Here is a 57,671-nt window from a genome sequence, read left to right on the forward strand (position 1 = left end):
TGTCCCGGCAGCCGGCCCCGGCGTCGCCGAGCCGGACGGTGGGCACCCGGTAGGGGCCCCACTGTCCAAAGGGGACGGTTGGGGCGAAGAGGCTGACCACCGGGGTGCCGACGGCCGCCGCCAGGTGCGCCGGGCCGGTGTTGCCGACCACCAGGCAGCGGGCCCCGGTGAGGATCCGGGCGAGCCCGGCCAGGTCGGTCGCGCCGCCGAGGTCGATGCCGCCGCGGGCCGCGACCCGGGCGGTGAGCTCCCGCTCGTCGGGTCCACCGGTGACGACCACCCGGTGCCCGTCGGCAACGAGGGCGGCGATGATGTCGCTGCAGCGGTCGGCCGGGCAGGCCCGGGCCGGCACGGACGAGCCGGGATGGACCACGACGTAGTCGCGCGACGCCGGTTCCGCCGCTGGGTCGGCGGCCGTGAGCGCACCCGCCCGACCGGTACCGGCGGCGGCCGTCGCGACGCCGGAGCCGGCGCTGCCGGTGACCCCGGTCGGCGCGGCGGGAGCGGCCAGGTCGGCGCGCAGCCGCAGGCGCGGCTCGTCGTCGGCGGGCAACGCGAAGCCGGCCGCGGCGGCCAGCGAGAGCGCCCGCTCCGGCTCGGGCACGCCGACCGGCACCCGGTGCCGGACGTCGAGCAGGGAGCCCGGGAAGTCGTCGCTGATCGCGGTGATCCGGGGCACGCCGGCCAGCCGCAGCAGCAGCGCCAGCGGGAGCGGCGACTGGTGGAAGGAGGTGAAGACGACGGCCTCGTCCGCGCCGACCTCGGCGAGCCGGGCGGTGAGCCGGCGGATGTCGTCGGGGTCCACCGGGTCGGGAAGGCCGTCGATCCAGGGCAACCGCCACTCGATCAGCTCGTCGACGCCGGGCAGCAGCTCGGCGGCGGCGCGGCCGCGCGGTCCGCAGAGCAGCACGACGCGCTCCGCCCCGGCGGCCACGGCGCGGATCCCCGGGCCGGTGACCAGCACGTCCCCGGCCGAGTCGCCGCGCACCACCAGCACGGTGCCGGCCCGCCCCGCGCGCGCGACGGCGGGCTGGACGGCGTGCTGCCGGCGCAGGATCTCGTCCACCGCCGCCGGCAGGTCCCGGGCCACGGCCGGCGCGGCGGCGACCTCCTCGGGGCGGGTGACCGGGGTCGGCACCAGGATGCCGGTGGCGCCGGCGGCGAGCGCGGCGGCCATGTCCCGGCCGATGTCGCCAACCATGACGCAGCGGGCGGGCGTGGTGCCGAGCGCCGTGGCGGCGGCGTGCACCAGACCGGGAGCCGGCTTGCGGCAGGCGCAGCCGTCCGTGTCGTCGTGCGGGCAGATCCGCCAGTCGTCGAAGGGGCCGAGCAGCTCCTCGACCCGGGCGTGCACCGCCCGCATGTCGGCCTCGGTGAAGTAGCCCCGCGCCAGGCCGGACTGGTTGGTCACCACGGCCAGCCGGAGACCGGCCGCCCGCAGGCGGTCCAGCGCCGCTCGCGCGCCCGGCAGCGGGCGGACCTTCTCCGGGTCGCCGTTGTAGGGCACGTCCTCGATCAGCGTGCCGTCCCGGTCGAGGAGCACCGCGTCGAAAAGGGCAGGACGAGCCATGGCCGACCAGTTGCCCCGGGCAAGTGAAGTAAACATCATTCTCTCGCTCCCGGCCGCGCAACCCCCAGGACCGATCCGGCGGGCACCGACCGGCTGCGCCACCAGCCGCGTACCCAGTGGACGACGGCGAGCGGGGGGATCAGCGCGCTGGTCACCAGCATGGTGGCGACCTCGTCGGCGGTGCGCGGTCCGGGCGCGATCCGGTCCCGGGCGAACTCGGCGGTGCCCGCCGCCCAGCCGAGCGCGGCGACGCCGGCGGTGACCCCGAGCACCCGCCGGGCCGATGCCCGGCGCGGTCGGGTGCGCAGCGCGGCGGCGCCCAGCGCCAGCGCGCCCGCCGCGGTGACCGCCACGTGCCGGGGCCGCCGGCCCGGCGGAAGCTCCAGATCGGAGCGCCAGTTCGGACCGTACAACCGGCGCAGCAGCGCGTCGTCGGCGTTGCCCCGTTGGGTGCGCAGGCTGACCCAGCGGCTCTCGGGGCGTACCGGATGGGCCACCCGGCGGTGGCCGCGGACCAGCTGCCAACCGGCGAGCCGGACCCGGTGGGCCAGCTCGGCGTCCTCCCGGTAAGCCCGCGGGAAGCGCTCGTCGAACCCCCCGACGGCGGCCAGCGCCGTCCGCCGGTAGGCCATGTCCGCGGTGATCCAGTGCCCCTCGGCCAGGCCGGCGGTGCCGCGCTCCCAATCGGTGGGGCGCCGGCCGGTGGGCAGCGGCACCGCCACGACGCCCTGCACGCCGCCGACGGCGTTCCCCACCGCAAGGTCGTCGCGCAGCCGCCGGCACCAGTCCGGCGCCGGCACCACGTCGTCGTCCAGGAACACCACCCACGCCCCCCGGGCCGCCCGCCAGCCCAGGTCGCGGGCCGCCGCCGGGCCCGCGCCGCGCCCGCTCAGCACCTTCGCGTACGCGGACAGCGCCCCCGGCACCGCCAGCTCCCCGGTGTCGTCGCGCCGGTCGTCGACCAGCAGCAGCTCCACCTCGGGCAGTTCGCCGAGCTGGCCGGCGAGGGCGTCCAGCAGCGCCGCCAGGCTCGGCCGGCCGAGTGTCGGCACCACGATGCTGATCACCGGTCACCGGCCAGGGACCGGCGGTGCACCGCGAACGGACCGAGGGCGAGCAGGTCCACCGGCGCCGAGCCGACCAGCTCCATCGCCTCGCGGGGGGTGTCCACCATCGGCCGGCCGGCCGTGTTCAGCGAGGTGTTCACCACCACCGGCAGGCCGGTGAGCCGCTCGAACTCGGCCAGCATCTCGGCCACCAGCGGCTCGGTGTCGGCGTGCACGGTCTGCACCCGGGCGGTGCCGTCGACGTGGGTGACCGCCGGGATGCGGTCCCGCCACTCCGGCTTCACCCGGTGCACGAAGAGCATGTACGGGCTGGGGAAGACCCCCTCGAAGATCTCCGCGAAGCGTTCCGCGCGGACCATCGGGGCGATCGGGCGGAACTGCTCCCGGCCCTTGACGTCGTTCATCCGGGCGGTGGTCGCCGGGTCGCCCGGGTGGGCGAGCAGCGACCGGTGGCCCAGCGCGCGCGGGCCGTACTCGCTGCGGCCCTGGTACCAGGCGACGATGCCGTTGGTGGCGAGCACCCGGGCCGCCTCGGCGGCGATCGACGCCGGCCGGGTGTACGGCAGCGCGGCGCGGCGCAGCTCCGCCTCCAGCTCCTCGTCCGACCAGCCCCGGCCCAGGTCGACCCCGGCCAGCGGGGTGGACCGGTCGCCGAGCGTGCCGGCCACGTGCAGGGCCGCGCCGAGCGCCGTCCCCGAGTCGCCGGCCGCCGGCTGCACCCAGACCTCGCGGTACGGCCCCTCGGCCGCGAGCCGGGCGTTCGCCACGCAGTTCAGCGCCACCCCGCCGGCCATGGCCAGGGTCGACGCGCCGCCGGCGGCGTCGTACAGCCAGCGGGACAGGTCGAGAACGACCTCCTCCAACCGGGCCTGCACGCTGGCGGCGAGATCGGCATGCTCCTCGGTCATCTCGCCGTCGGCGGTGCGCGCCTTGGCCATGCTCGCCCAGTCGATCCGCTCGACCCGGAAGCCACCGTCGTCGGTGGCCCGCACCAGCTCGCGCAGCAGGCCCAGGTGCTTCGGCCGGCCGTACGACGCCAGCGCCATCACCTTGTACTCGTCGCTGGAGTGCAGGAAGCCCAGGTGCCGGGTCAGGTCCTCGTAGAGCAGGCCGAGCGAGTGCGGCAGCTGCTGGGAGTACAGGGCGGACAACCGTCCGTCGCGGTAGACGCCGGCCAGGTGGCTGGCCACCTCGCCGCGCCCGTCCAGCACCAGCACCGCGGTGTCGTCGCCGGCCCGAGGTGCGGCCAGCCCGGCGGAGGCGGCGTGCGCCACGTGGTGCGGCACGAACCGCACCTTCTCCGGGTCGAGCCCGGGCAGGGCGGCGGCGAGGAACTGCGGGGCCCGCTTGGCGTAGTCGACCCGCAGCCAGTCCCACGGGTCGCTCAGGCCGAGGTCGGCCGCGTCCCGACAGAGGCCGGGGTCGAACGAGTAGGCGACCGCGTCGAGGCTGTCGACGTCGATCCCCGCGCTGGCCAGGCACCAGGCGGCGGACAATTCGGGCAGCTCCCAGGCGGAGAACGGCACGGGACGCTTGCCGTGCTTGCGCCGGCTGAACCTCTCCTCTTCGGCGGCGGCCACCACCGTCCCGTCGACCAGCAGGGCGGCCGCCGGGTCGTGGAAGATGGCGTTGATCCCAAGGACGCGCATGAGCAGTCCCTACCCTGGCCTTCACGCCCTAACCTGTAGATCATCGACTTCTTCCCGGGAGCCGATCGTCGGCTGTGGAGATTCGCCGGTGGCGCTTGATGGGCCGGATCTAGGCCTGACGGCCCGGTCCGGCGGCGCCCGTCGCGCCGCCGAACCGGGGAGGGATCAACTACGGAGCATGCACGGGCCGAATACCTCGTACGCGATCCGCTCGACCGGTACGCCCCGGCGCAGCAGCCCACCCCGGACCGCGTTCATGAACGGCAGCGGCCCGCACAGGTGCACGTGCGCGTCGGGAGAGAGCGGGATCAGTTCGGGGTCGACCAGACCGGTGGCGATCTCGGCGGTGAGCCCGGCCAGCTCCGCGTCGGTGGCGTCCTCGTACCAGAGGCTCATCCGCAGGTTGGGCAGTTGGTCGCGGAGCCGGGGGAGTTCGTCGCGCAGGGCGTGCGCGGCGCCGGCACGGTCGGCGTGCACCAGCACCACCGGACGCTCGGGTTCGGTGACCGCCAGATGCTCCAGCGCCGACATCGCCGGGGTGAGCCCGATACCGGCGCTGACCAGCAGCAGCGGGCCGTCGCCGGCCACCGCGCTCACCTCTCCGAAGGGCGGGCTGAGCCGCAGCGTGTCACCGACCGCCACCCGCTCGTGCAGGAAGCTGGAGACCATCCCGTCGGGTGCGCCGCCGGTGCCGCGGACCCGCTTGACGGTGATCCGCCAGTGGTCGGCGCCGGGGCGGCCGGAGAGGCTGTACTGCCGAATCTGCTGGCCGCGCCCGCCGTCCAGGTCGACGGCGACCGAGGTGTACTGGCCGGGGATGAAGCCGGGCACCGCGCCACGGTCGGCCGGGACGAGGGCGAAGGAGACGACGTCCGGGGTCTCCCGGACCTTGTCGGTCACCCACCAGTCCCGCCACACCGAGCCGTTCCTCGGCACCCCTGCCGCGGTGTAGAGACGCGCCTCCCGCGCGATCAGCTCGCAGGCCAGCAGCCAGTACACCTCGTCCCAGGCGGCGGCGACCTGCGGCGTGACCGCCTCGCCGAGCACCTCGCCGACGGCGGCGAGCAGGTGGCGGCCGACGATCGGGTACTGGGTCGCGGTGATGCCGAGCGAGGCGTGCTTGTGCGCGATCCGGTCCAGGATCGGACCCCACGGCGCCGCGCTGCCGACGGTCAGGTGCTCAGCGTAGGCGACCACGGCGGCGGCGAGCGCCGCCTTCTGCTGCCCGGTGGCCTGGTTGCTGCGGCTGAAGATGTCCAGCAGCTCCGGGTGCGCGGCGAACATCCGCTGGTAGAACCGGCCGGTGATCGCCTCGCCGTGCGCCTGCACGGCGGGCAGGGTCGCCGTCACCACTGCTGCTGAGGATTCCGAGAGCACGGGTACTCCTTCGGGGATCGGTTCGGACGATCTCCACTGAACAGGACTCTGAAATTCCTCTTCAGGGTCGAAGGCCCCGGGTCCCGGGTCGCCTGGATCACACCCGCGACCGGCTCATCGGCCCGTGTCGCGCCCCGTTCGTGCTGGCTAGGGTCGGTACGTGAAGCTCAACCGGTCCACCGACATGGCCCTGCGGATCGCCATGCTCACCGCCGCGTCCCCCGCGCGGACCACGGTGGACGAGCTGGCCACCCAGCTCGCGCTGCCCCGCAGCCACGTCGCCAAGGTCGTCCAGCGGCTCCAGCGGATCGGCGTCCTGGTGACCACCCGGGGACGCTTCGGCGGGGTGGCGTTCGCCGAGCGTGCCGGCGAGCTGACCGTCGGCCACGTCGTCCGGGCCTTCGAGGGCGACGACGAGGTGGTCGCCTGCGACCAGCCGGCCTGCCCGCTGGTCGCCGGCTGCCGGCTGCGCGGTGAGCTGCGCCGCGCCCAGGCCGCCTTCCTCGCCGTCCTCGACGGCATACGCCTCGGCGACCTCGTCGACGGCCCCGCCGGCCCGCTGCTGCTCACCCTCGGCGCGCCGGGGCTCCGCGGCTGAGCCCTTCCGGCATAGGCTCCGGGGTGACTGGTCCCCGGGGAGGTTCAATGTCCGTCTCGCATCCGGTGTTTGCGCGGGTCTTCGCGCGGGCCAGCGTGGCCATGGACCGGGCGGGCGCCGCCGAGCACCGGCACCGGCTGGTCGCCGGGCTGACCGGCCGGGTGGTCGAGGTGGGCGCCGGCAACGGCCGGATGTTCCCGCACTACCCGCCGACGGTGACCGAGGTGCTGGCCGTCGAACCGGAACCCCGACTGCGGGCCGCTGCCCACGCCGCGGCGGCCGCCGCCCCGGTACCGGTCACCGTGCTGGCCGGACTGGCCGAGGCGCTGCCGGCCGCCGACGCCGCCGCCGACGCGGTGGTGCTGTCGCTGGTGCTCTGTCCGGTGCCCGACCAGGCGGTCGCCCTGCGGGAGGCCCGCCGGGTGCTGCGCCCGGGCGGGCAGCTGCGCTTCTACGAGCACGTGGTGGCGCAGACCCCGGGGCTGCGCCGGGCGCAGCGCTGGGCCGACGTCACCATTTGGCCCGCCCTCTGCGGCGGCTGCCACACCGGCCGGGACACCGTCGGCGCGATCGCCGCCGCCGGCTTCACCGTCGTCGAGCTGGACCGGTTCCGCTTCCCGCCGACCGGCATCCCGATGCCGGCCTCGCCGCACGTGCTCGGCACGGCGGTGCGACCGTGACCAGGGCGCGAACGTGACCCCCCGCTTCGCCTCCGCGTAGAGCCGCTCGAACCAGCCGGTCGGATCCCGGCGGCGACCGACCGGGAAGACAAACGCCTGGTCGGATCGTTGTCGTCCACTGACGCCCCGTCGCCCGGCCGCCGTCCCGGGGCCCTCGCCCGAAGTCGGGCACGGCACGCGCCGCGACGTAACCCCGCGGCTCACCCGCCCGGGTGCCACGGCTCTGTCGGAGCGCCGGGCTAGGCTCGCTCCGGCGCGCCGCGCGTGGCGATCGAGCCGGTGAGCGGCACCACACCGCCGAGACCTGGGAGTACGACCAGTTGACCGCACAGCCTGAGACCCTGTACGGGGCCGACGACCTGACGCACCTGGAGGGCCTGGACGCCGTCCGCAAGCGCCCCGGCATGTACATCGGCTCCACCGACAGCCGTGGCGTGGGTCACCTCGTCAACGAGATCCTCGACAACTCCACCGACGAGGGTGTCGCGGGTCACGCCACCAAGGTCGAGGTGATCCTGCACGCCGACGGCTCGGTGCAGGTCGACGACGACGGCCGGGGCATCCCCACCGACGTGCACGCCAAGTCCGGCATCTCCGGCGTCGAGCTGGTGCTCACCCGACTGCACGCCGGCGGCAAGTTCGGCGGCTCGGGCTACAAGACCTCCGGCGGCCTGCACGGCGTGGGCGCTTCCGCGGTCAACGCCCTCTCGCGGCGGTTCGACGTCACCGTCCGGCGCGACGGCAAGGTCCACGCGATGTCGTTCCGGCACGGCGTACCGGGGATCTTCGACGGGCCCGGTCCGGACGCGCCCTTCACCCCCGGTCCGGGCCTGCAGATCGTCGGCGCGATGAAGCGCGGACAGCGCACCGGCACCTCGATCCGGTGGTGGCACGACACCCGCTACTTCGAGACGGGCGCCCGGCTGGACACCGAGGCGGTCCGGCTCAAGCTGCGCAACACCGCGTTCCTCGTCCCCGGCGTGGCCTACCTGCTGCGCGACGAGACGGGCGAGGAGCCCACCGAGGAGAGCTTCCACTTCCCCAACGGCCTGACCGACATGGTGGAGTTCCTCGCCCCGGCCGGCGACCGGCCGGTCTCCGGCACGCTGCTGGTCACCGGCGAGGGGACGTACCGGGAGAACGCCGCCGACGCCAACGGCGTGATGCAGTCCAACGTGCAGCGCAGGGCCGAGATCGAGGTGGCGCTGCGCTGGGGCACCGGCTACGAGCGCACCGTCGAGTGCTTCACCAACACCATCCGCAACGCGCACGGCGGCACCCACCGCAAGGGCTTCGAGCGGGCCCTGGTGCGCACCCTGGCCGACGCCGCGCGCAACACCCGCGGCCTGCTCAAGCCGAAGGAGGACGCGCCCACCCTGGACGACGTCCTGGAGGGCATGACCGCGGTGGTGCACGTGCGGATCCCGGAGCCGCAGTTCACCTCGCAGACCAAGGACGAGCTCTCCACCGCCGGCATCACCAAGGTGATCCAGGGCCTGGTCGAGCAGCACCTCAAGGCCTGGCTGGAGGACCGGCGCACCAAGGCCGAGGCGCGGACGGTGCTCCAGAAGATCGTCGACGCGGCGCGGGTCCGGCTGACCCAGAAGCAGCAGAAGGACGCGGCCCGGCGCAAGACCGCCCTGGAGGGCGCGTCGATGCCGGCCAAGCTGGTCGACTGTCGGGCCACCGGGGTGGACCGCAGCGAGCTGTTCATCGTGGAGGGGGACAGCGCGCTCGGGTGCTTCACCGGCGACACGATGGTCTCGTTGGCATCGGGTCAGAGCCGATCCTTCGCCGATTTGGCTGCGGACTGGCAGCACGGCATCAGCCACTTCGGCTACAGCACCAACAAGGCTGGCCGGGTGGTCATCGCTCCGCTTCTGGAGCCGCGGCTCACCAAGCGCGATGCCCCGTTGGTGCGTGTCACGCTCGACAACGGCGAGTCGGTGCGGTGCACCCCCGATCATCTGTTCCGGCTGCGCGACGGCTCCTACCGGCGGGCTGACGCACTTGTGCCCGGTGATTCCCTTATGCCCCTGTATCGCAGTCTGTCGAACAAGGCGGAGGGGCACAAACTGCAGGGGTATGAGCGGGTCTGGATGAACGACCGCGAGGAGTGGGTCTACACCCATTACCTGGCGGACGCGTGGAATCTGCGCCACGGCAGGGACAGCGTTACAAACGGCAACGTCCGTCATCACGTCGACATCAACAAGCGAAACAATGACCCGCGCAATCTGCGCCGGATGACCTGGGCCGACCACTCCGCCCTGCACGCCGCGATGATGGGCGAACATGTCCACGCCGGTTGGCGGGAGTGGTTCGACAATGGGGGCCGAGAGTTCCGCTCGGCCATGCTGACAGCGCAGTGGCGGGATCCTGCCTTCCGTGAGGCCTGCCTCGCGCGGCTGTTCGCGCTCAATGAGTCGCCCGCGTTCCGCGCAAAGATCGAAAAGGGCTTCCAGGACTGGTACAACGCGCTAGGTGCCGACGAGCAGCGTGCCTATGCCGAGCGGATGCGTGAGCGGCAGGCGACATACTGGTCGCAGCCGGAGCATCGACAGGCAGCAGCCGAGCGGGTGCGGGAATACTTCACCGATCCCGCTCGTCGAGAGGAGTGGCGTGAGCGCTCTTTGAAGCAGTGGCGTGACGACGCATTATGTGCTTGGCGGTCACGAAAGACCGTGGAACAGTTCGCGAACCCCGCCGAGCGGGAACGCCAGCGCGGCGCCGTACTGGCCTGGCACCGGGACAACCCCGAATTCGGTGAGCAGCACTCGTCCCGGATGAGGCGGCGGATGACTGACCCGAGCACGGGCCACCTCGCCAAGGCGCAGGCCGGCAGGGCTCGATACGTCGCAACGGTGCCGCGCCAGGAACGCGTTGGCCGGCAACTCGAAGGTCGGCGTCTGGCTGCGCTGCGTCGTCTCGCGCCGCTGCTGTCGCAAGCCGACGAGGAGTTGGCGACCGCCTACGAAGCCGAGCGGTTGCGGACCGCCCGCACCGGCCTCCGTTTCGATCGGCTCCTGAGCCTCTACGGGGGCGACTACGGGCGACTGCGAGAGGCGGCCTCCCTTGTCAACCACCGCGTGGTATCCGTAAAGGCTCTGGACGAGACGGCGGACGTCTACGACCTGACCGTCGATGGCTACCACAACTTCGCGCTCGAAGCGGGTGTGTTCGTCCACAACAGCGCCCGGGTGGCACGAACCGCTGAGTACCAGGCGCTGCTGCCGATCCGCGGCAAGATCCTCAACGTGCAGAAGGCGAACCTCCAGCAGGTGCTGGACAATGCCGAGTGCGCGGCGATCGTGCAGGTGCTCGGCGCCGGGTCGGGGCGGACTTTCGACCTCTCCGCGCTGCGGTACGGCCGGGTCCTGATCATGGCCGACGCGGACGTCGACGGCGCGCACATCCGGACCCTGCTGATCACGCTCTTCGCCCGCTACATGCGTCCGCTGATCGAGGCCGGCCGGCTCTTCGCCGCGATGCCGCCGCTACACAAGATCACTACCAAGGGACGCAACCCGCAGACCGTCTACACGTACACCCAGGCGGAGATGGAGGCGACGGTCCGCAAGCTGGAGAAGGCCGGCAAGCAGATCGTCACGCCGATTCCGCGCTTCAAGGGTCTCGGCGAGATGGATGCCGACGAGCTTTGGGAGACCACGATGAACCCGGCCACCCGGGCGGTCCGCCGGATCACCCTCGACGACGTCGAGGCGGCTGAGCGGATCCTGGAACTGCTGATGGGGGAGAAGGTCGAACCGCGCCGCAACTGGCTGATCGACTCGGCCGACCGGGTCGACCGCCAGGCGATCGACGCATGACGACCGGGTTCGTTCGGAAGGAAAGCTGAGTCATGGCACGCCGCAAGGAAGACCGCACCAAGGCGGACCTGTCCGCCTTCGACCAGGCCGGCGCGCGGGTCTTCGACAACCCGCTGGTCACCGAGGTCTCCGACTCCTACCTGGAGTACGCCTTCTCGGTCATCCACTCCCGCGCCCTGCCCGACGCCCGCGACGGTCTCAAGCCGGTGCACCGGCGCATCCTTTACGCGATGAATGAGGCGGGGTTCCGCCCCGATCGGGCGCATGTAAAGTCCGCCCGCGTGGTCGGCGACGTGATGGGCCGCTACCACCCGCATGGTGACTCCGCGATCTACGACGCGATGGTCCGCATGGCCCAGGACTTCTCGCTCAACGTGCCACTCATCGATGGGCATGGAAATTTTGGAAGCCAGGACGATGGACCGGCCGCCGCGCGCTACACCGAGGCGCGGATGTCCCGGGAGGCGATGCTGCTCGTCGGCGAGCTGGGCGAGGACACCGTTGACGTCGAGCCGAACTACGACGGCTCGCTGACCCAGCCGACCGTGCTGCCGGCCGCCTTCCCCAACCTGCTGGTCAACGGCGCGTCCGGGATCGCGGTCGGGATGGCGACCAACATGATCCCGCACAACCTCGGCGAGGTCGTCTCCGCCGCCCGCTGGCTGATCAACCACCCGGACGCCGACCTGGACAAGCTCATGGAGTTCGTCCCCGGCCCCGACCTGCCCACCGGCGGGCTGCTGCTCGGCCTCGACGAGGTGCGCCGGGCGTACGAGACCGGGCGCGGCGTGGTCCGGATGCGCGGGCGGGTGGAGATCGGTCCGCTCGAGGGCAGCCGCGGCCGGCAGGCCATCACGGTGACCGAGCTGCCGTACGGAGTCGGCGCGGAGAAGGTCATCGCCGCGATCACCAACGAGGTCAACAAGACCAAGCGGCTCACCGGCATCGCCGACGTCAAGGACCTGACCGACCGGGAGAACGGCACCCGGCTGGTCATCGAGTGCAAGGTGGGCGTCAACCCGCAGGCGCTGCTGGCCGACCTGTACCGGCTCACCCCGCTGGAGCAGTCCTTCGGCGTCAACAACCTGGTCCTGGTCGACGGCCAGCCGCAGACCCTGGGGCTCAAGGCGCTGCTGGAGGTCTTCCTCGCCCACCGGTACGACGTGGTGACCCGGCGCAGCTCCTACCGCCGCCGGAAGCGCGAGGAGCGGCTGCACCTGGTCGACGGCCTGCTGATCGCCCTGCTCGACATCGACAAGGTGGTCAAGCTGATCCGGGGCAGCGACGACGCCCAGGCCGCCAAGGACGGCCTGATGCGTCAGTTCAAGCTCTCCGACATCCAGGCCACCTACATCCTGGACACTCCGCTGCGCCGGCTGACGAAGTTCGACCGGATCGAGCTGGAGGCCGAGCAGGAGAAGCTCCGCAAGGAGATCGCCGAGCTGTCGACCATCCTCGACGACCCCAAGGTGCTCCGGAAGCTGGTCTCCGACGAGTTGGCCGCCGTGGTCAAGCAGTTCGGCGCCCCGCGCCGGACCACGCTGGTCGACGGCGACCTCAAGGAGGTCCTGGCCGCCTCCGCGCCGGCCGGGCCGCTGGAGGTCGCCGACGACCCGTGCCAGGTGATCCTCTCCGCGACCGGGCTGGTCGCCCGGACCGCGGCCGAGTCGGAGGAGGCCGCCGAGGGGCGGCGGCGCAGCGGCCGGGTCAAGCACGACGCCGTACGCGCGGTGGTCCACTCCACGGCGCGGGGCCGGGTGCTCCTGGTGACCAGCGCCGGCCGGGCGTTCAAGATCGATGTGCTGCCGCTGCCGGTGCTGCCCGAGCAGTCCGGCACGGTGTCGCTGCGCGGCGGGATGTCGGCGGCCGAGCTGGTGCCGCTGGAGCCGGGCGAGAGGGTCGTCGGCCTGGCGCCGCTCGGGCCGTCCGCCGAGGGCTCGCCGGGCCTGGCCCTGGGCACCCGACACGGCGTGGTCAAGGTCTGCGCGCCGGAGTGGCCGGTCCGCTCCGACGAGTTCGAGGTGATCTCCCTGCGCGAGGGGGACGAGGTGGTAGGGGCGACCTGGCTCATCGACGGGGCGGAAACCCTCGCCTTCATCTCGTCCGAGGCGTCCCTGTTGCGCTTCGCCGCCTCCGTGGTCCGGCCGCAGGGCGTCAAGGGCGGCGGCATGGCCGGCATCAACTTGCCGGCCGGGGCTCGGGTGGTCTTCTTCGGCGCGGTCCGCATCGACGACCCGGGGCACGGTGAGCCGATGGTGGTCACCTCGACCGGGGCCACGGTGAAGGTGACGCCGTTCCGGGCGTACCCGGCGAAGGGGCGGGCGACCGGTGGGGTCCGCGCGCAGCGGTTCCTCAAGGGCGAGCCGGACCTGGCCGTGGCCTGGATCGGCCCGCGCCCGGTCGGCGCGACGGCCAGCGGCGACGCGGTCGAGCTGCCCCCGGCGGACCCGCGCCGCGACGGCTCCGGCTTCGCCGTCATGCTCGGCCCGGCGGTCGTCGGCCACCTCGTCGAACGCGACTGACCCACCCGGCGCCAAGGGGTCGGCGGCCACGGCCGCCGACCCCTTGGCGGCTACTCCCGATGCGCCGTGTTGATCATGGAATTGTTGCCCTGCCGCCCGGCGTGTCGTGGCAACAACTTCATGATCGTCGCTCGGTGAGGAGGCGGTCAGAGCTCGGGTTCGGGGCCGCGGCGGGAGTCGGGGGTGGTGCCGCGGAGGTGGGCGATCAGGCGCATGCCGTGATAGATCACCAGGGCGACGGCGGTGCCCAGGGCGATGCCGTTGAAGGAGAGGTCGCCGGCCGTCAGGGTGTAGTTGGCGGCGCCGATGATCAGCGCGACGGCGGCGGTCATCAGGTTGACCGGGTCGTGGAAGTCGACCCGGTTCTCGATCCAGATCCGGGCGCCGAGGATGGCGATCAGGCCGTACAGCGCCGTGGTGGCGCCGCCCAGCACGCCGGCCGGCACGGTGAGGATCAGCGCGCCGAACTTCGGGCTGAGCCCGAGCAGCACCGCCGCCACCCCGGCCACCCAGTACGCCGCCGTCGAGTAGACCCTGGTCGCCGCCATCACGCCGATGTTCTCCGCGTACGTGGTGGTGCCGGAGCCGCCGCCGGAGCCGGCCAGCACGGTGGCGATGCCGTCGCCGAGGAACGCCCGGCCCATGTCCCGGTCCAGGTTGCGGCCGGTCATCGTGGCCACCGCCTTGACGTGCCCGGCGTTCTCCGCGATCAGCACCAGGATCACCGGGATCACCAGCACCACCGCCCGCAGGCTGAAGCTCGGCGCGTGGAACTGGGGCAGCCCCACCCAGGCGGCCTCCTTCAGCGCGGTCACCGCCTTCGGGTCCAACTGGCCGAGGACGGCGGCGAGCGCCCAGCCCACCACCACGCCGAGCAGGATGGACAGCCGGGCCAGGAAGCCCCGGAAGACCACCGTGGCGAGCAGGATCGCCACCAGGGTGGCCACCGCGATCAGCGGCTGGGCCTTCACCCCGCCGTTGCCGCCGCCGTCCCAGGCGACCGGCGCGAGGTTGAGCCCGATCAGCGCCACGATCGCGCCGGTGACCACCGGCGGCATCAGCGCGTCGATCCACCGGGCCCCGGCCAGCTGCACCACGACGCCGACCAGCGCGAGCGCCGCGCCGGCCACCACGATGCCGCCGAGCGCCGGGCCGATGTCGCCACCGGCCTCGGCGGCCAGCACCGGCGCGATGAACGCGAACGACGAGCCCAGGTACGACGGCAGCCGGTTGCCGGTGATCAGCAGGAAGAGCAGCGTGCCGATCCCGGAGAAGAAGAGCGTGGTGGCCGGCGGGAAGCCGGTGATCAGCGGCACCGTGAAGGTGGCGCCGAACATCGCGACCACGTGCTGCACGCCGACCCCGACGGTGCGCGGCCAGGAGAGCCGTTCACCGGGGTGGACCACGTCGCCCGGTCGGATGGCGCGGCCGTCGCCGTGCACGCTCCACGGGGACCAGCGGGAACGTGGTGCGGTGGGGGACTGGGTCATGGGGGCCCTTCGCGTCAGGTGACGGGGGCGTGATCGACCCTGAGAGTTGTTTCTAGCACGACCTCGGCCGGGGACGAGGACCGCCTGGCAGGTCTACAATCGGGCCGTCTGTCACCGTCGATGGCCCGGGTGCGCCGCGAAGCACTCCCCTCCATGACCCACCTCTCCTCCGGCGGAGTCGCCGGACCGGCGTGAGCCCCGCCATCCGGGTGCGCCCGCGCCGCGAGTTGCGCGCCGCCCGTCGTACCCGCCAGCACGGCTGTTGGGGTCATCTGATCGCCGCGCCGCTCTGGCCGCTGCACGGAGCCAACCTGGGCACCCTGCTGCGCACCTGTGACGCCGTCGGCGCCTGTCTTGCGGTGCCGCCGTTCCGCTGGGTCGACGAGGCCCTCGCCCGGGGCAACACGCTGCGGAGGCCCAGCTGCGTGCACCGGGTCGGCAGCCCGTCCCGCTGGCTCGCCGCCGAGCGGGCCGCCGGGGCCCGGATCGTCGGGGTGGAGCTGGCCGACGAGGCGATTCGCCTCGGTGACCTGCCGGCCGCGCGGGGCCGCACCGTTGTGCTGCTCGGCCACGAGGCGAACGGCCTTCCGCCGGAGGCCCTCGACGCCCTGGACGTGGCGGTGGAGATCCCGATGGTCGGCCACGGCCACAGCCTCAACGTCGCGGTAGCCGGCTCCCTCGTCCTCTACAAACTCGCCGGCCTCCTCTGACCAGCCCTCATCCTCCGCGATCTTGCACTTGCTGCCCCGGCATTCCGGACGTATCACGCGAAGCGCGGGCGCAAAGTGCAAGATCGCGGGAGGCGGGGAGGTCTCGGTGGGTCAGGAGACGCCGGTGGGGCGGAACTGGACGCTGACCCGGGGGCCGACCGGGCGGGTGGTCTTGGGGATGGCGTGTTCCCAGGTGCGCTGGCAGGAGCCGCCCATCACGACCAGGTCGCCGTGGCCGAGCGGGAAGCGGAGGCTGGCCCCGCCGCCGCGGGGGCGCAGCAGCAGCGGGCGCGGCGAGCCGAACGAGACGATGGCGACCATGGTGTCGGTGTGCGCGGAGCGGCCCGTCGTGTCGCCGTGCCAGGCGACGCTGTCCCGTCCGCTGCGGTAGAGGCACATCCCGGCGGTGACGAAGGGCTCGCCCAGCTCGGGTGCGTAGTGCCGGGTCAGCGCCTCCCGGGCCTCGGTCAGCACGGCGTGCGGCAGCGGCCGGCCGGCCGCGTACCAGCAGAGCAGGCGGGGGACGTCGACCTCGGCGTCGTACATGGTGCGGCGCTCCGCGCGCCACGGCACCTCGTGCAGCAGGGTGTCGAGCACCACGTCGGAGCCGCGCACCCAGCCGGGCAGGTGGTCGACCCAGGCGCCCCGGCTCAGTTGGTGCCGGCGCAGGGCGGCGAGCGGGCCCAGGCTGGGGCCCTGCTCGGTGAAGTCCAGCATCGAGGGCTGGTACGCGACGTCGGACACGCCGCCGATCCTACCAACCGATCGAACAGGCGTACGAGGATCAGCGGGGCAGCATCCCGGCGGACGTGCCCGCCGACCGCCTTGCGCAACCGCTCGCGCAGCTGCTGGGCGCGGTGGGTCTCGATGGTGTCCCGCAGCGCCCGGTTCTGGTCCCGCAGCCACCGGATCCGGGCCAGCAGGTCCTCCGGCGTACGGCGCCGATCCAGCTCCGCTCGAAGTGCAGGAGCAGAAATCCCATGCCATCGCCACGCCGGTCCGGATCCCGCGTGCCGACCGCCACGTCGGCCCGGAGGCGGGTGGGGGTACCAACCGGTAGGGTGCCCGGCGGCGGCGTTGACCCTGGGGCGCCGTCCTGGGCGGTCCCGATGCTCCGCCCGCCGACGACCCCGCCCGAGGAGGAGACGCGCGTGCTGGTGACCCCGGTGACGGTCGGGTTTCCGGCATGACCGCCGCCCCGACCACCGGTGCCGCCCGGGCCTCGGCGGTCGCCGGCCGCCTGCCGTCGCTGACCGGGCTGCGCTGGGTCGCCGCCCTGCTGGTCTTCGGCTTCCACGTCGCCACCATGCGGATCGTGGCCGAGCCGGACTACCAGGCGGTCGTCGACTGGCTGTTCACCCTCGGCCTCTCCGGCGTGGAGTTCTTCTTCATCCTCAGTGGATTCGTGCTGGTCTGGTCGTACCGGGACGGCGAGCGCCGGCGGACCTTCCTGCGCCGGCGGCTCGCCAAGATCTACCCGAACCACCTGCTGATGTGGGTGGTGGTGCTCCTCGTCGGGCTCTGGTTCGCCGACCCGGTCAACGGCTGGGCGGCGCTGGGCAACCTGGCCCTGGTGCAGGCCTGGAATCCCACCCCCGGCTACTTCTACAGCGTCAACACGGTCAGCTGGTCGCTCTCCTGCGAGCTGTTCTTCTACCTCTGCCTGCCGTTCGTGCTGCCGGTGCTGCGCCGGCTGCGTCCCGCCGCCCTGTGGGCGGTGGTGGTCGCCGCGCCGCTGCTGATCGTCGCGCTCTGGCCGGGCCAGCGCCTGGTGCCCGAGGAGAGCCGGTGGTGGTTCACCCAGGTCTTCCCGCTGCTGCGGTCCCTGGAGTTCTGGATGGGCGTGGCCGCGGCCGAGCTGATGCGCCGGGGGCGCTGGCGGGGGCCGGGCCTGACCCCCGCCAGCCTGCTCTTCGTGGCGACCTGGGCGGTCGCCGCGCAGTGGATCCGGGCGGAACTCTGGGCGGGCCTGCTGGCGGTGGCGTACCTGCTGGTCATCACCGCCGCCGCCGACGCGGACGTGCGCGGCCGGCGCACCCCGTGGCGGTCCCGGCCGATGGTCTGGCTCGGTGAGGTCTCCTTCGCCTTCTACCTGGTGCACGTCTTCGTGATGGTCACCGTGCTCCGACTGACCGGTCACTACGGGGTCGGGCTGCCGGGCTGGTGGGGCCCGCTCGCCGTGCTCGGCTTCCTGGTGGTCAACCTGGTGCTCGCCGGGGCCCTGCACCGGTACGTCGAGATGCCGATGATGCGCCGGCTGGGACCGCCCCGCCGGGCCCGCGCGCGGAGCGCCCCGGCCGCCGTCACGCCGGCCCAGGTCGGACCCGCCACCGCCCGCGACGGGCAGGTCAGGCCGATCGAGTACGCCGGGCGGCGCGACCCGGCCTGAGGCGGGCCCCCGCTCCGCCCGATCGCTGTCGGTCCATGCTGGTCAGTGCGGCGATCTGACTCGTGGCGACACGCCCGGCGGCGATGCGGCACCACGCCGTCGGCGGTAGCGTGGTTCCGTGCTTCCGGTCGCGCTCACCTGTCCCCTGTGGTGGGTGGCGCGCTGGACGGCCCGCATGCTGGCCAGTCTCGCCGTCGCCGTCGCGGTCGCCTGCTCGCTCGGCGCCGCCACCCTGCCCGTCGGCGCGGCCGCCGCCGCCCAGGCGGCCCCGGTCACCGAGCTGGCCTCCGCGGTCCCGGCACCCTCCTGGTCCACGACCCGGCCGGCCCTCCAGCTCGGCGCCCGCGCCGTTCCCGAGCCCGGCGACCGGCCCGAGGACGCGGGCCGCGCCCCGAGCGGCGCAACCGCCTTCGACGCGGGCCTGGTGTTGCCCGGAGGGACCACCGCGGACCGGGGGCGGGTCGCACGGGCGTCCACCGGCGCGGCTGCCGGCGACGTCGTGGCCGGGACCGGCCAGCAGGCCCTGCCGGTGGGCAGCGGCTCCCCGCTGGCGGCTTGGCGGACCGTGGTCGCCGCGGTCTCGAAGGAGCGCGTCCCGCGCGGAACCGCCCCGGCGGCCCTCGGCTCGCGGGCCCCGCCGACCCGCTGACCGCCCGCGGGCCACGCCCGCAGCCGTTCTCCACCGAACCTCACCCCCGCACCCCGCCCGACGGCGGCCCGGTGGCGCCCATTCCGGTCGCGCCCCGCCGCGCCGGGGCGTGCGGACCTCCTCCGCCACATCGCTCCCGTGAGGTGCCCACCATGCAGACCGTTCTCTACCAGTTCCTGATCGAGATCCCGCAGGCCGCCGCCATCTGGTCGGCCCTGCTCCTGCTCGCCCTGGCCCTGCTCGCCGCGCTGGTCGCCCGCCCCGAGCGGGAGAGCCCGTCCGACGCCGAGCCGGTCCCCGACCCGGCCGCCGAGGAGGCGGCCCGCCTCGCCGACCTGCGCCGGTACGCCGACGAGGTGGCGGTGGCCGCCGCCGGGGCCGCCCAGACCGCGCGTCGACGGCGGGAGCAGTGGCTGCGCGCCCAGGACGAGGTCGACCGGGCCTGGCAGGCGTACGACGAAGCGGAGACCGCCGCCCGTCGGCTTGCCGGCGCCGCCGTGCTGCCCGCGCCGCGTACCCCGCGGACTCCGGCGGAGTACGCCACCCGGGAGCGGTGGCTGCACCACGCGGCGATGGGGGCGCACTGGCGGGGTGAGCTGTCCGCACGGCGACTCGCCGACGTCCTGGCGCACCGGAACGGGTGGGACCCGCGCCGGCACCCGGCGGAACAGGAGATCGTCCTCGCCCGGGTGGTACGCGACGTGCGGCGGGCCGGCTACCGCACGGCGGCCGAGCGGGAGCAGCGGGCCTGGCGGGACGCGGAACTGGCCGCCGAGGCGGCCCGCGCGCTGGCCGTCGAGGCGTACGCCGCCGCGGCGGCGCTGCGGGCCGGCCCGGCCCCGGTACGCCGGACGGAGTCGACGACCCAGGCCCTCGCCCCGGTGGCGGCCGGCGCCGCCCCGGCCCGTCCGGCACGCTGGCGGCCCGCGCGGGTTGGCTGAATTGTGACCTGAAATTGGTGAGCCTGGTCACGCGAATCGGGAAACGGTCATCCGGGTCAGTCGGGGCTGATCCACCCCGCAATTTCCGGTCGCTCGCCACCCGATGTCCGATTGTGGCCTGACGGTTCCGTCATAACTGCTTGTCCCATTGAGTGACGTCAGTGACGGGCTGTTCCGGTCAGAGTAATGGTGACCGAGGTTTAAGCAGGTGGGGGTGCTTGGCACGGGGGATACCCACCGGTAGTGTCAGCGCGTCCGGTGCGGTTTCCGATCGCAAGAAGCGACGCCGCGCCGACCCGCTCAATCGTGATCTCACGAACCGGGGACCCAGTGCACGTCCGGGGTGAATCCGCGAGCCACGGCCCGCGGTAGGGCGACTTCCCGCCCGAATCCGTCAGCTAACCCGGTAGGCGGTGTCGGAAGGAGTTCCAACATCGTGCAGTTCGATCCCATCCCCCGTCCGTCCCCCCGCCTCCACGGCGCCGCGGTGCCGTCGCTCGCCTGACCGGCGCGCTGACTCCGGCATCCGCCCTGCTGCCCGGTTGACCGGGCGCCCCCTTCCCGCGGTCGCACCGCCCTGATCCCTCGTCACGCGTGAGTTCCTCCGCGCGTCGGATCGGCGTGCGCCGCTCCCGCCTTCCGTGGAGGACCAAGATGAAGCACACCCTGAAGCGGCAGCTGCGGCGCCTCGCCACCGAGCGCCCGTACCAGATCGTGGCTGGCTCCGCCGCCGCGCTCGTGCTGGCCTCCGGCACCGGCGCCCTGCTCGCCGGCACCGGCGACGCGCCCGTCCGCCAGGAGACCACCGCCGCCGTCTCCGAGCTGGCCCCGCGTCTCGGCGACGTGGCCACCCGCAGTCAGGAGCGGATCGCCGCCGTCCCGTCGACCTCGCCCAGCCCCAAGCCGTCGCCGACGGCGACCTCGGCCAAGCCGGACCCGGACCTGACCCGCAAGGCGGCGCCGAAGCCGCCGTCGACCAAGGTCCTCGACTACACCTACGAGGCGCAGACCGCCTACTGGAACTGCGGCCCGGCCGCGGTGCGCAACGCGCTCAGCGCGAGCGGCGTCGAGACCACTCAGGACGCGATGGTCGCCCCCCTGAACGCCGGTGAGAACGGCACCAACTCGGCCGAGGACACCACCCGCGGGCTCAACCAGATGGTCAAGGGCAACCCGTACCGGACCCACATGATCCCCGGCCCGGCCACCCCGGCCCAGATGGACCAGCTCCAGGCCGACGTGGTCAAGGCCATCACCGACGGCCGCGGCGTGGTCGCCAACATCGTCGGCTCCGCCACCGACACCGACGGCGGCTGGCACTCGTTCCCCGGCGGCCACTACATCGCCGTGGTCGGCTACAAGAACGACGGCCGGACCGTCCGGATCGCCGACTCGGCGAACCCGGCGCTGCCGGCGTACTGGATCACCACGATCGACCTGGCGAACTGGATGGCCACCCGCGGCTACTCCGCCTGATCCACTCCGCGTCACCCGTCGGGCACCGGCTCCTGGAGCCGGTGCCCGACGTCGTATGCCCGACCGTACGGGCCGCCGCCGGCTCTCGCGCGTGGTGTCCCACCGGTGGCACACTGCGCCCTATGGGCGACGAGACGGGTACCCGCCAGCTGTTGCTGCTGCACGGCCTGGGCGCCACCGGCGAGGTGTGGCTGCCCTGGGCGCCGCTGCTGGAGCGCCGGTGGGCGGGGCGGTGGCTCGCCCCCGACCTGGCCGGGCACGGTTGGTCGCCGCCGTTGCCGGCGTACACCTTCGCGGCGCTGGCCCGGCGGGTCGTGGATGGCCTGGCGCCGGTCGCCGACCGGCTGGGACCGCGGGACCGGCTCGTGGTGCTCGGGCACTCGCTCGGCGGGGTGGTGGCGTTGGCGCTGGCCGCCCGGCAGCTCGGCCTGGCCATCGAGGCGGTGGTCGGGCTGGGCATCAAGGCGGTCTGGTCGCCCGCCGAGCTGGACAAGGCCCGGGAGCTGGCCGAGCGGCCGGTCACCTGGTTCGCCAGCCGGGACGAGGCGGCCCGCCGTTACCTGCGGGTCTCCGGCCTCGCCGGCCTCTTCGCCCCGGACCACCCGGTGGTCGACGCCGGCCTGCGCCGGGAGGACGGCCGCTGGCGGCTGGCGATGGACCCGGCCGCGTTCGGGGTCGGGGAGCCGCGGCTGGCGGCGCTGCTCGCGGCGACCGACGTGCCGGTGCTGCTGGCTCGCGGCGAGCACGATCCGATGGTGACCGACGCCCAGCTCAAGGAGTTCGGCGTCCCGGTGGCCACCCTGCCCGGCCCGGGGCACAACGCCCACGTCGAGGACCCGGAGGCGGTCCTCGCCCTCCTCGACCCGTACCACTGATGCGCGGGCGGGTTGAGGTGGTTATATCTGATCATGATGCAGCCCATCCGCCGCCTTGCCTATGAGCTCTACGCCCGCCGTCTCCGCGCCCAACTGGCTCATCAGACACTGCCGCGCCACGTTGCCATGGTGACGGACGGAAACCGCCGGTGGGCCCGGCAGATGGGCTTCGACGACCCCGGGCTGGGCCACCGGTACGGCGCGGAGCACATCCACGAGGTACTGGGCTGGTGTGCCGACACGGGCATCCGCCACGTCACGCTCTTCGTCGCCTCCGTGGACAACATGCGCAAACGCGCGTCCGACGAGGTCGAGAACCTGATGCGGATGATCGAGGAGGTCGTCGCGGAGCCACTCCTGCGCCCGGCCAACCCGTGGCGGCTCCACCTGGCCGGCCGCGCGGACGTGCTACCCGACTCGACCCGCCACGCCCTGAAACTCGCCGAGGACGCCACCCGTGAGCGGGGCGCCGACTTCCACCTCACGGTCGCCATCGGCTACGACGGCCGCGAGGAGATCGTCAGTGCGGTTCGTTCGCTGCTGGAGGACGAGGCGAGAGCGGGCGCCGCACTCGACGACGTCGCGCAACGCCTCACCGCCGACGCCATCGCGGCGCGTCTGTACACCGGCGGCCAGCCCGACCCGGATCTGGTCATCCGCACCAGCGGAGAACGTCGCATGTCCGGGTTCCTGCTCTGGCAGGCCGCCTACTCCGAGCTGTACTTCTGCGACGTGTACTGGCCCGGCTTCCGGAAGATCGATTTCCTGCGCGCCCTGCGCTCCTACTCCGCTCGTGGTCGACGATTCGGGGCGTGACCACCCGGACGAGCACCGTCGGACGCCGCGACGGAAGGACTGCTCAGGGCGTGGGGGACAGGGGGGAGCCGTGCTGGGCGACGGCGTCCGCGGCCCGGGGCGCCGGCGGGTTCCAGTCCGGTTCGAGCTGGCGGCGGGCGGCGTCGACGAACGCCTCCGCGTACGAGTCGGCCGGGAAGTCGCCGAGGTAGCGGCTCCGGGTGGCCCAGCGGTCGGCCGCCTTCGGGTCGGTGTCGAGCAGCTCCGCCAGCACCTCGTCCACGTTGGACATGTCCCGGCGCAGCACGTAACCGGAGCCGGCCAGCGGGAACTGTTCGACGAAGTGCTCGCCGTCGACACCCATGTCGGTCACCGCGTACGGCTTGCCGGAGTAGAGGTAGTCCGAGATGACCCCGGAGACGTCCGAGACCAGCGCGTCGGAGCGGTTGACGCACTCGGTCAGGGTCAGCTCGCGGGTGGCCGCGCCCCAGAGGTGCGCCCGTCCCGTCCGGGCCTGGTCGGCGGCGAGCAGCTCGGTCAGCCGGGCGAGCTGCCGGGCCGAGGTCGGGTTCTGCCCGGTGTACGGGTGGGCCCGCAGGATCACCGTGGCGCCGCGGTCGAGCAGCCGGCGGATCACCGTCTCGGCCACGGGCAGGGAGCAGTAGTCGGCGTCGGCGTGGTGCCCGGTCCAGGTCGGGGTGTAGAGCACCGTCGGGGCGGCCAGGCGGCGCGCCGGCTCCCGCCGTACCTCGATCCCCTCCACCTGCGGGCGGCCGACCACGACGAACTTCTCCGCGGGGATCTCCACGCCGGCCCGGGCGTACCGGTCGATCGCGGCCGGCCCGGCCACGAAGATCCGGTCGAAGATCGCCGACACCGGGTTGGCGCTGGGGGCCTTGTCGCTGTCGCCGTGGTGCAGCTGGACATGGGTGAGCTGCGAGAAGCGGATGCAGTGGCTGTTCTTCGCGCCGTGGTTGACGTAGAACGCCGCCCGCAGGCTCGGCACCAGCGCCTCGTCCATCGTCTTGAGGGTCGGGCAGAAGACGACCGGGGCGCTGGTGGCGGCCGCGATGGCCGGCAGGAACTCCGGCTCGCGCAGCAGCACCAGGAACGGCCGGCCGATCCGTTCCAGGTAGGGCAGCCACATGGTGACCTGGTACTCCGACCCGGGCGGCGCGGAGAAGTAGAGCAGGAACTCCGGCTGGTGGCGGCGCAGCGCCCGGCCCACCGGACCGCCGCCGGCCGGCGGCCGGAACCGCCGCCGGGCGAGGTCGAGGCCGACCGCCGCGCAGCCGGGTGCGACCAGCAGGACGGCGACCAGCGGCACCCACGCGGGCAGGGTGGCGGCGGCGGCGACCGCGACGAGCCCGAGCAGCACCAGCAGCGCGTCGCCGAGCCGCTCCGTGACCCGCGGCGTCCAGGTGCGGACCGGCAGGTTGGCGGCGCGGATCTCCAGGGCGCCCGCGGCGCGCAGCGGCGCGGCCAGCAGGACCAGGCCGAGCAGGACCAGCGCGGTGGCGGCGAGCGCCGGGTGGAAACCGCCGTCGAGCCGGCGGGCGTACCCGACCAGGATGCCCGCGGCGACCAGGACCGACTCGGCGACGCCGTCGGCGCCCGGTCGGATCCGGCGTTCCACCGCGGCGGCCGCGAGGGCGGCCACCGCGATCGCCAGCCCCCACCCGGTCGCCCCGGTGAGCGCCACGACGAGGAACGCCAGCACCGCCAGCCCGGTGGTCAGCACCCGGGCGAGCAGCTTCCGGACCAGGTCACCACGCATGTCGGTCGTCCGTTCGGTGGGTCAGGCGTCGACGTCGGCGGAGAGCTGCTCGGACGGGTGCGCGCCCGGCTGGGCGGGCACCGCCGCGACCTGTTCGCCGGGCGCCCGGCGCACGTCGATGACCTGGCCGGTCAGGTCGGAGATCAGCACGTCCAGCGACGCCTGGGCGACCGCCTCGGAGGAGAGCAGGGTGTGCTCCGGCTCCTCGCCGAACGCCTTCGTCCGCATCGGGGTCGCGGTGCGCTCCGGGTTGACGCAGTTGACCCGTACGCCGAACTCCGCCCACTCGTCGGCGAGCGCCTGGGTCAGGTTGACCAGGGCGGCCTTGGTGGCCGAGTAGAGCGCGTAGCGGGCCCGGCCCCGGGTGTACGAGCTGGACGTGTAGAGCAGCAGCTGACCCTTGGTCTGCTGGAGGTACGGCAGCGACTGCCGGGCGATGGTGACCGGGCCGACGAAGTTGACGTGCAGGAGCCGGTCCATCGTCTCCTCGTCCATCTCGGCGAGGGCGCCCTTCTCCAGGATGCCGGCGGTGACCACCACGTGGTCGATCCGGCCGGTGGCCTCGAAGGCGGTCTTCAGCGCCGCCGCCACGTCCTCGGCCCGCTCGACGTGCGTGCCGGTGGTGGAGCGGCTGAACGGGAAGACCTGGGCGCCGTAGCGGCGGGCCAGCTCGGCGAGGTCGTGGCCGATGCCGTAGCTGCCGCCGAAGACCACGATGGTCCGGCCGGTCAGCTCCTCGGTGTAGCTGCGCTGGTCGGTCAGCCGGGGCGCCTGCGCGGCGGCGAGCTGGAAGAGCTTGTCCGCCAGGTGCACGTCGACCGGGTGGGTGACCTTGATGTTCTCGTCCGATCCGTCGATCACCTTGATCGGCGTGCCGGGCAGGTAGCGCAGCACCACGCCGCAGTCGTCGGTGGCGGCGAAGTCGGGGTCGCCCTCGGCCCGCCGGTACGCCTCCCGGATGGTGCCGGACCGGAACGCCTGCGGGGTCTGCCCCCGCCGCAGGGTCGCGCGCACCGGGATGTCGGTGATGCAGTCGTCCTGGTCGACCTGGATGATCGTGTCGGCGGAGGGGATGGCCACGTCGACCGCCGAGTACGTCCAGAGGGCGTTCACGCACTCGCGCACGATCCGGGCGCTGACCAGGGGCCGCACCGCGTCGTGGAAGAGGATGTTGACGTCGCCCTCGCCGACCGCGTCGAGCGCGATCCGGGTGGTGGCGTTGCGGGTGTCACCGCCCTCGATCACCTGGCTGACCTTGCGGAATCCGGCGTTGGCGACGATCCGCTCAGCGTCGGCGACGTGGCCGGTGGCCATCAGCACGATGATCTCGTCGATCTCCGGCGCGGCCTCGAAGACGGCCAGCGTGTGCTCGATGATCGGCTTGCCGGCGATCTTCAGCAGCTGCTTGGGGATGCCCAGCCCGAGGCGGGTCCCGGTCCCTCCGGCGAGGATGACGGCCACCGTCCGCGAGGGGCGCCAGGGTGCCGGGCTCGCCGGCGTGGCGTCCGGTGCGGTGGTGCGGTCCTGCGTCATTGCCGTTCCTCACTTCTGCGGGGGATGGGGTTCTACGCCTGGATGACCGGGTGGTGAACTTTCGCCAGCGACCAGAAAACCTTAACGCGTACGACGGAGCGCACCGACCGGGGCGGGCCCCGGCCGGTGCGCTCCGGCTGGCTACTTCTGACCCTCGTACGCGTCGCAGACCTCGTCGGTGGGGCCGTCCATCCTCAGGACGCCGCTCTCCAGCCAGATGGTCCGCTCGCAGGTGTCCCGGATCGAGCTGATCGAGTGGCTGACCAGGAAGACCGTGCCGGCGCTGTCGCGCAGCTCCCGTACCCGCTGCTCGCTGCGGGCCCGGAACTTGCGGTCACCGGTGGCCAGCGCCTCGTCGATGAGCAGCACGTCGTGCTTCTTCGCGGAGGAGATGGCGAAGCGCAGCCGGGCGCCCATGCCGGAGGAGTAGGTCCGCATCGGCAGCGAGGCGAAGTCGCCGCGCTCGTTGATCCCGGAGAACTCGATGATCTCCGGCGCCAGCCGCTTGACCTCCTCGGGGGACATGCCCATGGCGAGGCAGCCGAGCACCACGTTGCGCTCGCCGGAGAGGTCGTTGAGCAGGGCGGCGTTCACGCCGAGCAGGGACGGCTGGCCCAGCGTGTAGACCGCGCCCCGGGCTGGCGGGAGCAGCCCGGCGACGGCCCGCAGCAGGGTCGACTTGCCGGAGCCGTTGCTGCCGATCAGGCCGATGGCCTCACCCTGGTACGCGGTGAAGCTCACCCCCTTGACCGCGTGCACCTCACGGATGTTCGGCGCGTTGGTTCGGGACACGATGCGCTTGAGGGCGGCGACCGGGCTCGTGCCCCCGGTGGCGCCCTTGTGGATCTTGTAGATCACGTGCACGTCGTCCACCACCACGGTGGGGACCCGTCCCGCGTCCGCCACGGCGGCGTTGCCCGCCGGCTGGGTCTGGTCAGCCACGGCCGTACTCCTCTTCTCCGCGCCAGAAGTAGACGAATCCACCCAAACCGAAGGCCACCGCCCAGGTCACGGCCAGAGTCCACAGCCGCAGCGGCGAGGACGCGATGTGCTCCGGGTACGCCGAGTCGAGCAGCGCGTACCGGGCCAGCTCGATGTAGACCAGGATCGGGTTGGACTCCAGGGCGGTCGCCGCCCACCCGGGCAGCCGGTCCTCGAACAGCTTGACGCTGTAGAGCACGCCGGAGCCGTAGAGCCAGGTCCGCAGCACGAAGGGCATGACCTGCTTGAGGTCGGTGACCTTCGAGCCGATCCGGGCCATGATCATGGTCAGCCCGACGTTGAAGATCGACTGGAGCACCAGCGCGGGCGCGATCAGCAGCCAGCGGAAGGTGATCGGCTCGCCGGTGAACAACACGATCCCGGCCAGCACCACCATCGACATGAGCAGCTGCTGGAACTGCACCAGCGTGACGGTGATCGGCAGGGCCGCCCGGGGGAACTGCAGCGCCCGGATCAGGCCCAGGTTGCCGGTGATCGCGCTGGTGCCCTGCAACGCCGCGCTCTGGGTGAAGGTGAAGATGAAGACACCCGTGCAGAGGTACGCGATGAAGTTCGGCACGTTCCGGTTCTGCGAGATGATCACGCCGAAGATCAGGTAGTAGACCGCCGCGTTGGTCAGCGGGGTCAGCACCTGCCAGAGCTGGCCGAGCTGGGTGTTGCTGAACGACGAGGCCACCTTCGCCCGCGAGTACGCGGTCATGAAGTGTCGGTACGCCCACAGCTTGCGGGTGTACTCGGCCAGGGGTGGGCGTTCCCCCGCGATCCGGAGCCCGTGCCGCTGCGCGAGCTGCGCCCGGGTCACTCCGGAGTTGGGGTCGGCCACCGCGGTGTTGGCCATGGTCAGGCGCTCCGATCTTCCGTGCCGATGGGGAGCAAGTGATGTGTCGCGGCGATGAAATCTAGCGTGGCCAGTGCGGGGAGCGCCGCCTCGCTGCTGCGTGGAAGGTAGTCCAAAACACGTCGGGACGCAACCGTATCGTCGTTGCGCTACATTGTCCCACGTGACGACCGAGAAGAGGCGTGCGCCGGCCGGTGCGGCGGTGCTGCGCGGCGAGATCACCACGGCCATCCGCGCTGCCGTCATGCAGGAGTTGGCCGAGGTCGGCTACGGCCGCCTCTCCATCGAGGCGGTGGCCCGGCGGGCCGGGGTGAGCAAGACGGCCATCTATCGCCGGTGGCGTTCCAAGCTCGACCTGGTGCTGGACATGGTCTCCGCCGTGGCCGGGCGCAACCTGCCGCTGCTCGACACCGGCAGCCTCCTCGGCGACCTGGAGATCCTGCTGCACGTGATGGCTCGTGCGCTGCGTCACCGGCTGGCCTCACAGATCATCCCGGACCTGCTCGCCGAGGCCGCCCGCAACCCGCAGATCGCCGAGAAGCTCCAGCAGGCACTCGACGACTACCAGCAGGCGGTCGGCCGGATCCTGATCGGCCGGGCCGTCGAGCGCGGGGAGCTTCCCACCGACACCGACCCGCAGGCGGCGGTCGACCTGATCGTCGGGCCGATCTACTGGCGGCTGGCCATCGCCCGGGCGCCGCTGCGGACGGAGGAGGTGCCGCGAATGGCGACCGCGATCGTCGCGGCGCTCCGGGTAGCATGCGTGGGGCCCGTCCGCGACGAGGTGGAGATTTGACCCCCGCTGCGCGTCGTTCGCGACCCGACTCGTCGATCATGAACAACAGGAGACAACTGGTCGGACAATTACCGCGACCAGCTAGTTTTCCACCGAACCCGCTACCATCCCCCCGGAACCCCCAATGAGCATTTTGTCGACAGGAGGAAGCCCCATGGCTGGGCCGCACCCAGAGTTCATCCCCCCAGCACGACCGATCATCGGTGAGGCCGAGATCGAGGCGGCTGTCCGGGTGCTGCGGAGCGGCCGGGTCGTGCAGGGCCCGGAAGTCGCGGCGTTCGAGGAGGAGTTCGGCGAGCTCGTCGCCGGCCGGCACTGCGTGGCCGTGAACTCCGGCACGTCCGCTCTGCAGCTCACCCTGATGGCGCTCGGCTTCGGCCCCGGCGACGAGGTCATCGTGCCCTCGTTCTCCTTCGCCGCCAGCGCCAACGCCGTCCGGCTGGTCGGCGCCGAGCCGGTCTTCGTGGACATCGAGCCGGGCAGCTTCTGCGTGGACCCGGAGGCCGTGGCCGCCGCGGTCACCCCGCGGACCGTGGCCATCATGCCGGTGCACCTGTACGGCCACCCGGCCGCGATGGACCGGATCATGGCCATCGCCGAGCAGCACGGCCTCGCCGTCGTCGAGGACGCCGCCCAGGCCCACGGCGCGAGCCTCCACGGCACCCCGGTCGGCGCCTTCGGCACCGCCGGCTGCTTCAGCTTCTACCCGACGAAGAACATGCACGCCCTCGAGGGCGGCATGGTCACCACCGCCGACGCGGAGCTGGCCCGCACCCTGCGGCTGCTGCGCAACCAGGGCATGGAGCAGCGGTACGCCAACGAGATCGTCGGCGCCAACATGCGGATGACCGACGTGGCCGCCGCGATCGGCCGGGTGCAGCTCGGTCAGCTCGGCGAGTGGACCGAGCAGCGCCGGGCCAACGCCAAGTACCTCGACTCCAACATCACCGGCATGGTCACCCCGCCGGTGGCGGACGCGGCCAAGCACGTCTACCACCAGTACACGGTGCGGGTGAAGGGCGACCGGGACGCCGCCCAGGCCCGCCTGACCGAGCTGGGCATCGGCAACGCCGTCTACTACCCGACGCCGATCCACCGGCTCAAGCCGTACCTCACCGAGGACGGCAAGCCCGGCCCATGGGAGCTGCCGGAGACCGAGCGGGCCGCCGCCGAGGTGGTCTCGCTGCCGGTCCACCCGTCGCTGACCCAGGCCGACCTGGAGCGGATCGCCGAGGCCGCCAACCTCGCCGGGGGTGCCCGATGAGCGGCGGACGCAAGCTGCGCGCCGGCCTGATCGGCCTCGGCGCGATGGGCCGCAACCACGCCCGCGTGCTGTCCAACCTGGACGGCGTCGAGCTGGTCGGCATCGTCGACCCGGCCGGCGACGTCACCGGCACGCTGCGCGCCCCGGTGGTGCCGCAGCTCGGTGACCTGCTGGCCATGGGCATCGACTACGCGGTGGTCGCCTGCCCGACCGCGCTGCACGAGCAGGTCGGCCTGGAGCTGGCGGCCAACGGGGTCAGCGCGCTGATCGAGAAGCCGCTGGCCCAGTCGGTCGAGGCGGCGACCCGGCTCGTCGAGGCGTTCGAGGCCGCCGGCCTGGTCGCCGGGGTCGGGCACATCGAGCGCTACAACCCGTCCCTGCAGAACCTGCGCAGCCGGCTCGAGGCCGGCGAACTGGGCGAGGTCTACCAGGTCGTCACCCGGCGGCAGGGGCCGTTCCCGCACCGGATCGCCGACGTCGGCGTGGTGATGGACCTGGCCACCCACGACATCGACCTCACCGCCTGGGTGACCGGCCAGGAGTACGCCTCGGTGTCGGCCCGCACCGTCTCCCGCAGCGGCCGGCTGCACGAGGACATGGTGGCCGTGGTCGGCCAGCTCGCCGACGGCACGATGGTGAACCACCTGGTCAACTGGCTCAGCCCGCTCAAGGAGCGGTCCACCGTGATCACCGGTGACCGGGGCTGCTTCGTGGCCGACACGCTCACCGCCGACCTGACCTTCTACGCCAACGGCGCCATCGACACCGAGTGGGAGGCGCTGCGCGCGTTCCGCGGGGTGGCCGAGGGCGACATGGTGCGCTACGCGATCCCGAAGCGGGAGCCGCTGCTCGTCGAGCACGAGCGGTTCCGCGACGCGGTCGAGGGCAAGCAGAGCGACATCGTCACCCTGCGGCAGGGTCTGCGCACGGTGCAGGTGGCCGCCGGCCTCCTGGAGTCCGCCTCCGACGGCAAGGTCGTCTCCGTGGCGTCGAGCCAGAGCGACGAACCGGCCGTCGCCCGCTAGCCGCAGCGCATTCCAGGGGGAGGGATACACGATGGCTTCCAACAGCACGACCGGGTCGCGCGGCCGGGTCGTCATGCTCGTCGACAACGGGGTGCACGGCGACTCCCGGGTCCAGAAGGCCGCCCGGTCGGCCGCGGACGCCGGCTGGGAGGTCTTCCTCCTCGGCATCCGCAACGCCCGTTCCGACACGGACACCTGGCAGATCGGCGGGGCGGAGGTCCGGCTGCTGCGGGTGCCCAAGCCGCTGCACCGGCTCCCCCGGGACAGCAGCCGTTCGCTGCGCCGGCCGCTGGCGTACCCGCCGGGGACGAAGGCCGCGTACCGGATCCAGGAGATCAAGGCCTGGCAGGCCGAACTCTACGAGCGCCGGATCCGGGCGCAGGTCCTCGGCGGCCGGCTGCCGGCCGTCGTCGGCCGGACGGCGCAGCTGCCGTCCCGCGCCGCGGCGGTGGTGCTGGCCCGGTGGGTGAAGTTCCGGGCCGGTGAGACCCGTCGGCTGCGCGAGCGTCAGGTCGACCCGGACTCGCTGCTCACCAAGCTGCCGATCAGGAGCTGGCAGGCGCTGCTGGGCAACCGCAGCTGGCGCCGGCTGGACCCGGGCCTGTGGGACTTCGAGCTGGCCTTCCGCACCGCGATCGACGAGCTCGAGCCGGACATCATCCACGCCAACGACTTCCGGATGCTCGGCGTCGGGGCGCGGGCGATGCTGCGGGCCCGGGCCGCCGGCCGCGACACCAAGCTGGTCTGGGACGCCCACGAGTTCGTCGGCGGCATCACCGGTCGGGCCGACAACCCCCGCTGGCTGCCGGCCCAGATCGCCTACACCGCCGAGTACGCCGCCTACCCGGACGCGGTGGTGACGGTCTCCGACACGCTCGCCGAGCTGCTCCAGGAGACGCACGCCCTGCCGGAACGGCCGGCGGTGGTGCTCAACGCGCCGATGGCGCCGCCGGCCGACGCCGACGGCGACACGCCCGACCTGCGGGCGCTCTGCGGGGTGGACGAGCGGACGCCGGTGCTGGTCTACGCCGGCGCCGTGAACCCGAGCCGGGGCGTCCAGCTCATGGTGGAGGCGCTGCCGGAGCTGCCCGAGGTGCACGTCGCCTTCGTGACGATGAACCCGAACGGGGACAACCGGTTCTCGGAGACGCTGCTGGAACGGGCCGTGGAGCTGGGCGTCGGCGACCGGGTGCACCTGCTGCCGTACGTCAAGCACTGGCAGGTCGTCCCGTTCCTGTCCGCGGCGGACGCGGGCGTCATCCCGATCCACCACAAGCCCAACCACGAGCTGGCGCTGATCACGAAGTTCCTGGAGTACTCGCACGCGCGACTGCCCATCGTGGTCAGTGACGTGAAGACCATGGCCCAGACCGCCCGGGACACCGGGCAGGGCGAGGTCTTCCGGGCCGAGGACCTGACCGACTACGTCCGGGCCGTCCGGGCCGTGCTCGCCGACCCGGCACGCTACCGGGCCGCGTACGACAAACCCGGCCTGCTGGAGGGCTGGACCTGGGAGGCCCAGGCGCGGGTCCTCGACCAGGTCTACAGCGGCCTGCTGGGCATCCCCGCCGCGGCCGCCGGCGGCACCGTGCCGGCGGCCCGGGTCCCCGGCGACCAGCGGGAGCTGGCGGGTACCACCCACTGACGCGAGGACGGGCCGGCTCCGCCCCAGGGCGGAGCCGGTCCGTCCGTCTTCGTCCCCGGTGGACCCGCCGTGCCGCACCGGGCGCCGCCGAAAGCCCACGACAAGACGACCGGGGCCGTCCCGCGATGGCGGGACGGCCCCGGTGCTGTTCGGGCCGACGGTCAGCCGGCGGTGGCCGGTGGCTCCAGCAGCAGGCGGTCGAAGTCCTTCTGGGTGACCGACCAGTCCCACGTGCTCAGCACGTGGGAGGCCGCGGCCTGACCGGCCTCGCGCCAGCCGTCCTCCGACGCGGTGACGGCGAGGATCCGCTCCGCGGCCTCCTCCGGCGTGCCCACCACCCAGTCGCTCGGGAAGAGGCTGCGCGCGCTGTGCTGCCGGCCCGCGAAGAACGGCCAGTCCCGGACCACCGGCACGGCGCCGCTGGCGGCGCCCTCGACCAGTCCGCAATGGAAGCTCTCCCGCACCGAGGTGCTCAGGATGACGCCCACGTCGGTCAGCGCCCCCCGCACGTCCTCGGTCCGGCCGGTCCGGATCACCGCGCCGGAGGACTCCAGCTCGGCCAGCTCCCGGTCCAGCTCCGCGACGTACGCCCGCACCGCCGGGCTGAGCGAGGCGCGCAGGTCGTCGCCGATCAGCTTGAGCCGGTACCGCTCGTCCCGCTTGCGCAGCTCGCGCAGCACCGCCAGGGCCCAGCGCGGGTCCTTGGCCAGCGAGCTGAGCCCGATCAGCCCGAGCGTGAACCGCGCGTCGCCCGTCTTCGGCCCCGCGTACCGGTGCAGCTCCATCGCGTTGCTGACCACGTGCGTGCGCGGCCCCTGCGGGGCGCGCAGCCGCGGCACGGCCGCCAGCGTCAGGTCACGCAGGTGCTCCGAGACGAAGACCAGGTCGTCGACCCGGGACCAGTCGGCCAGGTGCGGCCACCAGCTGAAGGCCTCGAAGCTGTGCAGGCGCACGATCACCCGGGTGGTGCCGGGGTCGATCGTGGTGAGCATCGCGGCGGGCAGGTTGCACCAGTCCACGAAGACCGTGTCCGCCCAGGCGAGGTGCTCGCCCCAGGCCTCCGCCACCTCCTCCGCCCGCTTGGAGGTGCCGGCGAGCATGTGGTGGACCAGGTTCGTCCGGCCGTTGCTGAGCACCGGGCGGATCGACTCCTCGACCAGGTTGAGCCGGCGCACCTGCACGTCGGGCATCGCCTCGTACCGCTCGAGGATCGGGGCGAGGAAGTTGTCGTTCAGCCCGGTGAAGAAGAGCATCCGGTGCGGCCGGTCCGCCGGCGGGAACTGGGCTGGCGCCCGCCTGCCCCGCGGCGTGGCCATCGCCTGCCCCACCTTGCTCCCGTGCAGCGGCGCGAGGAAGCCCTCCGGGTCCTCGGCCAGCGGCGAGGTGACGCCGTCGAAGTGCGCGATCCGGTGGAACATCAGGTCGAACGCGCGCAGCACGTGCGGGGCCGCCTTGCCCGGGTTCCGCTTCTTGAGGAAGGCGTCGGCGGCGGCGAGCTGACCCTTGGCGACGGTCATCAGGTGCACCGGCACCTTGCCCTGGTTCAGCTCCGCCTCGACGATCGGGCCGAGGAGGTGGCCCTTGGTGGTGTTGCTCTTCAGCCGGCCCTGCGCCGCCAGCGCCAGCTGGTTGGCGCTGGCCTTGTGCCCGGCCCGGTGCATGCTGGTGTTGACCCGCCGGGCGATCTTGCCCCGGTACCGCTCGGGGACGCCGGGCGCGGCCACCGCCCGCTGCCAGAACCAGCGGACCGCGCCGAGGCGCATGGCCTTCTGCCCGGTGGCCGCGTCCAGCACCACCTTGGCCAGGTCGATGGTCTGGCTGCGGGTGTTGTTGACCGCCAGCAGAGGCGAGGGGCCGAGGGTGGTGAGCCGGGGACGGCGGTACCGGGCCGGATCGGCCGACCGCTTCTCCACGGCGCGCAGCGCGGGGGCGAGGCCGAAGACGGCGTCGGCCCGGCGGTAGCGGTGGGCCAGCTGCCAGACGGTGTGCAGCGCCTGCTGGTCCAGGGCGACCAGGACGTCGGCCCGCTTGGCGTGGCGCCGGACCCACGGGTCGCGCTGGGCGCGCAGCCACGGGCGGCGGGCCGGGCTGGCCCGCTTGACCATCCGGCCGAAGCGGGGGCCGAGCTCCTTGGCCGTGGGCAGCAGGTGCAGCTCGGCGAGGTCGGCCGCGGCCGGGATCTTGTCCGGGTCGAAGGTGCAGGCGACGCGCACCGTGACCCCGAGGGACCGGAACTGCTCGAGCGCGTCGGTCAGGACCGCCACCCGGCCGGGGACGGCTCCTAGGACCATCAGGACCTCGATCATGACCTACCTTCTCTGGCCAGTACGCGAGCAGCGCCGGCGGGGGAAACGGGCGGGGTGCCGGTCCGTCCGCCGGTGCCGTGCACCAGCTCGGTGACCTCCTGAACGGCCGGGATGAGCTGCGCCTCCCGGGCGTACTGCTTCGCCTCCGCCCGCGCCTTCTCCCGGTCGGCCTCGGTGGCGTTGAGGGCGAACGCGGCGGCCCGGCGGAACGCGCCGGCCAGCTCGGCCGGGTCCAGGCCGACCGCCCCGGTCCAGAGCGGGTACGTCGACAGCACCGTCGAGGCGTCGTGGTCCGCCTCGTGCGCGGAGACGACCGGCAGGCCGGTTGCCATGTACTCGTAGACCTTCCCGGAGGTCATGTACCGGCCGCCGGTCACCATCAGCACGACCGCGTCCCAGCGGGCGTACAGGTCGATGACCTCGGCCTTGGGCACGGAACCGCCGACCACCACGCCGTCCGCGGCGGCGGCCTTCAGCAACTCGGCGTGCGCGTTGTCACCGCGCGCCCAGGCGGCGCCGATGTGGCCGCGCACCTCGAAGCGCGCGTCCTTCAGCGCCGGGTCCTCGGCGCGGGCGGTCCGCCAGCCCTGCAGGACCGCGTCGAGCAGCGGCACCGGCAGGTTCAGCGCGCCCAGGTAGCCGAAGGTCAGCGGGCGGTCGGGGGTCACCGGCCGGGCCTGGGCCGGGATGCTGGACGCGTCGTAGCCGTTGCGCACGACCCGCATCTTGTGCGCGAGCTCCGGGTACCGCTCTCGGTACCAGCGGGAGATCGGCTCGTTGACGTTCCAGATGGCGATCGCGTTGGTGAGCAGCTTGATCTCCCACTGCCCGGAGACCGACTCCTTCGGGAACGCCTCGCCGTTGTTGATCACGTCGACGGACCAGCCGTCGCGGAAGTCGACCACGTACGGGACCTGGTGCGTCTCCCAGAGCTTCCAGGTCGCCGCGAGGTTCACGTACGGGGCGCAGGTCGTCACCAGCAGGTCGGCCGGCTTGTCCCGGTGGATCTGCACCAGGGCCTTCTCCAGCGCCGGCCGCCACCCGCCGAAGACCGGCTCGGGGAAGACCTTGAGGTTCCGCTTGCGCAACTGGGCCAGGTAGTCCTTGTGGGCCAGGGCGCGGGTCTCGCTGAACGCCCGGATGTCGGTCTCCAGGTCGTCGCGGACCAGCGGCAGCTTGACCACCCGGACCCGGGAGTCCACCCCGGCGGCGAGGGTGTGGTCCAGGCCGTACTCCCGCTCCCACGCCTCGTCGATGATGGTGACGGCGGTCACGTCCCAGCCGGCCGCGGCGAACTGGTTGGCCGTCTCGCGCATCCGGTAGGCGCAGCTCTTGGCCGCGGGGGGAAAGCCGATCGCCAGGTAGATCATGTGCGGTCGGGACCCGGACCGTCGCGCCCGGGGGAGCTTCAACGAGTCCCAGAGATTTCGCCCGTTGTTCATCGATTCCGATCCTGGGGAGGTGGGGAGATGCGGCGTCGTGACCCGGACGGCCGGTCCTCGCCACCCGGTCGGGAGGCGACGACCGTCGGGCGTCCACCGAGCGGGACCATGCCGGGAGGGACCTTTCCATCAGCGGTACGCCGTACCTTGTGGTCGGCCGGAGGCGGTGTCTGCTCCGCCGATGGTCGCGAAACGACCCTCGGACAGAGCGCGGACACTACAATAGCGCCGTCGCGGGCGCCGGACGTGCCGCCGCCGGGCGGGCCCCGGCCCCACGGCCGCCGACCGGCGTCCGGTCACTCTCCCGCTGACCGGTCAGGGCGAATACCGCCAGATCAGCAGCAGGTACCCGCCGAAGTAGGCCGAGAAGGCCGTCACCGGCACCAGCACCGTGACCGCCCGGGCCCAGCCGGCCCGGGCCAGGCCCACGGCCGCCGGGAGCAGCAGTGGGAACGCCGGCAGCAGGAAGCGCGCCTTGGAGTGGTAGTAGCCGGCCGCGCCGAGCGTGGTGACCAGCAGCAGCCCGCTGTACAGCAGCAACTGCCAGGGTTGCCGGTCGAGCAGGCTCAGCACGAAGAACATGATCGCCAGCAACGCCACCACGGTGACCACGAGCATCGGCAGCATGGCCACCTCTGACAGGACCAGCTGGCCCCACCGCAGCGTGTAGACGCCGAAGTCGAAGGTGGTGCCCCAGCCGGCGGACTGGATGTGGAACCAGCCGTCCGGCCGCCCGGTCCGGACGCCCACCCAGGCCAGGTACGCGAGCCAGCCCGCGGGGGCGAGCAGCAGGGCGACCCATGGCCGCCAGCCGTCCCGGCGCCGGACGATCGCCAGCAGCGCGGCCAGCCCCACCACCGCGATCAGCGACGAGGCGGTCGGCCGGGTGAGGCCGGCGAACAGGCAGACCACCCCGGCGGTGAGCCAGCGGCGGCGCAGCAGCGCGTACAGCGTCCAAGCGGCCAGGGCGGTGAACAGGCTCTCGCTGTAGCCCATCGACTCCACCACGCCGTGCGGCACCGCGGCCCAGAGCGCGGCGAGCAGCACGCCGGTACGCCGGTCGTGCAGGTACGCGCCGATCGCGAACAGCCCCCAGGCGGCCGCCAGGCCGGCCAGCCACGCCACGATCAGCGCCGCCTCGCGCGGGCTGAGCGGGGAGATCCGGTCCAGACCCGCGGTGAGACCGGGGTAGAGCGGGAAGAACGCCATGTTGCTCTGCGTCTTCTCGTACCCGTCGTACCCGTGCTGGGCGATCGCGAGGTACCAGTTCCCGTCCGCCCGGGTCAGCCCCTTGCCGGGGGAGGCGCCCACGTTGCGGGCCCAGAGGTAGACGGTCAGCAGCCCCACCAGGCGGATCGCGGCGTAGACCGCGAGCGCGGGCAGCGCGTACCGAGCGGCGTCCCACAGCCGCCGTCCGAGGGCCGCCCGGCCCGGGGCGGGGCTCGCCGGCTCCGCGGCCGGCGTCGGCCGGCCTGGTTCCTCGGTCGTCATCACGTCCATTTTGCGATCCCGTCCGCGCTGAGCTGGGGTGATCCGAAGGCACACCCGGTCCGCCGGGAGGTTCGACGCCGGCCCGTCCCGCGAACTCCCGACGTCACCGGTCGTTGAACAGCATGGAGGGTAGCAACCGGCGCGTGAGGGCGCGGACCACCGACGGCGGCGGACCTTTCCGGCCGATGCGTTGTCGTAGACTCGCTCGGGTCCGCGGGCGCGGTGCTGGCTGACACGGAGACGGGCAGGAATGGGATCTGACGGCACTACCGCAGCGGCGGGCACCCGGGGACGGGTCGTCATGCTGGTGGACAACGGGGTCGACGGTGACTCCCGGGTGCAAAAGGCGGCGCGCTCGGCGGCGGAAGCCGGCTGGGAGGTCGTCCTCGTCGGCCGGGCGCCGGTCGGGCAGCCGCGGACCTGGCAGCTCGGCGGCGCCCAGGTCCGGCTGGTCCCCATGCCCGAGCCGCTGGCCAAGCGGCGGCACGAGTTCCGCCGCGCCTGGCTGCGCCGGCCGCTGGCCTACCCGCCCAGCGGCATCGCCGCCCACCGCATCCAGGCGGTCAAGGCCTGGCGCGCCGACCTGGGGGTCCGGCGGGCCGCGCTGACCGCCGCCGCCCGGGAGGCCGCCTCCGGCACGCCCTCCGGGCTGTCCTGGCGCGCGCTGCGCGCCGAGGAGAAGCTCGCCGGCCTGGCCCGCCGCTGGGTCTCGTTCCGCAACCGCCAGTTCACCCAGGCCCGCCGGGGCCGCAAGCTCGACGGGCCGTGGGACCGGGCGTACACGCTGTTCTGGCAGAAGCTGCGCGGCGACGGCGCCTGGCGCCGGCTGGAGCCGGGCCTGTGGGACTACGAGCTGGCCTACGGCCCGGTGGTCGACGAGCTGGCCCCGGACCTGATCCACGCCAACGACTTCCGGATGATCGGGGTGGGCGCCCGCGCCAAGATCCGGGCCGCCGCCAAGGGCCGGCGGATCGCCCTGGTCTGGGACGCCCACGAGTACCTCCCCGGCGTGCAGCCATGGCGGGACAACGCCCGCTGGCTGCCGGGGAACGTCGCCCACGAGCGGGAGTACGTCCCGTACGCCGACGCCACCATGACCGTCTCCGGCGGCCTGGCCGACCTGCTGCAGGGCGAGCACGGCCTGACGGAGCGTCCGGCGGTGGTGTTGAACGCCCCCGCGGTGGACGAGCTGCCCGCCGACCCGACCGCCCCGGTGCCGGACATCCGTGCGTTGTGCGGCATCGGTCCGCAGACCCCGCTGCTGGTCTACAGCGGGGTGGCCGCCGCGAAGCGGGGCCTCGGCGTGATGGTCGAGGCGCTGCCGGAGCTGCCCGACGCGCACGTCGCCCTGGTGGTGAACAAGCCCGCGTCGGCGTACGTCAAGGGCCTGCTCACCCGGGCCGGGGAGCTGGGCGTCGCCGGCCGGGTGCACGTCCTGCCGTACGTGCCGCACCACCAGGTGGTGCCGTTCCTCTCCGGCGCGCAGGTCGGGGTCATCCCGATCCAGCACTGGCCGAATCACGAGATCGCGCTGATCACCAAGTTCTTCGAGTATTCACACGCCCGCCTCCCGCTGGTCGTCTCCGACGTGCGGACCATGGCCGAGACTGTCCGGGAGACCGGGCAGGGTGAGGTGTTCCGGGCCGAGGACGTGGCGGACTTCGTCCGCGCGGTCCGGGCGGTCCTGGCCGACCCGACCCGCTACCGGGCCGCGTACGAGCGGCCGGGGCTGCTGGCGCAGTGGACGTGGGAGGCGCAGGCGGAGGTGCTGGACGGGGTGTACTCCCGGCTGCTGCCCGACCGGCCGCGCCCGACGCCGGGCACCGCCCCGGCCTCCGGCGGCGCCCCGACCTCGGTGGGGGTGGGCGCGTGAGCCAGCCGGACGTGACGGTGGTCGTCGCCGTCTACAACACCATGCCGTACCTCACCACCTGCCTCAACTCCCTCGTCGAGCAGACCATCGGCCTGGACCGGCTGGAGGTGGTCGCGGTCGACGACGGGTCCACCGACGGCAGCGGGGCGGAGCTGGACCGGTTCGCCGAGCGCTACCCGGGCACCGTCACCGTGCTCCACCAGCCCAATTCGGGCGGCCCGGCGGTGCCGAGCAACCGTGCCCTGGACCACGCGCGCGGGCGGTACGTCTTCTTCATCGGCTCGGACGACCACCTCGGCCCGGAGGCGCTGGAGCGCCTGGTCGACGCGGCCGACCGCTGGGGCTCCGACGTGGTGCTCGGCCGGATGGTCGGCACCAACAAGCGCTACGTCCACCAGGCGATCTACGCCAGCACCCAGGAGCAGGTGGACCTGTTCGACAGCCCGCTGCCCTGGTCGCTTTCGAACACCAAGCTGTTCCGTCGGGACCTGATCGAACGGCACGGCCTGCGGTTCCGCGAGGACATGCCGATGGGCAGCGACCAGCCCTTCACCCTCGAGGCCTGCTTCCGGGCCGCCAAGATCTCCGTCCTCGCCGACTACGAGTTCTACTACGCGGTCAAACGGGACAACGCGCAGAACATCACCTACGCCAGCCGGTTCGAGGAGCGGCTGCGCTGCGCCGAGGAGCTGGTCGGCTTCGTCGCCGGGCTGATCGAGCCGGGCCGCCGCCGCGACGCGATCCTGCTGCGCCACTTCACCTGGGAGGTGGCGAAGCTGCTGCGGCCCGAGTTCCTCGACCTCGGCCCGGACGTCCAGCAGCAGGTCCACGACCGGATCCGCAAGCTCGCCGAGGCGTACCTCACCGACGGGATCGTCGCGGCGATGGCGCCCGACGTCCGGCTGCGGATGGTCGTGGCCCGGGACGCCGACCTGGACCGGCTGCGCGAGCTGATCCGCCAGCAGGCGGACACGGTGCTGCCGGAGGTGACCATCGCCGGCGACCGCTGGTACGCCCACTACGTCGGCTTCCGGGACCCGAGGCTGGGCTATCCGGACGACTGGTACGACGCCACCGCCCAGGCCGCCAAGCTGATGGCGAAGCTGACCGCGACCGAGCTGGCCTGGGGGCAGGACGCCACCGGCGGTCCCGCCCTGGTGATCACCGCGCAGAGCCGCTGGGCGCAGCTGGCCGAGTTCGCCGCGGACGCGGTCCGGGTCAGTGTGGGCGAGTTGGCGGGTGTCACTTCGGTCGCCCCGGGCGGCCCCGGTACCGTCGTACGGACGGACTTCGCGGTGGACCAGCTGCTCGCGGTCGTCACGCCGAACGGGGAACGTCGGGTGGTACGGGCCGAGGTGACCGCGTTGGGCGGGATCGCGTCCGCACCGCTGCGGACGGACCGCCGCCTTGCGGCGCCGCGCCGGGTGGCCCGCCACGGTGTCCGGCTCCACCTCGTCACGCCCACCACGAACCACAAGGGCCAGGTGATCGTCGCGATCACGCCGGTGACCCCCCGTCGGTTCATTGCCCGTCTCCGCCGAATCTGGCCCTCAGGAGGAAAGTAGTTCCATGAACATCTGCGTCGTCGCGCTGGGAAAGATCGGTCTGCCGCTCGCCGTGCAGTTCGCCTCGAAGGGGCACCGGGTGATCGGTGCCGACGTCTCCGAGCGGGTCGTGCGGCTGGTCAACGACGGGGCGGTGCCGTTCCCGGGTGAGACCGACCTGGACGTCAAGCTGAAGGAGGCGGTGGCCGCCGGGCTCCTGTCGGCCACCACCGACACCGCCGCCGCGGTCGCCGAGTCGGAGGCGGTCGTCGTGGTCGTCCCGCTCTTCGTGGACGCCGACGGGGTGCCGGACTTCGGCTGGATGGACGACGCCACCCGGGCCATCGCCGCCGGCCTCAAGCCGGGCACGCTGGTCAGCTACGAGACCACGCTGCCCGTCGGCGCCACCCGCAACCGCTGGGCGCCCATGCTCGAGGAGGGCTCCGGGCTCACCGCCGGCAAGGACTTCCACCTGGTCTTCAGCCCGGAGCGGGTGCTCACCGGTCGGGTCTTCGCCGACCTGCGCCGCTACCCGAAGCTGGTCGGGGGCATCGACGAGGCGTCGGCCGAGCACGGCGTGCGCTTCTACGAGGCGGTGCTGGACTTCGACGAGCGGGCCGACCTGAACCGCCCGAACGGTGTCTGGGACCTCGGCTCCGCGGAGGCGTCCGAGCTGGCCAAGCTCGCGGAGACCACCTACCGGGACGTCAACATCGGCCTGGCGAACCAGTTCGCCCGGTTCGCCGACACCGTGGGCGTCGACGTGACCAAGGTGATCGAGGCCTGCAACACCCAGCCGTACAGCCACATCCACTCGCCGGGCATCGCGGTCGGCGGGCACTGCATCCCGATCTACCCGCGGATGTACCTGTGGAACGACCCGGCCGCCACCGTCGTGCGCTCGGCCCGCGAGGCCAACGCCGCCATGCCGGAGTACGCCGTCGACCTGCTCGCCGCCGCGTACGGCGACCTGACCGACGTCGGGGTGCTGGTGCTCGGCGCCGCGTACCGGGGTGGCGTCAAGGAGACCGCCTTCTCCGGCGTCTTCCCGACCGTCGAGGCGCTGCGCGCCCGGGGCGCCAAGCCGTACGTCTCCGACCCGATGTACACCAACGAGGAGCTGGTCGCGCACGGCCTGCCGGGCTACGACGGCGAGCCGATCGGGGCGGCCGTGATCCAGGCCGACCACGCCGAGTACCGCACCCTCGCCCCGGCCGACCTGCCGGGCGTGACGGTGCTGGTCGACGGCCGCCGGGTCACCGACCCGGCCCGCTGGACCGGCGTCCGCCGGGTGGTCATCGGCGGCTGACCCGTTCGCCCGCCAGTGGGCCCCGGCCGTCGCGGCCGGGGCCCACTGCGTTTGCGCCGCCCGGCGGACACCGGTGGCGAGGGGTCGTCGGCCGTTCACCCGGGCAATACTTGGGTTACCTGGCCCGTTCAAGGCCGCAGCCGCCCGGTATCGGATCTCATCGACGCCGGTGGGCAGACAGGGAGCGTTCCTTGTTCAGCAGAGTACGGAGCCAGCAGGGCATCGCCACGGTCGGCGCGGTGCTGCTGGCGTACGGGATCATGGTCCTGGCCGGCGTCTTCGGCTGGGTGGTCCCGTTCGCGGTCGCGGGGCTGGTCGCCATCGCCGGTGAGTTCGCCCTCGCCACCCGGTTCGCCGCGACCGGCGAGCTGCTGGAGAAGGGCGGGCTCGGGCTGGTCTGGCGGCAGCTCACCCGGGACCTGTCGGTCGTCCTGCTGGCCGTCAGCGCGGTCCGCCCGAGCGTGGGCGGCACAGTCGTCGTCATGCTGCTGCCCGCCGCGCTCTGGGCCCTCGCGGTCGGCACCGGCGCCCTCGCGGTGCTCGGCGAGCGGCGGGCCAGCACCCCGGCGTACACCCGCAACATCGACCTGGGCGGGTCGGGCCGGGTGCCGGCCCCGCCGGCCTGGGCGCGCCGCATCGAGGGGGACCGGCTGCCGCTGCTCAACCTGCTGCTAGTGCCGGCGGCCGTGGTGGCCGCGCTGACCGACCGGGTGACGCCGGTGGTGGTGACCGGGCTGGTCACCCTCGCCGTGGGCGCGGTGACGGCGGCGGTGCTAGCGCTGAGCTGGCTGCGCGGGCGGGGCCGGACGCCGGGGGTGCTGCCGGCGCTGGATGCCTGGCTGCGCCGGGAGCGGCCCGAGGTGGCGCTCTACTTCGCCGGCCCGGCGAAAGACGTCTACCAGGCCAACATGTGGCTCGCGCCGATCGAGGCGGCCGGGCACCGGGCGGTCGTGCTGCTGCGCGCCGAGGAGGCGTTCCGCGAGCTGGCCGACACCCGGCTGCCGGTGGCCTGCGTACCGGCCGGCGTCGACTTCATGAACCTCGACCTGAGCACCATCCGGTTCGCCCTGTACGCGGCCAACGTCGGCGCCAACATCCACCTGCTCCGCGAGCCGGGCGTGAAGCACGTCTTCGTCGGCCACGGCGACAGCGACAAGCAGGCCAGCGTCAACCCCTACAGTAAGGTGTACGACGAGGTCTGGGTGGCCGGTCCGGCCGGCCGGGAGCGGTACGCCCGCGCCGGGGTGGGCGTGCTGGACCGCGACATCGTGGAGATCGGCCGCCCGCAGCTCGCCGGGGTGCATACCTTCGGCTCGGCGGCCACCGACCGCCCGTTCACCGTGCTCTACGCTCCCACCTGGGAGGGCTGGCTCGACGACGACCCGTACCACACCTCGCTGGTGCTGATGGGGGAGCGGATCGTGACCGGGCTGCTCGCCACCGGCGGGGTCCGGGTGGTCTACAAGCCGCACCCGCTGACCGGCACCCGGTCGAAGCAGGCCCGGGCGGCGCACAAGCGGATCGTCACCCGGATCCGCGCCGCCGGCGGGGACACCGACGCCACCTCGCTGGACGGCACCGCCCACCTGGTGGTCACCGGCCGTACGCCGGCCCTATTCGACTGCTTCAACACCACCGACCTGCTGATCAGCGACGTCTCCAGCGTGGTCTCCGACTTCGTGCAGAGCGAGCGGCCGTACGTGGTGGCCAACCCGGCGGGCCTGCCCGAGGACGAGTTCCGGCGGACGTATCCGACCGCCCGGGCGGCGTACCTGCTCTCCCCGGACTGCGGTGAGCTGGCGAAGGTGATCACCGTCACCCGGGCTGGGGACGACCCGATGACCGAGGCGCGGCGGGAACTGAAGGAGTACCTGCTCGGACCCGCCGGGGTGAACCCGATGGACCGGTTCCGGGCGGAGATCGACCGCCTCTGCGACTGACCGCCGCGCCGACGAAAGGGGGCGACGGCCGACGGCCGTCGCCCCCCCGCTGCGTGCGTCAGCCCCGCTGCGGCGGGTTGTCGACGTCCCGGGAGATGACCTCGCCCCGCTCGTCGACCCAGCCCTTCGGCCGCGCCGGGTTGCCGGCGACCAGCTGGTACGGCTGGACGTCCTTGGTCACCACCGAACCGGCGGCGATCATCGCGAACTCGCCGACCTCGATCCCGCAGACCAGGGTGGCGTTGGCGCCGATCGAGGCGCCCCGGCGGACCAGCGTCGGGGTGATCTTCCAGTCCGGGTTCTGGGCGCGCGGGCGGAAGTCGTTGGTGAAGACCGCGCACGGGCCCACGAAGACCTCGTCCTCGATGGTCACGCCCTGGTAGACGGAGACGTTGTTCTGGATCTTCACCAGGTCGCCGACCGTGACGCCGGCGTCGACGTACACGTTGCGCCCGATGACGCAGCCGGCGCCGACCTGCGCGGTCGAGCGGATGTGGGCCAGGTGCCAGACCTTGGTGCCGTCGCCGACCTGGGCGCCCTCCTCCACGTCGGCCGTCGGGTGGACGAAGACAGGGGACCGGTCGTTGGTGTCAGTCATCCTTCAACTCGCATCGTCGCAGGGCGCGTCGTCGCGCCGTCGGTGCCGCGTGGTTGCCGCGCCGGTTGACCGTCGCGGCCGCGCGGGCCAGGACCGCCCGGCCGCCCCGGACTCTCGCTGCCGAGGCCGGGGCGCGGGCTCGGCGTAGCATAACGAGGCCGTCAGCCGAGCAGCGCCGCCACCGCGTCGGCGGCGGGTGTGTCCGCCGGCAACGCCTCCGCCGCGAGCACCGCGTCGACCGGCAGCACGCCGTAGAGGTGCGGGAAGAGCGCCCCGCCCCGGGACGGCTCCCAGCGCAGCGCCCCGCCCAGCCGGTCCGGGTCGACGCTGAGCAGCGTGAGCCCGGTGACCCCGCCGAACACCCGGCGAGCGGTCTCCACCACCTGGTCGGGGCCGGAGAGGTGGATGTACCCGTCCTGGTGGTCCATGGCCGTGCCGGTGAAGTGCCCCGCGGCGCGGGCCCGGTCCCACTCGTCGGTCGACAGAATCTTGTAGATCATCATCACCACCGCAGCCTAGGGCGGCGCGCCGGTCGGTTCACCGGTACCGCCCCGAGCGGGCCCGCCCAACCGGCATGCTCGGATGCGACAGGTGCGGAGGGATGCCGATGGCGAGCTACGACGACGACTGGACCGACGGTCAGCGGGCCGTCTACGACGAGTGCCACCAGGCCGGCACCGAGTGGGCCGGCGACCCGGACACCCCCAGCGAGGACGTGCAGCACGTGATCAACCTGGCCGAGGCGGACGACGACACCCTCGGCGCGTCGGAGAGCGACTATCCGCCGCTGGTCGACGCCGTCACCCAGGCCACCGGCGTGGCGGTGACCAGCGTGCCGCTCAGCCACCACGACCCCGGCTTCCGCGGCTTCGTCGACGGGGTCCGGGACGCCACCGCCGACGAGGTCTTCGGCCTTTGACCGGGCCGGTGGGCGTCGGCGGCCCCGCCATCGGGTCGCCGGAGGGCTACGGCGACGACTTCCAGACCAGGCTCAGGTACGTGCCGTACCAGCCGGAGACGAGCACGAGGAACGCGAAGACGGTGAGCACGGTGCTCCGCCGGGCCTTGGCGAGCCCCATGGCGATCGGCAGGAGGAGCGTGAAGGCGGGCACCAGGTAGCGCCCCTTCGCCCAGTAGTAGTTCTCCGTGCCGACGCTGATCAGGAAGAAGGCGATCGAGTAGATCACCAGGGGCAGCGGGTAGCGGTGCAGGACGAGCAGCGCGATCAGCACCACCGCCATGCCCAGCAGCAGGGTGGACATGTAGGGCGCCAGTCGCGACGGCTCGGTCAGCACCTCCATCAAGGTGTTGACCGTCGACACGCCGCCGTCGAAGCCGATCTTCCAGGCCGTCTCCTGCATGTGGAAGTAGCCGTCGGCCCGGCCCAGCCGGTGCCCGATCCAGGCCAGGTAGCCCAGGTAGCCGAGCGGGGAGAGCGCCGCCGCCGCCCACGGCCGCCAGCCGTCCTGCCGGCGGACGATCGCCACCAGCGCGGTCACCCCGACCGCGGCGGCCAGCGTCGTCGCGGTGGGTCGGGCGAGGCCGGCGACCAGGCAGAGCAGGCCGGCGGCCACCCACTGCCGGCGCAGCAGCGCGTAGAGCGTCCACGCGACGAGCGCGGTGAAGATCGTCTCCGTGTACGCCATGTTCTGCACGATGGCGTGCGGGAGCACCGCCCAGAGGCCGACCAGGAGCAGGCCGACCCGGCGGGAGCCGAGGTGGGCGCCGACCGCGTAGATCCCCCAGGCGGCGGCCAGCCCGGCCAGCCAGGAGACGATCAGCGCGGCGACCTGCGTGGAGAACGGGGTCACGGCGGCGACCGCCGCGATGAGCCCCGGGTAGAGCGGGAAGAACGGCAGGTTGGGCAGCGTGCTGCGGGACTCCGGGTGGTGGTTGTTCGCCAGGCCCGCGTCGTACCCGTCGTTGGCGATCTGCACGTACCAGATGCCGTCGAACCGGCTGTGCAGCAGGGACCAGAAGTCCGCACCCGCGCGGTGGGCGAAGAGCGCGAGGATGATCAGCCCGCTGAGCCGCAGCAGGGCGTAGAGCGCCACCGCCTGCGCCGCCGGGAACCGCCGCCAGGATGCCGGTCGGCGCTCGTCGGTCGGCTCGTCCACCCGGCCCTCCCGAGCGGCGGGACCTGGCGCGCCGGTGGGGCGGTCCGGGTCGAGCGCAGTCGGGGCGTCGACGTCGCGGTGAGGCGCGGACTCGTCGTGCGCGGCAGCGGGAGCGGACACAAGGCAAGACCTTAACTCACCGGGTCCGGTGGCATCCGACCCGGCGAGGGACGGGGGCTCCCGCCGCGCGGGCCCGTCTGCCACCATTCGTGGGCAGCACGTCGAGGGGATGGGGGCACGGGTGCGGATCCTCCTGGTCGAGGACGACCGTCGGGTCGCCGCCGCCCTGTCGTCCGCCCTCACCCGGCGCGGCTACGAGGTGGAACACGCGGCCACCGTCGCCGCCGCCCTGTCGGCCGCCCCCTGCGACCTGGTGCTGCTCGACCTGACCCTGCCCGACGGCGACGGCACGGACCTGTGCCGGGAACTGCGCCGGCGCAGCAGCCAGCTCGGCATCATCGCGGTGACCGCCCGGGGCGAGGAACGCGACCGGGTGCTCGGCCTGCGGCTCGGCGCCGACGACTACGTGGTCAAGCCCTTCTCGATGGTGGAGCTGCAGGCCCGGATCGAGGCGGTGCTGCGCCGGGCCGCCCACACCGTGCCGGAGCGGAACCTGATCGAGGCCGGGCCGGTCCGGATCGACGTGGCCGGGCGGACGGTGCGCGTGGCCGGTCGGTCGGTCGCCCTCACCCGCAAGGAGTTCGACATCCTGGTCTCCCTCGCCCGGCAACCCGGGGTGGCCGTGCCCCGGGACCGGATCCTGCTCGACGTCTGGGGCACCACCTGGGCCGACCGGCACACCGTGGAGGTGCACGTGGGCTCGCTGCGCGGCAAGCTCGGCGACCCGACCCTGGTGGAGACGGTCCGCGGGGTCGGCTACCGGCTCCGCGGCGAGTGAGGAGGCCCGGTGCGTCGTCGGCTGGTGATCAGCTACCTGCTGCTGATGGTGCTGGTGCTGCTGGCGCTGGAGACGCCGCTGGCGGCCACCCTGGCCAGCCGCGAGACCGACCGGGTCCGCGCCGACCGGCTCGCCGACGCCACCCGCTTCGCCTCGCTGGCCGGTCCGGCGCTGCGCGGCGGCGTACCCGGCCCGCTCGACGGTGAGCTGGGCGCCTACGACGAGCTGTACGGCATCGGCGCGGCCGTGGTCGATCGGGACGGCCGTACGGTGGTCGCCTCCACCAGTTGGGAGCCCGGCCACGGCACCGCGTCGGCGCTGGACACCGCGCTGGCCGGGCAGCAGTTCAGCGGGCCCGATTCGGTGTGGCCCTGGGCGGACGGGCCGGTGGTGGTGGCGGTCCCGATCAACGACGGCGGCGAGGTGCTGGGCGCGGTGGTGACCGCCACCCCGGTCGACCGGGTGCGGCGTACCGTCACCTCCTGGTGGCTGCTGCTCGCCGGGATCGGCCTGCTCGCGGTGCTGGCCTGCGTGTCCACCGCGTTCGGGCTGGCCGGCTGGGTGCTGCGCCCGGTCACCGAGCTGGACGCGGTGACCCACGAGATCGCCGAGGGCGACCGGGGCGCGCGGGTCCGCCCGCGCCTGGGCCCGCCGGAGCTGCGCCGGCTGGCGGCGAGCTTCAACAACATGGCCGACGCGGTCTCCGACGTGATGGACCGGCAGCGCGCCTTCGTCGCGCACGCCAGCCACCAGCTGCGCAACCCGTTGACCGCGCTGCGGCTGCGGGTGGAGGAGCTGGGGCCGAGCCTCACCGACCCGGACGGCCGCGCCGAGCACCGCCTGGCGCTGGAAGAGACCGACCGGTTGGCCCGGGTGCTCGACGCGCTGCTCACCCTGGCCCGGGCCGAACGGGAGGAGAACCAGCGGATCAGCGTGGACGCCGTGGAGCTGGCCGCCTCCCGGGTGACCGCCTGGCAGCCGCTGGCCCGGCACCGGTCGGTCGCCCTCCGGCTCGTCACGGTCGACGCCCCCGCGTACGCCCGGACCGTCCCCACCGCCATCGACCAGGCGCTCGACGCGTTGATCGACAACGCGGTGAAGTTCAGCGGCGACGGGGGAGAGGTCACCGTCACCGTCCGCCCGGCCGACGGGGGCACCGCGCTGGAGGTGCGGGACACCGGCCCGGGCATGACCGCGAGCCAGCTCGGCCAGGCCACCGAGCGGTTCTGGCGGGCCCCGGACGTGCAGAACGTCGACGGCGCCGGGCTGGGGTTGACCATCGTCGCGGTGCTGGTGGACGCCTCGGACGGCCGGCTCACCATGCGGCCGGGGGAGCCCCGGGGGCTGGTCGCGGAGCTGTGGTTCCCGGCCCCGGACGAGGCCGGCGTCGACGCCGACGACGCCGAGTCCGTCGAGCCGGTCGGCTCCGACGCCGGTTAGGGCTTGGTCGCCCGGTACCAGTCGGCGGCGCCGGGATGCAGCGGCAGCGGGGTGGTGACGATCGCCGAGCGGGGGCTCATCCGGCCGGCGGCCGGATGCGCGGCGGCCAGCTCCGCCCGGCGCTCCATCAGCAGCCGGGTCACCTCGCGGACCAGCGCCTCGGGCAGGTCGGCGCGGACGATCAGATAGTTCGGGTTCGCCACCGTGCTGACCGGCGGGGCCCCGTACACCGACCGGGGGACGTCCCGGGTCACGTAGACCTGCCCGTACCCGCGGCGCAGCGGCTCGGTCCACTCGCCCAGGTCGACGATCCGGACGGCGGTGGCCTTGGCCAGCTCCTCCACGCCGCGGACCGGCAGGCCGCCGGAGAAGAAGAAGGCGTCGATCCGGCCGGCGCGCAGCGCGGCGACCGAATCGTCCAGGCTCAGGTGCTCCTGGCGGACCACGTCGCCGCCGAGCCGGGCCACGTCCAGCAGCCGGGTGGCGGTGACCTCGGTGCCGGAGCCCTCCGCGCCCACCGAGACCCGCCGCCCGCGCAGGTCGGCCAGCGTCCGTACCGGCGTCCCGGCGGTGGTGACCAGGTGCAGCAGGTCGTCGTAGACCCGGGCCACGGCGAGCACGCCGGGCTGCTCCGGCGCCGCGGTCGGCAACACGTCGGCCTGGGTGAAGCCCAGTTCGGCCTCGCCGGACCCGACCAGCCGGACGTTCTGCGCGGACGCGGCGGTGACCACCACGCTGGCCCGCACCCCGGGCAGCTCCCGGTTGAGGACCGCCGCCAGCGACTGCCCGAAGGCGTGGTAGACCGCGGTCGGGCTGCCGGTCGCGATCCGGATCCGCACCGGTTCGGCGCGTTCGTCCCGGCAGCCGCCGAGCCCGGCCAGCGCGGTCACCAGCATCAGCACCATCAGCGGCGCGGCGGCCCGGCGCGGACGGCGGACAGACCAGCTACGGCTCACGGGCTGCACTGTGCGCCGTGCACGCCGCCGCGCGCAAGCCCGCCCGGTCCGGCGGGTGCCCCGCTGCCGCGCCGGGGACTTTGCCCGACGGTCGCGTCCGCCCGGCGTCCGCAGTCGGCCGGGGTCAGCAGGCGGGGGCGAGGGCGGCGCTGTCCAGGATCCGGTCCCGGTGCGGGCCGTGCGCGACGCTCACCACGAAGCAGCCGGCGCCCGGCCGGAGCAGCGCCGGGACGTCCAGCAGGGCGGCGCCGCGGACCAGCACCGCCGCCAGCTCCCGGTCGGTCAGCCGGACACCGAGGATGTGCCGGCGGACGTGCCGGCCGCCGGCCAGCAACGCCGAGCGCCAGGCGGCGGCGGCCAGCCGGGGCCGCCACACCCGCCGGGCGGTCGACGCACCGGGCACCGGCCCGCCGAGCAGTTCCCGGCGGCCCTGCCGCCAGCCGGCCTCCAGCAGCGTCGCGTACGCCGACCGCTGCTCCCGCGGCACGGACAGCCGGTGCAGCTCGTACCGGCGGCGCAGGCCGCCCGTGGTCAACTCGTGCTCCACCGGCACGTCGAGCCGAACGAGCAGCTGCCGCATCCGGCGCGCCGCGTCCTCCCGGTTGAACTCGGCGACCCCGCCCCGATACGTCTCGACGGTCGGCCGGCGGCCGTCCGTGGCCGGTGGCGGGGTGCAGCGCACCAGGCAGGCGACCTCGAACGCGTCGGCCAGGGTCAGCCAGTCCAGTGGTGGCGGTGTCGACGGCAGGCGGGGCCGGTCGAGCAGGGTGGTGGGTTCGAGGGCCATCGGACCGCTCCTTGTCGGCGTCGGGGTCCCCTAACCGTGGCCCGGTGGCCGGTGCGGCGAAACGGGTGCGCGCCAGCCTTGAGCAAAACTTGCGGCTATCGGGGTGCGGGCCGATGCTCCGCCCTTTAGGGCCGGGGTGAAGGCCCGCGCAGGAGGGCCGCCATGGCCCGAGCGTGCTCTAACCCGGCCGGTTCTGCTGCTCGATGTATTGACGCAGAACGGTCAGCGGTGCGCCGCCTACGGACCCGGCGAAGTACGAGCCCGACCACAGCCGGTTGACCCGGTAGTAGTGGGGCAGCAGGTCGGGGAATTCCTGCCGCATCCGACGCGAGGACACGCCCTTGAGGCTGTTGACCAGCTTTGACTGCGTACCGCAACTTCTTCGCCTCGCTGTCGGAAGAGCGCAAGGGGCGCAAGGTCGCGCCGCCGCGGTTCCGGTCACGCAAGGACAACCGGCAGGCCATCCGGTTCACCAGGAACTCCCGGTTCGCCGTGCTGGACAACGGCCGGCTGCGCCTGCCGAAGATCGGAGAGGTGCCGGTCCGTTGGTCCCGGACCCTGCCGGCCGAGCCCAGCTCGGTGACGGTGATCAAGGATGCGGTGGGCCGGTACTTCGCCTCGTTCGTCGTCCAGACCACAGATGAGCCGCTGCCGCCGGTCGGGTTCGAGGTGGGTATCGACCTGGGCCTGACCCACTTCGCGGTCCTGTCCAACGGCAAGAGGATCACGGCCCCGAAGTTCCTGCGCCGGGCCGCCCGCAAGCTCAAGCGGTTGCAGCAGGACCTGTCCCGCAAGCAGCGGGGCAGCAACAACCGCGCCAAGGCCGTCGTCAAGGTCGCCCGGGCGCACGCCCGGGTGGCCGACAGCCGGCGGGACTGGCAGCACAAGCTCTCGACACGGATCATCCGCGACAGCCAAGCGGTGTACGTCGAGGACCTGTGCGTCGTCGGTCTCGGCCGGACGCGGCTGGCCAAGTCCGTGCACGACGCGGGCTGGGCCGCCTTCACCGACATGCTGGAGTACAAGGCCGCCCGGTACGGGCGGACTTTCGGTCGAGTCGATCGGTTCTTCCCATCGACCCGAATGTGCTCTGACTGTGGGCGGATCAACGAGAAGCTGCCGCTCAGCGTCCGGTCGTGGACCTGCCCGTGCGGGCCGGTCCACGACCGGGACGTCAACGCAGCCATCAACATCCTCGCGGCGGGACGCGCCGAGAGGCTAAACGCCTGTGGAGCGCAGGCAAGACCGGCATCCGTACCGGCACCGCGCCGAGAAGCAGGAATCCGCCCGAACGCCGCGTGTTCCACGCGCAGCGTGGAGGGAACCTCCGCCCTTTAGGGCGGAGAGAACGTCAAAGCTCCGTCACCACGACGTCGAGCTGGCGCGGGCGGCCGGCAGCCACGGGCTGCTCCTCGACCGTGTACTTGAGGTCCCGCAGCGCGCCGACCAGGGCGTCGGCGGTCCGCGGTCGGACCCCGGCGGTGAGCAGGTCCCGGACCAGCCGGCCCTTCGTCGCCTTGTTGAAGTGGCTGACCACAGCGCGGCTGGGCACCCCGTCGACCGTCCGCTCGTGCAGCACCCGGACGGTCACCGTCCGGGCGGCCAGCTCGCCCCGGGGCGTCCAGGTGGCCGCGTACGCCCCGGAACGCAGATCCAGCACCGGCCCCGCCCCGGCGGCCGTCACGATCGCCGGGGCCAGGGCCCGCCGCCAGTACGCCGACAACGCGCCGACCCCGGGCAGCCGCGCCCCGACCGGGCAGCGGTACGGCGGGATCCGGTCGGTCAGCCGGACGGCCCCCCACAGGCCGGAACTGATCAGCACCGACCGGCGGGCGGCCCGCTCCGCCGCGGGCGGCAGCGTGGCCAGGTCGAGCGCCTCGTAGAGCACCCCGGTGTAGATCCGGCCGGCCGGCGCGGTGGCCGCCTCCCGCAGCCGGGCGTTGCGGCGCAGCTCGCCGCGCTGCCCCTCGCTGAGGCCGAGCGCCGCCCGGGCCGCCGCCTCGTCCGGGCCGGCGCAGAGCGCCACCAGGGCGGTCAGCACCTCCTCCCGGGCGCCGGTGAGTTCCGGCAGGGAGAGCCGGGACGGGTCGAGCCGCCGGCCGGTGCCGGCGTCGGCCTTCCCCTCGGAGGGCGGCAGCAGGATCAGCACCCGGCCAGCGTACGGCCCGGGTTCAGCGCCACGGCCGGACGGCCGCCTCCGGGTGGTACACGCGATAGCCGCCGACCTCGGTGACCATCGCGGCGTCGGCCTGGTCGCCGAGCAGCCGGCGCAGCCCCCGCTCCGCCGACGACCCGACCGCCAGCACGTACCCCGGCCGGTCCGCCCGGCCCGCCCGCTTCCAGTACGCCGGGTAGCGGTTCTGCCCCGGGGTCAGGTTGCCGTCGAGGACCCCGCACACCACCGTCTCGCCCGTGTTGAAGATCAGCCGGTTGCAGGTCCAGTAGTCGCCGTACACCTCGCGCAGGCCGGCCCCGCGCACCGCGTCGGCCAGCTCGCGGGCGTGCCGCTCCTCGGCGCGCAGCGAGCCGGCTTCGGCGACGAAACGCCCGGTGGCCGCCAGCGCGATGCCGGTCAGCGCGACCAGCGCGGCGACCGCCACCGCGCCGCCGAGCGAGCGTGCGGCCGCGCCCCCGCCCCGCCGGGGCCGGTCCGCCGTCCCGGCCGCGCCCCGCCGGGTGCGGACCGCGGCCAGCCACAGCGGCCAGAGCACCGCCGGCAGGGAGATCTGCAGCACCGACAGGTAGCGCGAGTTGCCCAACGGGTCGGTCGCGGCGAGCGGGCTGCGGACGTACGCGAGCAGGGTCAGCGTGGCGCCGGCGACCAGGGCGAGTTGCGCGACCGCCCGGACCCGGTCGGCCCGGTGGGCGGCCCGCCGGTACGCGACCGCGGCGGCCACCGCGGCGGCCACCAGCAGCACCGGGTAGAGCAGGCCGAACCACTGCTGCCAGCGGGCGCAGCCGTCCATCGGGCAGAGCCCGGAGGCCAGCGGCACCCCCTCCAGCAGCCCGCCGCGCAGCCGGTCCGACCACGGCGGCGGCGTCCCGGCCTTGGTGCTGATCTCCCGGAACACCGACAGCGAGTCCTGCCCGTCCGGGGCCACCAGGTTGTCCTTGATCATCGGCGACACCCCGAGCAGGAACCCGGCCACCAGCAGCACCCCCGGCCAGCCCACCAGATCGCGGGGCGCGGCCCAGACCAGCAACAGCCCGGCCACCAGCAGGTACGGCACGATCAGCCAGTCCGACCAGAGCGACACCCCGGCGAGCAGCCCGAACAGGCCAGTGGCCAGCCAGCGGTGCCGGACCCGGCGCTCGGCGAGGGCCACCGCGATCAGCAGCATCGCCACCACCGCCGGCTTCACCTCGGGCCGGCCGCCGACCACGGTGAGCTGGTCCCGGACCACCCGCTCCGAGCCGAGCGCCAGCAGGCCGACGACCAGGACGGCGAACCACGGGGAGAACAGCCGGCGGGTCAGGCGGTACATCAGCCAGAGGAAGAGCGCGTAGAGCGCCAGCAGCGGCAGCCGCAGTACCGGCCAGCTCGGCCCGGCCAGCCCGATCAGGGGCGCCGCCAGATAGGACTCCAGCATCCCCATGTAGCGCTGGCCGTACAGGAAGACCGGCCGGTCCCGAGCGGCGGCGATGTGCAGCGCGGCCAGGCCGAACGTCGCCTCGTCGCTGTTCGAGGCGGGCAGCGTGAGCAGGGTCAGGACCAGCCGGTAGCCGACCCCCGCGAGCCCCAGCAGCAGCGCGACGAGCGCCGGCCGGTCGAGCGTCGGGCGCCACCGCCCGTCCTGCACTGGTGTCGACACGACCAACGCCCCCGTCGTCGTCCCGACCGCAGTTTGTCACGGTGACCGCCGGCGGCGGGGTGGATCGGCGGAGCCGGTTCCCGGGCCCACTCGCGTGGCCGCCCTCGCCCGGGTGTGGCAGGGTGGCAGCGTGCCACCCACAGCCGCTGGCCAACTGGCCGTACCGAACCTGCACCGGGCAGCGCGGATCGAGGACGCCGTGCACAACCTGGTGGCACGTCGGCTGCGGCGCACCGGGTGGCGGGTCAACATCATCGCGTACGCCGGCTACGGCGGCCCGGGCTGGGCGCGGGTGCTCTGCCGGGTGCTGCTCGGCCGCCCGGACATCCGTCAGCGCGGCCGGTTGGAGAAGGTACGTGGCTGGCGCAGCTTCGCCACCCTGCCCGCCAAGCACGCCACCGTCACCATCGAGGCCGGCGGCGTACGACACGAGGCCACCGCCGACCGCAGCGGCTTCGTCGACACCGTCATCGAGGCCGACTTCGCCCCCGGCTGGGCCTCCGTACGCCTCAGCGTGCCCGACGCCGAGCCGGTGGAGGCGCTGGTCCGCATCCTCGACCCCGAGGTCCGGTTCGGCATCCTCTCCGACATCGACGACACGGTCATGGTCACCGCGCTGCCCCGCCCGCTGCTCGCCGCGTGGAACACCTTCGTCCTCGACGAGCACGCCCGGGCCGCGGTGCCCGGGATGGCGGTGCTCTACGAGCGGCTGGTCACCGCGCACCCCGGCGCGCCGGTCTTCTACCTCTCCACCGGGGCGTGGAACGTCGCCCCGACGCTGACCCGGTTCCTCTCCCGGCACCTGTACCCGGCCGGGCCGCTGCTGCTCACCGACTGGGGTCCCACGGCCGACCGCTGGTTCCGCAGCGGCCGGGAGCACAAGCGGGCCACCCTGGCCCGGCTGGCCCGCGAGTTCCCCGACGTGCGGTGGTTGCTGATCGGCGACGACGGCCAGCACGACCAGGAGATCTACCGCGAGTTCGCCGCCGCCCACCCGGACAACGTGGCAGGGGTGGCGATCCGCCGGCTGTCACCGACCCAGTCGGTGCTCGCCGGCAGCCTGCCCGCGCCCGCGGGCCGCCCGTCCGCCGGACCGGTCGGGCAGAAGTGGCTCTCCGCGCCGGACGGCGCCGGCCTGTGGAAGCTGCTGCGGGACGCGGGCCTGGTCTGACGTACGGCCCGACCCGCCTCCGCGGTGCCCGGCGTCAGGAGGCGCCGCCGAAGTCGACATCCCGGGTGTCGACCGTCCCGGCCGTCCGCCCCGGCGCAGTCTGATAGGCCCAGTACAGGTTGGTGTGCGCGATGACCTGGTCCGGCGCCGGCGCCCCCCATGCCGTCTTGTCCCCGGCCGTGTGCGCGTCGCCGACCAGGGTCGCGTCGTACCCCCGGGTGAAGGCGCCGTGGAGCGTCGAGCGGACGCACGCGTCGGTCTCCGCGCCGACGACGACGAGTCGACCGACCCCGAGGCCCGACAGCACGGTCTCGAGGGTGGTGTCCTCGAAGGAGTCGCCGTAGCTCTTCTCGACCAGCGGCTCGGCGTCGCCCGGCTTCAGCTCGGGGACGATCCGCCAGGCGTCGCTTCCTCTCACGAGATGGTGGTCGGAGTGCTGGACCCAGACAACCGGTACCTGTTCCCGCCGCGCCTTCTCGACCAGGCTGCCGACGTTCGCCACGACCGCGTCGCGCTCGTGCGCCCCCTCGACGACGCCGTTCTGCACGTCGACGACGAGGAGTGCGGTGTTCGGCCGGTTCTCGAGTGTGGTCACGGTGTCTCCTTAGCGCGCTGGTCTCCTGCAACCACCGACGCTAGACCTACCCACCGACAACAAGGCGCGGCGATGGTCGGCCCCTTCCGGACGCCAGCGGTCCTTGCCACGATCACTCCCTGACGGCAGCCCGGTCGCCCGGCGGGCGACGGCCGTGACCAGTCGGACGAGCGTGAGCGTCGGTCCGGGGAACCTCGGGGCGGCGTGCGCCGTCGACAGGCGCACGCCGCCCGGCGGTTCCCCTACGTCAATCGCTCGACGGGTGGGTCGGCCTCCTGGCCGGGTAACCCCTAGTTCGCGCCGCCGCCGACCAGGGCGCCGTCGGCGTCCATGCCGGCACCGGCGTCCAGGCCGCCGTTCTGCGCGCCGTCACCGGCCATGCCGTTGCCGGCCTGTTGCTCGTCGCCGGCGTCGCCCGGGCCGACCTGCTGGCCGGCGCCGTGCTGGTCCGCGCCGGCGGAGCCGGCCGCCTGCCCCGGGTCGGCGGGGGGCGCTCGCGCAACCCGGCAGGCTCGGGTCGGCGACCATGTAGGAGTCGCCGCCGTCGTTCCCCGCCGCGCCGCCGCCCTGAGCCGCGTTGCCGTTGCCTAACCCGGTGCCCTTGCCCTGTGCGTTGCCCTTGCCCTGTGCGTTGCCCTGGCCTTGCGCGTTGCCCTGGCCTTGCGCGTTGCCCTGGCCTTGCGCGTTGCCCTGGCCTTGCGCGTTGCCCTGGCCCTGGCCCTGCGCGTTGTCCTGGCCCTGGCCCTGGGCGGCGCGTTCGTCCCGGGCGGCCTGGCGGGCCGCGCGCACCTGCTGCGCGATCGCCCGCAGCTGCTGGATGCGTTCCCGGATCTGCTGGAGCCGGTTGGCGATCCGCTCACCCGCGTTGCCCGCCTGCTGCTCGCCGGCGTTCTG

General features: G+C 73.5%; 45 protein-coding genes, 4 pseudogenes and 1 riboswitch (1 of these 50 running past the window's edge). Of the genes and pseudogenes, 26 read left to right on the plus strand and 23 right to left on the minus strand.

What is annotated here, in order from left to right; all coding sequences use genetic code 11:
• The 4 genes from DKT69_RS20675 to DKT69_RS20690 form a co-directional block, all read right to left on the minus strand.
• Nucleotides 1-1,606 (minus strand): HAD-IIIA family hydrolase (locus tag DKT69_RS20675; RefSeq protein ID WP_236648120.1); only part of this gene is annotated, 1,606 nt, incomplete at its 3' end.
• Nucleotides 1,606-2,637, minus strand: coding sequence for a glycosyltransferase family 2 protein (locus DKT69_RS20680; protein ID WP_109803174.1), 1,032 nt, complete (start codon nucleotides 2,635-2,637; stop codon nucleotides 1,606-1,608). The genes DKT69_RS20680 and DKT69_RS20675, both read right to left, overlap by 1 nt.
• Nucleotides 2,634-4,286 carry a carbamoyltransferase family protein gene (locus DKT69_RS20685; RefSeq protein ID WP_109803175.1) on the minus strand — a complete coding sequence of 551 codons (1,653 nt, stop codon included), beginning with the start codon at nucleotides 4,284-4,286 and terminating at the stop codon, nucleotides 2,634-2,636. Before DKT69_RS20685 ends, DKT69_RS20680 begins: the two co-directional genes overlap by 4 nt.
• A gap of 165 nt (nucleotides 4,287-4,451) precedes the next feature.
• Complete coding sequence (locus DKT69_RS20690) at nucleotides 4,452-5,663, minus strand: globin domain-containing protein (protein ID WP_236648121.1); 1,212 nt, start codon at nucleotides 5,661-5,663, stop codon at nucleotides 4,452-4,454.
• Between the two features lie 160 nt (nucleotides 5,664-5,823).
• Between DKT69_RS20690 and DKT69_RS20695 the strand changes: the two genes are divergently transcribed.
• The 6 genes and pseudogenes from DKT69_RS20695 to DKT69_RS20710 all read left to right on the plus strand — a co-directional run bounded on the left by DKT69_RS20695 (nucleotide 5,824) and on the right by DKT69_RS20710 (nucleotide 13,293).
• Nucleotides 5,824-6,261 carry an RrF2 family transcriptional regulator gene (locus tag DKT69_RS20695; RefSeq protein ID WP_109803177.1) on the plus strand — a complete coding sequence of 146 codons (438 nt, stop codon included), beginning with the start codon at nucleotides 5,824-5,826 and terminating at the stop codon, nucleotides 6,259-6,261.
• A gap of 47 nt (nucleotides 6,262-6,308) precedes the next feature.
• A complete protein-coding gene (locus tag DKT69_RS20700; protein WP_109803178.1) occupies nucleotides 6,309-6,941 on the plus strand; it encodes a class I SAM-dependent methyltransferase in 633 nt (210 codons plus the stop codon).
• A gap of 320 nt (nucleotides 6,942-7,261) precedes the next feature.
• Nucleotides 7,262-8,680, plus strand: a pseudogene (locus tag DKT69_RS41150) (ATP-binding protein); the annotation flags it as partial.
• Nucleotides 8,657-10,126: pseudogene (locus tag DKT69_RS41155) on the plus strand (ATP-binding protein); the annotation flags it as partial. The pseudogenes DKT69_RS41150 and DKT69_RS41155, both read left to right, overlap by 24 nt.
• 6 nt (nucleotides 10,127-10,132) lie before the next feature.
• Nucleotides 10,133-10,771 (plus strand): annotated as a pseudogene (locus tag DKT69_RS41160) (toprim domain-containing protein); the annotation flags it as partial.
• 32 nt (nucleotides 10,772-10,803) lie between these two features.
• Complete coding sequence (locus DKT69_RS20710; RefSeq protein WP_109803179.1) at nucleotides 10,804-13,293, plus strand: DNA gyrase/topoisomerase IV subunit A; 2,490 nt, start codon at nucleotides 10,804-10,806, stop codon at nucleotides 13,291-13,293.
• A gap of 146 nt (nucleotides 13,294-13,439) precedes the next feature.
• On the opposite strand, the gene DKT69_RS20715 is transcribed toward DKT69_RS20710, so the two are convergent.
• Entirely contained in the window at nucleotides 13,440-14,783 is a 1,344-nt protein-coding gene (locus DKT69_RS20715) for a uracil-xanthine permease family protein (protein ID WP_109803180.1), read from the minus strand.
• A 191-nt stretch (nucleotides 14,784-14,974) separates the two neighbouring features.
• On the opposite strand from DKT69_RS20715, the gene DKT69_RS20720 reads away from it, so the two are divergent.
• A complete protein-coding gene (locus DKT69_RS20720) occupies nucleotides 14,975-15,493 on the plus strand; it encodes a TrmH family RNA methyltransferase (protein WP_109803181.1) in 519 nt (172 codons plus the stop codon).
• 111 nt (nucleotides 15,494-15,604) lie between these two features.
• On the opposite strand, the gene DKT69_RS20725 is transcribed toward DKT69_RS20720, so the two are convergent.
• Nucleotides 15,605-16,237: an alpha-ketoglutarate-dependent dioxygenase AlkB gene (locus tag DKT69_RS20725; protein ID WP_109803182.1), complete on the minus strand. Its 633-nt coding sequence runs from the start codon at nucleotides 16,235-16,237 to the stop codon at nucleotides 15,605-15,607.
• A 442-nt stretch (nucleotides 16,238-16,679) separates the two neighbouring features.
• Here DKT69_RS20725 and DKT69_RS20730 point away from each other — a divergent pair, with 442 nt between their 5' ends.
• The 6 genes from DKT69_RS20730 (at nucleotide 16,680) to uppS (ending at nucleotide 22,639) form a co-directional block, all read left to right on the plus strand.
• Nucleotides 16,680-17,882, plus strand: coding sequence for an acyltransferase family protein (locus DKT69_RS20730; protein ID WP_109803183.1), 1,203 nt, complete (start codon nucleotides 16,680-16,682; stop codon nucleotides 17,880-17,882).
• 118 nt (nucleotides 17,883-18,000) lie between these two features.
• Nucleotides 18,001-18,531, plus strand: coding sequence for a hypothetical protein (locus tag DKT69_RS39970; RefSeq protein WP_236648122.1), 531 nt, complete (start codon nucleotides 18,001-18,003; stop codon nucleotides 18,529-18,531).
• 152 nt (nucleotides 18,532-18,683) lie between these two features.
• Nucleotides 18,684-19,472 carry a hypothetical protein gene (locus DKT69_RS20740; RefSeq protein ID WP_109803209.1) on the plus strand — a complete coding sequence of 263 codons (789 nt, stop codon included), beginning with the start codon at nucleotides 18,684-18,686 and terminating at the stop codon, nucleotides 19,470-19,472.
• Nucleotides 19,473-19,759: 287 nt separating this feature from the next.
• Nucleotides 19,760-19,900: riboswitch (cyclic di-AMP (ydaO/yuaA leader) on the plus strand.
• 226 nt (nucleotides 19,901-20,126) lie between these two features.
• Nucleotides 20,127-20,948 carry a C39 family peptidase gene (locus DKT69_RS20745; RefSeq protein WP_109803184.1) on the plus strand — a complete coding sequence of 274 codons (822 nt, stop codon included), beginning with the start codon at nucleotides 20,127-20,129 and terminating at the stop codon, nucleotides 20,946-20,948.
• A gap of 122 nt (nucleotides 20,949-21,070) precedes the next feature.
• Nucleotides 21,071-21,823: an alpha/beta fold hydrolase gene (locus DKT69_RS20750; protein ID WP_109803185.1), complete on the plus strand. Its 753-nt coding sequence runs from the start codon at nucleotides 21,071-21,073 to the stop codon at nucleotides 21,821-21,823.
• Nucleotides 21,824-21,859: 36 nt separating this feature from the next.
• Entirely contained in the window at nucleotides 21,860-22,639 is a 780-nt protein-coding gene (gene uppS, locus DKT69_RS20755; protein WP_109803210.1) for a polyprenyl diphosphate synthase, read from the plus strand.
• Between the two features lie 43 nt (nucleotides 22,640-22,682).
• Here uppS and DKT69_RS20760 read toward each other — a convergent pair whose 3' ends face one another.
• The 4 genes from DKT69_RS20760 to DKT69_RS20775 form a co-directional block, all read right to left on the minus strand.
• Nucleotides 22,683-24,395, minus strand: coding sequence for a CDP-glycerol glycerophosphotransferase family protein (locus DKT69_RS20760; RefSeq protein ID WP_109803186.1), 1,713 nt, complete (start codon nucleotides 24,393-24,395; stop codon nucleotides 22,683-22,685).
• Between the two features lie 21 nt (nucleotides 24,396-24,416).
• A complete protein-coding gene (locus tag DKT69_RS20765) occupies nucleotides 24,417-25,928 on the minus strand; it encodes a bifunctional cytidylyltransferase/SDR family oxidoreductase (RefSeq protein ID WP_109803187.1) in 1,512 nt (503 codons plus the stop codon).
• 141 nt (nucleotides 25,929-26,069) lie between these two features.
• Complete coding sequence (locus DKT69_RS20770) at nucleotides 26,070-26,870, minus strand: ABC transporter ATP-binding protein (protein ID WP_109803188.1); 801 nt, start codon at nucleotides 26,868-26,870, stop codon at nucleotides 26,070-26,072.
• Nucleotides 26,863-27,768, minus strand: coding sequence for an ABC transporter permease (locus DKT69_RS20775; protein WP_109803189.1), 906 nt, complete (start codon nucleotides 27,766-27,768; stop codon nucleotides 26,863-26,865). Before DKT69_RS20775 ends, DKT69_RS20770 begins: the two co-directional genes overlap by 8 nt.
• Nucleotides 27,769-27,931: 163 nt before the next feature.
• Here DKT69_RS20775 and DKT69_RS20780 point away from each other — a divergent pair, with 163 nt between their 5' ends.
• The 4 genes from DKT69_RS20780 to DKT69_RS20795 all read left to right on the plus strand — a co-directional run bounded on the left by DKT69_RS20780 (nucleotide 27,932) and on the right by DKT69_RS20795 (nucleotide 32,498).
• Nucleotides 27,932-28,564, plus strand: coding sequence for a TetR/AcrR family transcriptional regulator (locus tag DKT69_RS20780; RefSeq protein ID WP_109803190.1), 633 nt, complete (start codon nucleotides 27,932-27,934; stop codon nucleotides 28,562-28,564).
• A gap of 154 nt (nucleotides 28,565-28,718) precedes the next feature.
• Entirely contained in the window at nucleotides 28,719-29,828 is a 1,110-nt protein-coding gene (locus tag DKT69_RS20785) for a DegT/DnrJ/EryC1/StrS family aminotransferase (protein WP_109803191.1), read from the plus strand.
• Nucleotides 29,825-30,853, plus strand: a complete 1,029-nt coding sequence (locus DKT69_RS20790; protein ID WP_109803192.1) for a Gfo/Idh/MocA family protein — start codon at nucleotides 29,825-29,827, stop codon at nucleotides 30,851-30,853. Before DKT69_RS20785 ends, DKT69_RS20790 begins: the two co-directional genes overlap by 4 nt.
• A 31-nt stretch (nucleotides 30,854-30,884) precedes the next feature.
• Nucleotides 30,885-32,498, plus strand: coding sequence for a glycosyltransferase family 4 protein (locus tag DKT69_RS20795; RefSeq protein WP_109803193.1), 1,614 nt, complete (start codon nucleotides 30,885-30,887; stop codon nucleotides 32,496-32,498).
• Nucleotides 32,499-32,659: 161 nt separating this feature from the next.
• Here the strand turns inward: DKT69_RS20795 and DKT69_RS20800 are convergent, their stop codons facing one another.
• From DKT69_RS20800 to DKT69_RS20810, 3 genes are all read right to left on the minus strand, one after another.
• A complete protein-coding gene (locus tag DKT69_RS20800; protein WP_236648123.1) occupies nucleotides 32,660-34,804 on the minus strand; it encodes a glycosyltransferase family protein in 2,145 nt (714 codons plus the stop codon).
• Entirely contained in the window at nucleotides 34,801-36,246 is a 1,446-nt protein-coding gene (locus tag DKT69_RS20805; RefSeq protein ID WP_109803194.1) for a glycosyltransferase, read from the minus strand. Before DKT69_RS20805 ends, DKT69_RS20800 begins: the two co-directional genes overlap by 4 nt.
• 315 nt (nucleotides 36,247-36,561) lie before the next feature.
• Nucleotides 36,562-37,737 (minus strand): putative hexosyltransferase, encoded by a 1,176-nt coding sequence (locus DKT69_RS20810; protein WP_236648124.1) that lies wholly within the window; start codon nucleotides 37,735-37,737, stop codon nucleotides 36,562-36,564.
• A 301-nt stretch (nucleotides 37,738-38,038) separates the two neighbouring features.
• Between DKT69_RS20810 and DKT69_RS20815 the strand changes: the two genes are divergently transcribed.
• The 4 genes from DKT69_RS20815 to DKT69_RS20830 all read left to right on the plus strand — a co-directional run bounded on the left by DKT69_RS20815 (nucleotide 38,039) and on the right by DKT69_RS20830 (nucleotide 44,403).
• A complete protein-coding gene (locus tag DKT69_RS20815; protein ID WP_109803196.1) occupies nucleotides 38,039-39,610 on the plus strand; it encodes a glycosyltransferase family 4 protein in 1,572 nt (523 codons plus the stop codon).
• Complete coding sequence (locus DKT69_RS20820; RefSeq protein ID WP_109803197.1) at nucleotides 39,607-41,175, plus strand: glycosyltransferase family 2 protein; 1,569 nt, start codon at nucleotides 39,607-39,609, stop codon at nucleotides 41,173-41,175. The genes DKT69_RS20815 and DKT69_RS20820 overlap by 4 nt, the downstream gene beginning before the upstream one ends.
• A 4-nt stretch (nucleotides 41,176-41,179) precedes the next feature.
• Nucleotides 41,180-42,463 (plus strand): nucleotide sugar dehydrogenase, encoded by a 1,284-nt coding sequence (locus DKT69_RS20825; RefSeq protein WP_109803198.1) that lies wholly within the window; start codon nucleotides 41,180-41,182, stop codon nucleotides 42,461-42,463.
• Between the two features lie 191 nt (nucleotides 42,464-42,654).
• Nucleotides 42,655-44,403: a CDP-glycerol glycerophosphotransferase family protein gene (locus DKT69_RS20830; protein ID WP_109803199.1), complete on the plus strand. Its 1,749-nt coding sequence runs from the start codon at nucleotides 42,655-42,657 to the stop codon at nucleotides 44,401-44,403.
• Nucleotides 44,404-44,461: 58 nt separating this feature from the next.
• Here DKT69_RS20830 and DKT69_RS20835 read toward each other — a convergent pair whose 3' ends face one another.
• Both DKT69_RS20835 and DKT69_RS20840 read right to left on the minus strand, forming a co-directional pair.
• Nucleotides 44,462-45,001 (minus strand): acyltransferase, encoded by a 540-nt coding sequence (locus DKT69_RS20835; protein WP_109803200.1) that lies wholly within the window; start codon nucleotides 44,999-45,001, stop codon nucleotides 44,462-44,464.
• A gap of 161 nt (nucleotides 45,002-45,162) precedes the next feature.
• Nucleotides 45,163-45,501: a DUF952 domain-containing protein gene (locus DKT69_RS20840; protein WP_109803212.1), complete on the minus strand. Its 339-nt coding sequence runs from the start codon at nucleotides 45,499-45,501 to the stop codon at nucleotides 45,163-45,165.
• Nucleotides 45,502-45,608: 107 nt separating this feature from the next.
• Here DKT69_RS20840 and DKT69_RS20845 point away from each other — a divergent pair, with 107 nt between their 5' ends.
• Nucleotides 45,609-45,920 carry a hypothetical protein gene (locus DKT69_RS20845; RefSeq protein WP_109803213.1) on the plus strand — a complete coding sequence of 104 codons (312 nt, stop codon included), beginning with the start codon at nucleotides 45,609-45,611 and terminating at the stop codon, nucleotides 45,918-45,920.
• 46 nt (nucleotides 45,921-45,966) lie between these two features.
• Here the strand turns inward: DKT69_RS20845 and DKT69_RS20850 are convergent, their stop codons facing one another.
• A complete protein-coding gene (locus DKT69_RS20850) occupies nucleotides 45,967-47,238 on the minus strand; it encodes a putative hexosyltransferase (protein WP_236648125.1) in 1,272 nt (423 codons plus the stop codon).
• Between the two features lie 109 nt (nucleotides 47,239-47,347).
• Here DKT69_RS20850 and DKT69_RS20855 point away from each other — a divergent pair, with 109 nt between their 5' ends.
• On the plus strand, nucleotides 47,348-48,016 hold the full coding sequence (locus DKT69_RS20855; RefSeq protein ID WP_201749764.1) for a response regulator transcription factor: 669 nt from the start codon (nucleotides 47,348-47,350) through the stop codon (nucleotides 48,014-48,016).
• 9 nt (nucleotides 48,017-48,025) lie between these two features.
• Nucleotides 48,026-49,456 (plus strand): sensor histidine kinase, encoded by a 1,431-nt coding sequence (locus tag DKT69_RS20860; RefSeq protein ID WP_109803201.1) that lies wholly within the window; start codon nucleotides 48,026-48,028, stop codon nucleotides 49,454-49,456.
• Here DKT69_RS20860 and DKT69_RS20865 read toward each other — a convergent pair.
• The 3 genes and pseudogenes from DKT69_RS20865 to DKT69_RS20875 form a co-directional block, all read right to left on the minus strand.
• The gene (locus DKT69_RS20865) at nucleotides 49,453-50,412 is read right to left on the minus strand and encodes a TAXI family TRAP transporter solute-binding subunit (protein WP_255420216.1); all 960 of its coding nucleotides are present in this window, start codon (nucleotides 50,410-50,412) and stop codon (nucleotides 49,453-49,455) included. The two genes, DKT69_RS20860 and DKT69_RS20865, sit on opposite strands and share 4 nt — an antisense overlap.
• A gap of 124 nt (nucleotides 50,413-50,536) precedes the next feature.
• Entirely contained in the window at nucleotides 50,537-51,199 is a 663-nt protein-coding gene (locus DKT69_RS20870; RefSeq protein WP_109803203.1) for a hypothetical protein, read from the minus strand.
• Nucleotides 51,200-51,377: 178 nt separating this feature from the next.
• Nucleotides 51,378-51,563 (minus strand): annotated as a pseudogene (locus DKT69_RS20875) (IS200/IS605 family transposase); the annotation flags it as partial.
• Here DKT69_RS20875 and DKT69_RS20880 point away from each other — a divergent pair.
• Nucleotides 51,560-52,537, plus strand: a complete 978-nt coding sequence (locus DKT69_RS20880; protein WP_201749766.1) for an RNA-guided endonuclease InsQ/TnpB family protein — start codon at nucleotides 51,560-51,562, stop codon at nucleotides 52,535-52,537. The pseudogene DKT69_RS20875 and the gene DKT69_RS20880 sit on opposite strands and share 4 nt — an antisense overlap.
• 13 nt (nucleotides 52,538-52,550) lie before the next feature.
• Here DKT69_RS20880 and yaaA read toward each other — a convergent pair whose 3' ends face one another.
• Nucleotides 52,551-53,348, minus strand: coding sequence for a peroxide stress protein YaaA (gene yaaA / locus DKT69_RS20885; protein WP_109803204.1), 798 nt, complete (start codon nucleotides 53,346-53,348; stop codon nucleotides 52,551-52,553).
• A gap of 22 nt (nucleotides 53,349-53,370) precedes the next feature.
• Nucleotides 53,371-55,011, minus strand: a complete 1,641-nt coding sequence (locus tag DKT69_RS20890; protein WP_438361849.1) for an ArnT family glycosyltransferase — start codon at nucleotides 55,009-55,011, stop codon at nucleotides 53,371-53,373.
• Nucleotides 55,012-55,141: 130 nt separating this feature from the next.
• On the opposite strand from DKT69_RS20890, the gene DKT69_RS20895 reads away from it, so the two are divergent.
• Nucleotides 55,142-56,182: an App1 family protein phosphatidate phosphatase gene (locus tag DKT69_RS20895; protein ID WP_109803216.1), complete on the plus strand. Its 1,041-nt coding sequence runs from the start codon at nucleotides 55,142-55,144 to the stop codon at nucleotides 56,180-56,182.
• 34 nt (nucleotides 56,183-56,216) lie between these two features.
• Here the strand turns inward: DKT69_RS20895 and DKT69_RS20900 are convergent, their stop codons facing one another.
• Nucleotides 56,217-56,777 (minus strand): cysteine hydrolase family protein, encoded by a 561-nt coding sequence (locus DKT69_RS20900; RefSeq protein WP_109803206.1) that lies wholly within the window; start codon nucleotides 56,775-56,777, stop codon nucleotides 56,217-56,219.
• A gap of 369 nt (nucleotides 56,778-57,146) precedes the next feature.
• Nucleotides 57,147-57,671 carry part of the coding region annotated (locus tag DKT69_RS38435; protein ID WP_201749768.1) for a hypothetical protein on the minus strand (this coding region is incomplete at its 5' end). 483 nt of the annotated region lie beyond the right edge of the window, so 525 of the 1,008 annotated nt are shown.

Source organism: Micromonospora sicca, from assembly GCF_003172935.1.
Lineage (GTDB): Bacteria > Actinomycetota > Actinomycetes > Mycobacteriales > Micromonosporaceae > Micromonospora > Micromonospora sicca.

What these genes read in the sequence shown, in the direction of transcription:
- DKT69_RS20790 (WP_109803192.1), top strand. Translation starts at nt 29,825, where the DNA reads ATGAGCGGCGGACGCAAGCTGCGCGCCGGCCTGATCGGCCTCGGCGCG.
- DKT69_RS20775 (WP_109803189.1), bottom strand. Translation starts at nt 27,768, where the DNA reads ATGGCCAACACCGCGGTGGCCGACCCCAACTCCGGAGTGACCCGGGCG.
- DKT69_RS20805 (WP_109803194.1), bottom strand. Translation starts at nt 36,246, where the DNA reads ATGAACAACGGGCGAAATCTCTGGGACTCGTTGAAGCTCCCCCGGGCG.
- DKT69_RS20795 (WP_109803193.1), top strand. Translation starts at nt 30,885, where the DNA reads ATGGCTTCCAACAGCACGACCGGGTCGCGCGGCCGGGTCGTCATGCTC.
- DKT69_RS20810 (WP_236648124.1), bottom strand. Translation starts at nt 37,737, where the DNA reads ATGACGACCGAGGAACCAGGCCGGCCGACGCCGGCCGCGGAGCCGGCG.
- DKT69_RS20730 (WP_109803183.1), top strand. Translation starts at nt 16,680, where the DNA reads ATGACCGCCGCCCCGACCACCGGTGCCGCCCGGGCCTCGGCGGTCGCC.
- DKT69_RS20750 (WP_109803185.1), top strand. Translation starts at nt 21,071, where the DNA reads ATGGGCGACGAGACGGGTACCCGCCAGCTGTTGCTGCTGCACGGCCTG.
- DKT69_RS20815 (WP_109803196.1), top strand. Translation starts at nt 38,039, where the DNA reads ATGCTGGTGGACAACGGGGTCGACGGTGACTCCCGGGTGCAAAAGGCG.
- DKT69_RS20785 (WP_109803191.1), top strand. Translation starts at nt 28,719, where the DNA reads ATGGCTGGGCCGCACCCAGAGTTCATCCCCCCAGCACGACCGATCATC.
- DKT69_RS20745 (WP_109803184.1), top strand. Translation starts at nt 20,127, where the DNA reads ATGAAGCACACCCTGAAGCGGCAGCTGCGGCGCCTCGCCACCGAGCGC.
- DKT69_RS20710 (WP_109803179.1), top strand. Translation starts at nt 10,804, where the DNA reads ATGGCACGCCGCAAGGAAGACCGCACCAAGGCGGACCTGTCCGCCTTC.
- uppS (WP_109803210.1), top strand. Translation starts at nt 21,860, where the DNA reads ATGCAGCCCATCCGCCGCCTTGCCTATGAGCTCTACGCCCGCCGTCTC.
- DKT69_RS20760 (WP_109803186.1), bottom strand. Translation starts at nt 24,395, where the DNA reads ATGCGTGGTGACCTGGTCCGGAAGCTGCTCGCCCGGGTGCTGACCACC.
- DKT69_RS20870 (WP_109803203.1), bottom strand. Translation starts at nt 51,199, where the DNA reads ATGGCCCTCGAACCCACCACCCTGCTCGACCGGCCCCGCCTGCCGTCG.
- DKT69_RS20715 (WP_109803180.1), bottom strand. Translation starts at nt 14,783, where the DNA reads ATGACCCAGTCCCCCACCGCACCACGTTCCCGCTGGTCCCCGTGGAGC.
- DKT69_RS20765 (WP_109803187.1), bottom strand. Translation starts at nt 25,928, where the DNA reads ATGACGCAGGACCGCACCACCGCACCGGACGCCACGCCGGCGAGCCCG.
- DKT69_RS20835 (WP_109803200.1), bottom strand. Translation starts at nt 45,001, where the DNA reads ATGACTGACACCAACGACCGGTCCCCTGTCTTCGTCCACCCGACGGCC.
- DKT69_RS20740 (WP_109803209.1), top strand. Translation starts at nt 18,684, where the DNA reads ATGCAGACCGTTCTCTACCAGTTCCTGATCGAGATCCCGCAGGCCGCC.
- DKT69_RS20700 (WP_109803178.1), top strand. Translation starts at nt 6,309, where the DNA reads ATGTCCGTCTCGCATCCGGTGTTTGCGCGGGTCTTCGCGCGGGCCAGC.
- DKT69_RS20800 (WP_236648123.1), bottom strand. Translation starts at nt 34,804, where the DNA reads ATGATCGAGGTCCTGATGGTCCTAGGAGCCGTCCCCGGCCGGGTGGCG.
- DKT69_RS20825 (WP_109803198.1), top strand. Translation starts at nt 41,180, where the DNA reads ATGAACATCTGCGTCGTCGCGCTGGGAAAGATCGGTCTGCCGCTCGCC.
- DKT69_RS20845 (WP_109803213.1), top strand. Translation starts at nt 45,609, where the DNA reads ATGGCGAGCTACGACGACGACTGGACCGACGGTCAGCGGGCCGTCTAC.
- DKT69_RS20855 (WP_201749764.1), top strand. Translation starts at nt 47,348, where the DNA reads ATGGGGGCACGGGTGCGGATCCTCCTGGTCGAGGACGACCGTCGGGTC.
- DKT69_RS20840 (WP_109803212.1), bottom strand. Translation starts at nt 45,501, where the DNA reads ATGATCTACAAGATTCTGTCGACCGACGAGTGGGACCGGGCCCGCGCC.
- DKT69_RS20685 (WP_109803175.1), bottom strand. Translation starts at nt 4,286, where the DNA reads ATGCGCGTCCTTGGGATCAACGCCATCTTCCACGACCCGGCGGCCGCC.